Annotated in this window: 53 protein-coding genes and 1 tRNA gene (1 of these 54 cut by a window edge); 27 read left to right on the plus strand and 27 right to left on the minus strand. The window is 60.8% G+C overall.

Going from position 1 to position 56,742, the window contains the following annotated elements:
• Positions 1-126 precede the first annotated feature (126 nt).
• From Q0931_RS11350 to Q0931_RS11380, 7 genes are all read left to right on the plus strand, one after another.
• Positions 127-804: an HAD family phosphatase gene (locus tag Q0931_RS11350; RefSeq protein WP_299260354.1), complete on the plus strand. Its 678-nt coding sequence runs from the start codon at positions 127-129 to the stop codon at positions 802-804.
• A 7-nt stretch (positions 805-811) separates the two neighbouring features.
• Entirely contained in the window at positions 812-1,693 is an 882-nt protein-coding gene (locus Q0931_RS11355; RefSeq protein ID WP_299260356.1) for a LysR family transcriptional regulator, read from the plus strand.
• A gap of 254 nt (positions 1,694-1,947) precedes the next feature.
• A complete protein-coding gene (locus Q0931_RS11360) occupies positions 1,948-2,691 on the plus strand; it encodes a formate dehydrogenase accessory sulfurtransferase FdhD (RefSeq protein ID WP_299260358.1) in 744 nt (247 codons plus the stop codon).
• A 76-nt stretch (positions 2,692-2,767) separates the two neighbouring features.
• Positions 2,768-5,056 carry an FdhF/YdeP family oxidoreductase gene (locus Q0931_RS11365; RefSeq protein ID WP_299260360.1) on the plus strand — a complete coding sequence of 763 codons (2,289 nt, stop codon included), beginning with the start codon at positions 2,768-2,770 and terminating at the stop codon, positions 5,054-5,056.
• Positions 5,056-5,358 carry a hypothetical protein gene (locus Q0931_RS11370; protein ID WP_299260362.1) on the plus strand — a complete coding sequence of 101 codons (303 nt, stop codon included), beginning with the start codon at positions 5,056-5,058 and terminating at the stop codon, positions 5,356-5,358. Before Q0931_RS11365 ends, Q0931_RS11370 begins: the two co-directional genes overlap by 1 nt.
• Positions 5,359-5,489: 131 nt before the next feature.
• Positions 5,490-7,190: an amidase gene (locus Q0931_RS11375; protein ID WP_299260364.1), complete on the plus strand. Its 1,701-nt coding sequence runs from the start codon at positions 5,490-5,492 to the stop codon at positions 7,188-7,190.
• The gene (locus Q0931_RS11380; RefSeq protein ID WP_299260366.1) at positions 7,187-7,540 is read left to right on the plus strand and encodes an I78 family peptidase inhibitor; all 354 of its coding nucleotides are present in this window, start codon (positions 7,187-7,189) and stop codon (positions 7,538-7,540) included. The genes Q0931_RS11375 and Q0931_RS11380 overlap by 4 nt, the downstream gene beginning before the upstream one ends.
• Before the next feature lie 7 nt (positions 7,541-7,547).
• Here Q0931_RS11380 and Q0931_RS11385 read toward each other — a convergent pair whose 3' ends face one another.
• From Q0931_RS11385 to Q0931_RS11415, 7 genes are all read right to left on the minus strand, one after another.
• Complete coding sequence (locus Q0931_RS11385) at positions 7,548-8,564, minus strand: acyltransferase (protein WP_299260368.1); 1,017 nt, start codon at positions 8,562-8,564, stop codon at positions 7,548-7,550.
• A gap of 121 nt (positions 8,565-8,685) precedes the next feature.
• Positions 8,686-9,918: an EAL and HDOD domain-containing protein gene (locus Q0931_RS11390; protein ID WP_299260370.1), complete on the minus strand. Its 1,233-nt coding sequence runs from the start codon at positions 9,916-9,918 to the stop codon at positions 8,686-8,688.
• A 162-nt stretch (positions 9,919-10,080) separates the two neighbouring features.
• A complete protein-coding gene (locus Q0931_RS11395; protein WP_299260372.1) occupies positions 10,081-10,716 on the minus strand; it encodes a glutathione S-transferase family protein in 636 nt (211 codons plus the stop codon).
• 170 nt (positions 10,717-10,886) lie between these two features.
• Entirely contained in the window at positions 10,887-13,253 is a 2,367-nt protein-coding gene (locus Q0931_RS11400; RefSeq protein WP_299260374.1) for an FdhF/YdeP family oxidoreductase, read from the minus strand.
• Between the two features lie 211 nt (positions 13,254-13,464).
• The gene (locus Q0931_RS11405) at positions 13,465-15,021 is read right to left on the minus strand and encodes a DHA2 family efflux MFS transporter permease subunit (RefSeq protein ID WP_299260376.1); all 1,557 of its coding nucleotides are present in this window, start codon (positions 15,019-15,021) and stop codon (positions 13,465-13,467) included.
• A complete protein-coding gene (locus Q0931_RS11410; protein ID WP_299260378.1) occupies positions 15,018-16,268 on the minus strand; it encodes an HlyD family efflux transporter periplasmic adaptor subunit in 1,251 nt (416 codons plus the stop codon). Before Q0931_RS11410 ends, Q0931_RS11405 begins: the two co-directional genes overlap by 4 nt.
• A complete protein-coding gene (locus tag Q0931_RS11415) occupies positions 16,258-17,784 on the minus strand; it encodes an efflux transporter outer membrane subunit (protein ID WP_299260380.1) in 1,527 nt (508 codons plus the stop codon). The genes Q0931_RS11410 and Q0931_RS11415 overlap by 11 nt, the downstream gene beginning before the upstream one ends.
• 164 nt (positions 17,785-17,948) lie before the next feature.
• Here Q0931_RS11415 and Q0931_RS11420 point away from each other — a divergent pair, with 164 nt between their 5' ends.
• Complete coding sequence (locus Q0931_RS11420) at positions 17,949-18,503, plus strand: cytochrome b/b6 domain-containing protein (RefSeq protein WP_299260382.1); 555 nt, start codon at positions 17,949-17,951, stop codon at positions 18,501-18,503.
• Between the two features lie 101 nt (positions 18,504-18,604).
• On the opposite strand, the gene Q0931_RS11425 is transcribed toward Q0931_RS11420, so the two are convergent.
• The 3 genes from Q0931_RS11425 to Q0931_RS11435 form a co-directional block, all read right to left on the minus strand.
• Complete coding sequence (locus Q0931_RS11425; protein WP_299260384.1) at positions 18,605-19,705, minus strand: ion transporter; 1,101 nt, start codon at positions 19,703-19,705, stop codon at positions 18,605-18,607.
• Between the two features lie 106 nt (positions 19,706-19,811).
• On the minus strand, positions 19,812-20,624 hold the full coding sequence (gene nadE, locus Q0931_RS11430) for an ammonia-dependent NAD(+) synthetase (protein WP_299260386.1): 813 nt from the start codon (positions 20,622-20,624) through the stop codon (positions 19,812-19,814).
• A gap of 78 nt (positions 20,625-20,702) precedes the next feature.
• Complete coding sequence (locus tag Q0931_RS11435) at positions 20,703-21,224, minus strand: CinA family protein (RefSeq protein ID WP_299260388.1); 522 nt, start codon at positions 21,222-21,224, stop codon at positions 20,703-20,705.
• A gap of 278 nt (positions 21,225-21,502) precedes the next feature.
• On the opposite strand from Q0931_RS11435, the gene Q0931_RS11440 reads away from it, so the two are divergent.
• Positions 21,503-21,784 carry a DUF2171 domain-containing protein gene (locus tag Q0931_RS11440; RefSeq protein ID WP_299260390.1) on the plus strand — a complete coding sequence of 94 codons (282 nt, stop codon included), beginning with the start codon at positions 21,503-21,505 and terminating at the stop codon, positions 21,782-21,784.
• Between the two features lie 130 nt (positions 21,785-21,914).
• On the opposite strand, the gene Q0931_RS11445 is transcribed toward Q0931_RS11440, so the two are convergent.
• From Q0931_RS11445 to Q0931_RS11455, 3 genes are all read right to left on the minus strand, one after another.
• Complete coding sequence (locus tag Q0931_RS11445) at positions 21,915-24,467, minus strand: diguanylate cyclase (RefSeq protein ID WP_299260392.1); 2,553 nt, start codon at positions 24,465-24,467, stop codon at positions 21,915-21,917.
• Positions 24,468-24,490: 23 nt separating this feature from the next.
• Entirely contained in the window at positions 24,491-24,823 is a 333-nt protein-coding gene (locus Q0931_RS11450; protein WP_299260394.1) for an MASE3 domain-containing protein, read from the minus strand.
• An 89-nt stretch (positions 24,824-24,912) separates the two neighbouring features.
• A complete protein-coding gene (locus tag Q0931_RS11455) occupies positions 24,913-26,268 on the minus strand; it encodes an MATE family efflux transporter (protein ID WP_299260396.1) in 1,356 nt (451 codons plus the stop codon).
• A 289-nt stretch (positions 26,269-26,557) separates the two neighbouring features.
• On the opposite strand from Q0931_RS11455, the gene Q0931_RS11460 reads away from it, so the two are divergent.
• Entirely contained in the window at positions 26,558-27,970 is a 1,413-nt protein-coding gene (locus Q0931_RS11460) for a hypothetical protein (RefSeq protein ID WP_299260398.1), read from the plus strand.
• A 100-nt stretch (positions 27,971-28,070) separates the two neighbouring features.
• On the opposite strand, the gene Q0931_RS11465 is transcribed toward Q0931_RS11460, so the two are convergent.
• The 4 genes from Q0931_RS11465 to Q0931_RS11480 form a co-directional block, all read right to left on the minus strand.
• The gene (locus Q0931_RS11465) at positions 28,071-28,325 is read right to left on the minus strand and encodes a YfhL family 4Fe-4S dicluster ferredoxin (protein ID WP_299260400.1); all 255 of its coding nucleotides are present in this window, start codon (positions 28,323-28,325) and stop codon (positions 28,071-28,073) included.
• 76 nt (positions 28,326-28,401) lie between these two features.
• Positions 28,402-28,884, minus strand: a complete 483-nt coding sequence (coaD, locus tag Q0931_RS11470) for a pantetheine-phosphate adenylyltransferase (RefSeq protein WP_299260402.1) — start codon at positions 28,882-28,884, stop codon at positions 28,402-28,404.
• Positions 28,885-29,054: 170 nt separating this feature from the next.
• Positions 29,055-30,923 (minus strand): beta-ketoacyl synthase, encoded by a 1,869-nt coding sequence (locus Q0931_RS11475; RefSeq protein WP_299260511.1) that lies wholly within the window; start codon positions 30,921-30,923, stop codon positions 29,055-29,057.
• A 266-nt stretch (positions 30,924-31,189) separates the two neighbouring features.
• Complete coding sequence (locus tag Q0931_RS11480) at positions 31,190-31,789, minus strand: DedA family protein (RefSeq protein WP_299260404.1); 600 nt, start codon at positions 31,787-31,789, stop codon at positions 31,190-31,192.
• 78 nt (positions 31,790-31,867) lie between these two features.
• Between Q0931_RS11480 and Q0931_RS11485 the strand changes: the two genes are divergently transcribed.
• From Q0931_RS11485 to dacB, 3 genes are all read left to right on the plus strand, one after another.
• Positions 31,868-32,587: a methyltransferase domain-containing protein gene (locus Q0931_RS11485; RefSeq protein WP_299260406.1), complete on the plus strand. Its 720-nt coding sequence runs from the start codon at positions 31,868-31,870 to the stop codon at positions 32,585-32,587.
• Between the two features lie 12 nt (positions 32,588-32,599).
• Positions 32,600-32,929 (plus strand): multidrug efflux SMR transporter, encoded by a 330-nt coding sequence (locus Q0931_RS11490; protein ID WP_299260408.1) that lies wholly within the window; start codon positions 32,600-32,602, stop codon positions 32,927-32,929.
• Between the two features lie 103 nt (positions 32,930-33,032).
• Positions 33,033-34,520, plus strand: coding sequence for a D-alanyl-D-alanine carboxypeptidase/D-alanyl-D-alanine-endopeptidase (gene dacB / locus Q0931_RS11495; protein WP_299260410.1), 1,488 nt, complete (start codon positions 33,033-33,035; stop codon positions 34,518-34,520).
• 14 nt (positions 34,521-34,534) lie between these two features.
• Here the strand turns inward: dacB and Q0931_RS11500 are convergent, their stop codons facing one another.
• Positions 34,535-35,356 (minus strand): MBL fold metallo-hydrolase, encoded by an 822-nt coding sequence (locus Q0931_RS11500; RefSeq protein WP_299260412.1) that lies wholly within the window; start codon positions 35,354-35,356, stop codon positions 34,535-34,537.
• A 213-nt stretch (positions 35,357-35,569) separates the two neighbouring features.
• Between Q0931_RS11500 and Q0931_RS11505 the strand changes: the two genes are divergently transcribed.
• The 5 genes from Q0931_RS11505 to Q0931_RS11525 all read left to right on the plus strand — a co-directional run bounded on the left by Q0931_RS11505 (position 35,570) and on the right by Q0931_RS11525 (position 40,919).
• Positions 35,570-35,938 (plus strand): diacylglycerol kinase, encoded by a 369-nt coding sequence (locus Q0931_RS11505; RefSeq protein WP_299260414.1) that lies wholly within the window; start codon positions 35,570-35,572, stop codon positions 35,936-35,938.
• Positions 35,939-36,231: 293 nt separating this feature from the next.
• Positions 36,232-36,720, plus strand: coding sequence for a BCCT family transporter (locus tag Q0931_RS11510; RefSeq protein WP_299260416.1), 489 nt, complete (start codon positions 36,232-36,234; stop codon positions 36,718-36,720).
• Entirely contained in the window at positions 36,708-37,889 is a 1,182-nt protein-coding gene (locus Q0931_RS11515) for a BCCT family transporter (protein WP_299260418.1), read from the plus strand. The genes Q0931_RS11510 and Q0931_RS11515 overlap by 13 nt, the downstream gene beginning before the upstream one ends.
• A complete protein-coding gene (locus tag Q0931_RS11520; RefSeq protein ID WP_299260420.1) occupies positions 37,889-39,913 on the plus strand; it encodes a CocE/NonD family hydrolase in 2,025 nt (674 codons plus the stop codon). The genes Q0931_RS11515 and Q0931_RS11520 overlap by 1 nt, the downstream gene beginning before the upstream one ends.
• 67 nt (positions 39,914-39,980) lie before the next feature.
• Positions 39,981-40,919, plus strand: coding sequence for a LysR substrate-binding domain-containing protein (locus Q0931_RS11525; protein ID WP_299260422.1), 939 nt, complete (start codon positions 39,981-39,983; stop codon positions 40,917-40,919).
• A 40-nt stretch (positions 40,920-40,959) separates the two neighbouring features.
• Here Q0931_RS11525 and cynS read toward each other — a convergent pair whose 3' ends face one another.
• The 5 genes from cynS to Q0931_RS11550 all read right to left on the minus strand — a co-directional run bounded on the left by cynS (position 40,960) and on the right by Q0931_RS11550 (position 44,366).
• Entirely contained in the window at positions 40,960-41,403 is a 444-nt protein-coding gene (gene cynS / locus Q0931_RS11530; protein WP_299260424.1) for a cyanase, read from the minus strand.
• A gap of 77 nt (positions 41,404-41,480) precedes the next feature.
• Entirely contained in the window at positions 41,481-41,945 is a 465-nt protein-coding gene (locus tag Q0931_RS11535) for a hypothetical protein (RefSeq protein WP_299260426.1), read from the minus strand.
• 1 nt (position 41,946) lies between these two features.
• Entirely contained in the window at positions 41,947-42,348 is a 402-nt protein-coding gene (locus Q0931_RS11540; protein WP_299260428.1) for an NUDIX domain-containing protein, read from the minus strand.
• 63 nt (positions 42,349-42,411) lie between these two features.
• The gene (locus tag Q0931_RS11545) at positions 42,412-43,491 is read right to left on the minus strand and encodes an AbrB family transcriptional regulator (protein ID WP_299260431.1); all 1,080 of its coding nucleotides are present in this window, start codon (positions 43,489-43,491) and stop codon (positions 42,412-42,414) included.
• A 56-nt stretch (positions 43,492-43,547) separates the two neighbouring features.
• Complete coding sequence (locus Q0931_RS11550; RefSeq protein WP_299260433.1) at positions 43,548-44,366, minus strand: amidohydrolase family protein; 819 nt, start codon at positions 44,364-44,366, stop codon at positions 43,548-43,550.
• A gap of 137 nt (positions 44,367-44,503) precedes the next feature.
• On the opposite strand from Q0931_RS11550, the gene glnE reads away from it, so the two are divergent.
• Positions 44,504-47,449 (plus strand): bifunctional [glutamate--ammonia ligase]-adenylyl-L-tyrosine phosphorylase/[glutamate--ammonia-ligase] adenylyltransferase, encoded by a 2,946-nt coding sequence (gene glnE / locus Q0931_RS11555; RefSeq protein ID WP_299260435.1) that lies wholly within the window; start codon positions 44,504-44,506, stop codon positions 47,447-47,449.
• Between the two features lie 43 nt (positions 47,450-47,492).
• On the opposite strand, the gene Q0931_RS11560 is transcribed toward glnE, so the two are convergent.
• Positions 47,493-48,452 (minus strand): rhodanese-related sulfurtransferase, encoded by a 960-nt coding sequence (locus tag Q0931_RS11560; protein WP_299260437.1) that lies wholly within the window; start codon positions 48,450-48,452, stop codon positions 47,493-47,495.
• Positions 48,453-48,723: 271 nt separating this feature from the next.
• Here Q0931_RS11560 and Q0931_RS11565 point away from each other — a divergent pair, with 271 nt between their 5' ends.
• Together Q0931_RS11565 and Q0931_RS11570 are read left to right on the plus strand one after the other, a co-directional pair.
• Positions 48,724-49,599: a D-amino-acid transaminase gene (locus tag Q0931_RS11565; protein WP_299260439.1), complete on the plus strand. Its 876-nt coding sequence runs from the start codon at positions 48,724-48,726 to the stop codon at positions 49,597-49,599.
• 131 nt (positions 49,600-49,730) lie between these two features.
• A complete protein-coding gene (locus Q0931_RS11570) occupies positions 49,731-50,270 on the plus strand; it encodes a GAF domain-containing protein (RefSeq protein ID WP_299260441.1) in 540 nt (179 codons plus the stop codon).
• A 36-nt stretch (positions 50,271-50,306) separates the two neighbouring features.
• Here the strand turns inward: Q0931_RS11570 and Q0931_RS11575 are convergent, their stop codons facing one another.
• The 3 genes from Q0931_RS11575 to Q0931_RS11585 all read right to left on the minus strand — a co-directional run bounded on the left by Q0931_RS11575 (position 50,307) and on the right by Q0931_RS11585 (position 52,412).
• The gene (locus Q0931_RS11575; RefSeq protein WP_299260443.1) at positions 50,307-51,185 is read right to left on the minus strand and encodes an MBL fold metallo-hydrolase; all 879 of its coding nucleotides are present in this window, start codon (positions 51,183-51,185) and stop codon (positions 50,307-50,309) included.
• A gap of 148 nt (positions 51,186-51,333) precedes the next feature.
• Positions 51,334-51,410 (minus strand) — tRNA-Pro (locus tag Q0931_RS11580).
• 63 nt (positions 51,411-51,473) lie between these two features.
• The gene (locus Q0931_RS11585; RefSeq protein WP_299260445.1) at positions 51,474-52,412 is read right to left on the minus strand and encodes a polyprenyl synthetase family protein; all 939 of its coding nucleotides are present in this window, start codon (positions 52,410-52,412) and stop codon (positions 51,474-51,476) included.
• A gap of 375 nt (positions 52,413-52,787) precedes the next feature.
• On the opposite strand from Q0931_RS11585, the gene rplU reads away from it, so the two are divergent.
• From rplU to murJ, 6 genes are all read left to right on the plus strand, one after another.
• Positions 52,788-53,096 (plus strand): 50S ribosomal protein L21, encoded by a 309-nt coding sequence (gene rplU, locus Q0931_RS11590; RefSeq protein WP_299260447.1) that lies wholly within the window; start codon positions 52,788-52,790, stop codon positions 53,094-53,096.
• Between the two features lie 31 nt (positions 53,097-53,127).
• Positions 53,128-53,385, plus strand: a complete 258-nt coding sequence (rpmA, locus tag Q0931_RS11595) for a 50S ribosomal protein L27 (protein ID WP_299260449.1) — start codon at positions 53,128-53,130, stop codon at positions 53,383-53,385.
• A 195-nt stretch (positions 53,386-53,580) separates the two neighbouring features.
• Positions 53,581-54,789: an Obg family GTPase CgtA gene (gene cgtA, locus Q0931_RS11600; protein ID WP_299260451.1), complete on the plus strand. Its 1,209-nt coding sequence runs from the start codon at positions 53,581-53,583 to the stop codon at positions 54,787-54,789.
• A 36-nt stretch (positions 54,790-54,825) separates the two neighbouring features.
• Positions 54,826-55,977 (plus strand): glutamate 5-kinase, encoded by a 1,152-nt coding sequence (proB, locus tag Q0931_RS11605; RefSeq protein ID WP_299260453.1) that lies wholly within the window; start codon positions 54,826-54,828, stop codon positions 55,975-55,977.
• A 117-nt stretch (positions 55,978-56,094) separates the two neighbouring features.
• Positions 56,095-56,361 carry a 30S ribosomal protein S20 gene (rpsT, locus tag Q0931_RS11610; RefSeq protein WP_299260455.1) on the plus strand — a complete coding sequence of 89 codons (267 nt, stop codon included), beginning with the start codon at positions 56,095-56,097 and terminating at the stop codon, positions 56,359-56,361.
• Between the two features lie 139 nt (positions 56,362-56,500).
• A protein-coding gene (gene murJ, locus Q0931_RS11615; RefSeq protein WP_299260457.1) for a murein biosynthesis integral membrane protein MurJ crosses the window boundary here: on the plus strand, positions 56,501-56,742 show its 5' end (the start). It continues 1,324 nt past the right edge of the window; only the first 242 of its 1,566 coding nucleotides appear in the window; its start codon is at positions 56,501-56,503; the stop codon falls past the right edge of the window.

The following is a 56,742-nucleotide window of genomic DNA, read 5'->3' on the forward strand; positions in this document are numbered from 1 at the left end:
ATGATTCTAGCAACGAACCCGGGCATCTGCAGTTGCCCGGGCGATCATGTTGCTGGACCATGCTCTGATATCAACACGCCATCACCCGAAAGAACGCGGCATCACACGAAAGAGAGGAGTGCCTGTATGCAGTCATCCGGTAAGTATCGCGCCGTTTTGTTTGATTTTGACGGCACGCTGGCCGATTCCGAAAGCGCCCATCACCGGGTGTGGAACGAGGTGCTGTCTGAACTGGGCACGCATATTGATGACGAGGAGTACAAGCGAGAAAGCTCGGGGGTGCCGGTGACCCAGGAGGCCAGGCGCCTGGTCGAATCCCGCGGATTGAAGATTGACCCCGACACGCTGGTCGAGCGCAAGGTCGAGCGCACCGTGGCAAGCTTTACACAGAATCCGATTGCGCTGATGGATCATGCCCTCGAGATGCTCGAATGGTGTCGTGAACGCGGTCTGCCCATGGCACTGATCACCGGCAGCGGACGCGAGGAGATTGCCCCGACCATCGAGCATTACGATCTCGGGCGCTTTTTTGACCACATCGTGACCCGCAACGACGTGACGCACTCCAAACCGCATCCCGAGTGCTATCTGAAGGGGCTGTCTCTGTGTGGCATCGAGGCCGCACAGGCGGTGGCGATCGAGGACACCTGTCATGGCGTGAATGCGGCCTGCGCCGCCGGCATCGACGTGATTGCCATTCCCAATGCCTATTCGCGCGGGCAGGACGTCAGCCGCGCCACGGTCGAGCTGGAAAACCTGGCCCGGGCGCGTGACTGGATCGACGCGCGTTGCGCGCCGCGCTAGCCCCGGCATGGACCATCGACAGCTCGGTTTTCTGGTCGCCCTGGCCCGCGAGCGCCATTTCGGGCGTGCCGCTACCGCCTGCAACGTGACCCAGCCCACGCTCTCGGCACGGCTCAAGCAGCTGGAAGAGGAGCTCGGGTGTGCGCTGATCATTCGTGGCCACCGCTTCGAGGGGCTGACCCCGGAAGGCGAGCATGTGCTCAGCCATGCCCGACGCATTCTCGCCTCGCTCGATGAGCTCAATGCCGAGCTGGACCCCGAAAGCCCGCCCAGCGGTCTGCTGCGGCTGGGACTGATCCCGTCGGCGCTCGATGCTGTCAGCCGCTGGATCGTGCCGTTGCGCGAGTGTTATCCGGCCCTGTCGCTGCGTTTAATGGAGCGGGCCACGCTGCCCCTGATGCAGTCGCTCATGGAAGGGGACATCGATGTGGCGGTGGGCTATCTCGACGTGCCCGCCGCCGAACCCTTCGTGGCGCGAAGGCTTTATACCGAGCGCTACGCGCTGCTGGCGCGCGAGGACTGTTTCACCCTGCCGAAAAAACCTGCATGGGCGGATCTTGGCGCCTTTCCGCTGTGTCTTTTGACCCCGGACATGCAGCACCGCCATCGCATCGATATTCATGCCCGACGCGAGGGCGTGACGCTCTCGTCGGTACTGGAAGCGGAATCCATGGCCGTCCTTGAGCGGCTGGTGGCGCAGGGGGCTGGCGTCGGCGTGGTGGAGCAGTACGGGGTCGACGGCCGTGGCCACGCCGGCCTGGCCCATCGCCTGCTGCCGGCCACCGAGGAGGACCCGCCGGTGGGGCTGCTGTGGCGTGCGGGCGCGCCGCCATCACGACGCTTGCGGGCGCTGCTGGAGTGGCTGCGCGAGCCTCTGGACGACTTCTGAGAACAGCGGCGCCCTGAACCCTGATAGCATGACAGGAGGGGCAGCCCTTCAGACGTTGATCGGTCTTGAAACCTTGACCGTTTCGAAACATTGATAGACGTGCTCGATCAATTCATGGCGTTGCTCCATTGGAGCCCGTCACGCGCGCGGCGTTATACTTTCGTCACTTGTCATCGGGGCACCCGCCTGTCGATGCCCTGTCCGGGCCTGCCGTGTTGCCTGCCATGCTCGCCCGTCAGAGGAGCCGTACTGCCATGTCGCTTTCCGATTACGAAGACGCTACCCGAACCCCCAGCGAGCAGCTCCAGGGACCTTCGGAGCTGCCGGTGACGCTCTCCTTTAACGACACCGCCTACGCCTCCGTGCTGGCCACGCCCGAGGCGCTCGAGCACTGGGCGGTAGGGTTTGCCTTCAGTGAAGGGATGATTACGCGGGCCTCGCAGGCCGGCGAGATCACCATCGATCGACTGCGCCACGGCGTGCGGGTGCGCATGAGCGTGCCGACCCACATCGAGCGTCTGGCCGGCGAGCGTCGTCGCATTACCTCGGCCTCCTCGAGCTGCGGTCGGTGCGGCAGCGCCGAGGAAGCGCAGATGATGGAAGGGCTGCAGCGTCTGCCGGCCAGCACCCCGCCACCACCGGCGCAGCTTGAAAAAGCACTTGCGCAGCTCTCCGATGAAGGCCAGCCAGGGCTTCACATGGCGCTGGGCCTTGATAATGAGGGGCAGTGGCTGGGCAGCGGCATCGATATCGGTCGACACAACGCGCTCGACAAGCTGATCGGTGCTTCGCTGATTGAAGGCCTGCCGATCGCCATGGTGCTGCTCTCGAGTCGTTGCAGTCTGGAGCTGGTGCAAAAGGCCGTGCGTGCCGGCATCCCGACGCTGGCCACGCTCTCCCATCCTTCGCCGCTGGCGGTCGATATCGCCCGCCTGTGTGCGCTGAATCTGATCTGCTGTCATCGAGGCCGGCGCCTGACCCTGCTCAGCAGCGGCTGACCCTCGGCCCGCCCGGGCCTGCAAACTGACCCTTTTCCATGACCCGCCTGTCATCACCTGACATAAAGAGTTTTCCGTGAGCCAACCCAGGGAACGCATTTTCGAATACACCCACCCGGCTGCCGGCTGGGGGGCGCTGATCTCCGTTGGTCGGCATCTTCGCCACAGTCGCGCACCACTTTCCAACGTGCGTGCGCTGTTAAAGCTCAACCAGCCTGATGGCTTTGACTGTCCGGGCTGTGCCTGGGGCGACCCCGAACACGCCTCGTCGTTCGAGTTCTGTGAAAACGGCGTCAAGGCCGTTACCTGGGAGACCACCGCAAAGCGCGTCACACCACGCTTTTTCAGGCGCTGGTCGGTCAGCGAGATGAAGACGTGGGATGACTACCGCCTGGAGGATCAGGGCCGGCTGACCTCGCCAATGCGCTACAACCCGGAGACCGATCACTACGAGCCGATTGACTGGGAGGCGGCCTATCGTCTGATCGCCGATCGTCTCAAGGTGCTGGATCACCCCGACCAGGCGCTCTTTTATACCTCCGGCAAGGCGTGCAACGAGTCCGCCTGGGTCTTTCAGCTGCTGGCGCGCCTTTATGGCACCAATAACCTGCCGGACTGCTCCAACATGTGCCACGAGGCCAGCGGCACCGGACTGGTCGAAGCGCTCGGCATTGGCAAGGGCAGCGTGCTGCTGGAGGATTTTGAAAAGGCCGAGGCGATCTTTACCTTCGGACAGAATCCGGGCACCAACCATCCGCGCATGCTGGGCACCCTGCGTGAGGCGGCCGACAACGGCTGTCAGATCGTGGCCTTCAACACGCTCAAGGAGCGGGGGCTGGAGCGCTTTGCCGACCCGCAGCGCAAGCTGGAGATGGCGACCGGTGGCAGTGGTCGTATCAGTTCCCTCTATCTGTGTCCGGCGCTGGGCGGTGACATGGCGGCCATTCGCGGGATGGCCAAAATCGTGTTCGAGCGCGATGATCGTGACGGCAACGTCATCGATCGTGACTTTATCGCGCGGTATACCGACGGGTTTGACGCCTGGCGCGCCGTGGTCGAGGCTACGCCCTGGTCGGCCATCGAGGCGCAGTCGGGCCTGAGTCGCGAAGAGATTACCCGGGCCGCCGAGATCTATATCCGGTCGAATGCGACCATCTGTGCCTGGGCGATGGGGATCACCCAGCATGAGCACTCCGTCGCCACGGTGCGCGAGATCGTCAACTTTCTGCTGCTCAAGGGCAATATCGGCAAGCCCGGTGCCGGCACCTGTCCGGTTCGCGGGCACTCCAACGTGCAGGGCGATCGCACCATGGGCATCTATGAAAAGCCCGCCCAGGAATTTCTGGACGCGCTGGAGAACTTTTATGGTGTGCCGATGCCGCGCCGGCACGGCCACGACACGGTGTCGGCCATTCGCGCCATGCGTGACGGCCGGTGTCGCGTGTTCATTGGCCTTGGGGGCAATTTTGCCCGTGCCACTTCCGACTCCCATGTCTGCGAGGCAGCGCTGGAACGCTGCGATCTGACGGTCCACATGAGCACCAAGCTCAACCGCAGTCATCTGGTCACCGGCCGCGACGCGCTGATTCTGCCGGTGATCGGCCGTGTGGAGGTGGATCGCCGCGCCGACGGCAAATCGCAGCTGATTACCGTGGAAGATTCGATGAGCATGGTGCACGGTTCGGCCGGCATCCATAAGCCGGCCTCCCGCGAGCTGCGCTCGGAGATCGCCATTATCACCGGTATCGGCCGCGAACTGCTGGGCAGTGACGTGGTGGACTGGGAAGCATTGGCCGGTGACTACGACCGTATTCGTGACCACGTGGCGGCCGTGCTGCCGGGCTTTGAAGACTTCAACGCCCGCGTGCGTCAGGAGCGCGGCTTCTGGCTGGGCAATCCGGGGGCCCGGCGGGAGTTCCCGACCGAGACCGGGCTTGCCAGGTTCTCCAGCGAGCCGCTGCCCGAGGCGGTGCTGCATCAGAAGCTGGCCCGGCGGGAGGGCTGGATCACCCTGCAGACGATGCGCAGTCACGATCAGTACAACACCACGATCTACGGCTACAACGACCGCTACCGCGGCGTGGAAGGCACGCGCCGGGTGATTTTCATGAGCGCGTTGGACATGGCCCGCCTGGGCGTCGCCAACGGTGACTGGGTCAACCTGATCGGCGAGTCCGAGGATGGCATCGAGCGGCGCGCCGACGGCTTTCGCGTGGTGGAATATGACACCCCCGAGGGCTGCGCTGCGGCCTACTATCCCGAAACCAATCCACTGATCCCGCTCGACAGCGTCGGCATCAAGAGCAATACGCCCAACTCCAAGTCGGTGGCCATTCGGCTCGAAAAGAGTCAGCGGCTGGTCTGATGGATATCGAGTCACTCACCTGCGAGCAGGTCGAGCGCCTGACGCGCTGGCTGCAGCGTCATCCGGACCTTGATGGGCTGGAGGCGCTGCTGCTGGCGCGTCTGGAAAGCGCCGGGGATACCGGGCCTGTGCGGCTGGACAGCGGCCGACTCTCCCGGGAGTTCGATGTGGCCCATGCCCTGGTGCGACGTAGCGCTTCCTCGCTGGAAACCCGTGGATTGATCGAGATCACCTCGCGCCGTGGTGCCGGCCCCGGGCTCTGGCTTTCGCTCATTGATGAGTGTGCCGTGGGCGGGCCCTGAGTCTTTGCCGATGTGCGCAGCTTGCAGTCCAGGCGGCATCGCCCTGCGATGGCGCCTTGATTCTGTCGGCACCAGGCAGGCACGATGCGAGCTTCCTGAACAAAACGTGCCCGGCACGTGGGGAGCATGCGATGTTTCGGCTCGGGTTCGGCCGACGTCTCTGGTGGTGTCTGGTCACCGGCATGCTGATGGGGCTTTTGATGGCGTCATCGGCCAGCGCGGACGGGGAAGTTGAACCCCCGGGCGGTGATCGATCCCTGCATCTTGAACAGAAAACCCTGCCTGAACTGCGCGGCATGCTCGATCGTGGCGAGGTGAGCTCGGAGCAGTTGACCCGGTTTTATCTGGCCCGTATCGGGGCGCTGGATGACCGGGGGCCCACCATCAACGCCATGCTGGACCTGGCGCCCGGAGCCATCGCCCGGGCCCGCAGGCTTGATCGCCACCGTCAGGAAGGTGGCCATGGGCCGCTTTACGGTATTCCCTTTGTGGTCAAGGACAATGTCGATGTGAAGGGGCTGCCCACGTCAGGCGGCTCCATGGTGCTGGCCCATGCCTATCCGCCGGACAGTGCCCACGTGGTCCAGCGTCTGGAGCGCGCCGGGGCCATTTTACTGGGCAAGACCAACATGACCGAGTTTGCCGCCAGTTATGGCGAGCCTGGCTACAGCTCCCGGGGCGGCATCACCCGCAATCCCTGGCGTCTGGATCGCAGCGTGCTGGGGTCCAGCAGCGGTTCGGCCGCTGCCGTGGCGGCCGGTTTTGCCCCCTTTGCCATTGGCACCGATACGGAGGGTTCCGTGCGCGGGCCGGCGCATGCCACAGGGCTTGTGGCGATGCGCCCGACGCTGGGTCGCGTCAGCCGGGACGGCATTATTCCGCTGGCGATGTCCTTTGATACCCCGGCGCCCATGACGCGTACCGTTCAGGGCAATGCCTGGGTGCTGGCGGCCATGGCCGGCCGTGATGACGCCGATGATGCCACCTGGTTCAATGATCACTCGCCGCTAAAAGGCCTTGACCCTGTCCCGGTACCTGCACCGCCCACACCACTTCAGGGGCTGCGCGTGGGCGTGATCGAGCATCGTGAGGCGGGCAATGCCGAGATCGAAGCGCATTTTGCTCAGGCGCTCCAACGTCTCAGGGCGCTGGGGGCCACGCAGGTCAAGGTCACGCTCGAAAAGCACTATCTCGATCTCTGGCCTGCGGCGGTGGGTCCGGTGCATCAGGCGGAGTTTCAGCCCCAGCTCGAGCGCTATCTGCGTCAGTTTGATCAGGGGCAGCCCCATACGCTCAAGGAAATCATGACGCAGTGTGAGACGCTTAATCAGCGTGCCGGGGATAACCCCCCGGTCACCCCACAGCGCATTCGTGGCATGCAGACGCGCCTGGACAAGCGGCTGGAAGGCTCTCCCGGTTATCTGGAAGTGGTCTCGCGACGCCTCCCCGAGCTTCGTGAGCATCTGACGCAGTTCATGGCCGACAACCACCTTGATGCCCTGATCTTTCCCACCGAAGCCTGCCCGGCGCCACCGCTCAGAGACGGCAAACGCGATGATTATGAATGCACGGCCAAGGAGCCGTTTGCGCTGGGTTATATCGCCTCTGCCACCGGTTTTCCCGAGCTGACGATACCGATGGGCATGACCCATGCCGGGGTGCCGATCAATCTCTCCCTGCTGGGCGGCGAGCGTCAGGAGGCGATGCTCTATCGGATGGGGCTGGCATTCATGCAGGATGTTGCCGATGATAAAAGGCTTTCTCTGCCTGCCATGGCCCCTCTGACAGCCCCCGGACAGGCATCAGCCAACCTTGATCGGAGATCACCATGAAACACGCTCTGCTTGCCGCGATTGTCACCACCACGTTTCTGGGGCTTAACGGCTGCGCCTGGTTTGGTGGTGGCAGCGATGAAGCGCCTTCCACCCAGACCGGCAGTAATGCCGGGACGGCGTCCCAGCCCTCCGATGAGGCCCTGAAGGCGTGTGGGGCTGATCGTCTCAAGGCACTGACCGGCGCCCGGCTTGATCAGAACGTGCGCCAGCACATCGTTGATCAGAGTCAGGCACAGCAGTTTCGCGTGCTGGCACCGGACACCATGAAGACCATGGATTACCGCCAGGATCGCCTGAACATTCATGTCAATGAGCAGGGCGTCATCCAGTCCTTTAGCTGTGGTTAATCCGGACTCAGGCGGTTTGAGGCATATGGCGCGGCGGTTTGAGTCGACGCGAGAGCCGCTTTTCCAGCAGTTCGAAACTGGCCCATGAAAGCGTTGCAATGATCGCCACGCTGATGGCCAGCGTCAGCCAGGCAGGGAGTCCCCAGTGCTCATGCAACAGGGCATTGGCCAGCCACAGCACGATGACGTGGACCAGGTAGACGGAATAGGACTGATCGCCCATCCGGCGCAGACCATGACAGCGCATGAAGATCGGTTCAAGGCGGATCATGGCGATCACAAGCAGCGCTGCCGGTACGCCCCAGGTGGCCAGTCGCCAGCCGGACTGATCGGTAAAGCAGAGCATGAGCGCGGCACAACCCAGAGCCAGTACGACCCAGGGGCTGCGCATCCTGACCGGCGAGAGTTTGCCATGGCGGTAGAGCATGCCCACGCCAACACCCAGCAGAAACTCATAAATAATGGGATCGGCGTAGAAGCTGCTGATCATGTCCAGCCGTGACAGCAGCAGATTGAGTAGCGCAATCATGGTCAGTACGGCCCACATTCTGACCCGTGCTGGCAGTAAAAAGGAGAGGGCAAAGATCAGATAGAACATCATCTCGAAATTGAGTGTCCAGCCCACCGGCAGGATGGGGTAGTCGCCAAAGCCGGCCGGATTCTCATTGGGAATGAACAAAAGCCCCATGATCAGTGAGGGGAGGTCAAGCCCGTAATCCGGCATCAGATCACTGGCGAAAAAGAGGATGGTGGCGGTAATGGCCGTATAGAACCAGTACACCGGCACGATGCGCGCCGCGCGCTGCCAGAGAAAGCGCAGGGTTTTTATCGAACGGTCGGCGGTGGTGATGTAGATGACGAAACCGCTGATGACAAAAAAGATATCCACGCCCATTTGCCCGCGGGTCGATAGCAGATGGCCGGCGAGATTATCGGCTTCGAAATTGAAAAAGACCTGCATGAAGTGATGAAAGACCACAAGCCAGGCGGCAAATGCACGAAGCGCCTGTACGGAGACGAGCATACAACGTTCCCTGTTGTGCAATGAGCAGTTTTTGCCTGCCTGAATCAGGATGACGAGTATGGGACATTGCGCAGGTCCTGGAATTCACTGTCTGAACAATTTATTAAGTAATGCCCGACCCTCATGGCCTCCGAGGAACAGTGATTAACGCCTGTTGATAGGCACTGGCAATCTGTTCGGCCGACAGCCCCAGTCGCGCCAGATGAGGCCAGTTGATCTGCTCCCAGTGCGCCTTTTGATAGTCGATGGCGGTCTGAAGGAGCATCCCCAGTGGACCGTGGCGATACATCAGGGCCGCTTCGATATCGGGGTGAACGGGAATCTGCGCCAGAATCTCTTCCAGCGGCTGATCCATGAAGCTGTCGAGGCAGGAGAAAAGCCCCACGGTAAAGCCCATCTCGCTGGTCTGACCGGGAAGCTGCTGTGCCAGATGGTGACAGAAGTGAGCGCGCATCATGGCCAGCTGCTGCAGGGCGTGCGGCTTGTCATCAAAACGTGACAGCACCAGAAGGCTTGCCAGACTTCGGATGCGTGAAAGCCCCAGCGCCATGACGGCGCCGTGCAGCGATGTGACCGGTCGGCTTTGCTGGGCGAAGGCAGAGTTGGCCATACGCAGCAGGCGCACGCTCAGGAAAGGGTCGCGCTGTACGATCTCGGCCATATCGCGCATCGAGATATCCGACGCGTTAAGCTCGGCCAGAAGCCTCAGGATGTTCAATCGGTTGACCGGCATGACCCGACCATAGACCGGCTCGGGGCGGGCCAGGAAATACCCCTGAAAAAGCGTGCACCCGGCATCCATGGCGATGCGGTAGTCTTCCTTTGTCTCGATCTTCTCGGCCAGCAGCTGAAGGTTCGGGTAGCGTGTCTTCAGGGCCCGGATAACGTCTTCCAGCGCCTCGCGGGTATAGACGGGGTAGTCGAGCTTGACGATATTGACAAAGGGCAGCAGCGGGTGACTGGCATCGTTCAGGCTATAGTCATCAAGCGCCATGACATGGCCCTCTTCACGCAGGCGCGTCAATGCCTCGATGACCTCCGGTGTGTCGGTAACGTCTTCCAGAATCTCGATGATCAGGACACGTGAATCGAAGGGGATATCCCGGATCAGACTGTCGGTTGTGAAGTTGACATAGGCGGGCTGGTGGTCACAGACCTTGTCGATATCGGCCGCCGTAAAGGCATTGATCAATACCTGACTGGTTGCGCGATTGCCATCAAAATCGGCCGCCACGATCGGACCGCCGCCATAGGGGCGAAACAAAAGTTCATAACCGGCCAGGGCCAGCTGACGGTCATAGATGGGCTGGCGGGCAAAAAGTACGCCGGCGTTGTCGTGGGGGATATCGCTCATGATGTTTTGGGTATCTTTAAAATAACGCCTGCGCTGTGGCCATGAATGGCAGTGATCCCGGTGCCATTCATCAGTGTTCTTCAGTGGCCTTTATATCGTTATCGTCCAGCATCGTCATGGCTTGAGGGTAAATGCCCTGAAATGCTGAACGCTTGGGTGGCGCTATGTCATTGACGCAGGCGTATTGTCATCCGGAAGGTCCTGCATCGAGACAAAGCCGGGGATTTCCTCGATGCGCCCGCACCACTCCACGACGTGAGGCCAGTCCAGCAGTAAAAGGCCCGCCTGGTCGGCGATATGGGTGTGGGCAAAAAGGGCAATATCGGCAAGGGTCAATGTATTCCCGGCCAGAAAGGGCTGTGTGCTCAGTGTCTGCTCCATGATATCCAGCGCCTGCCGTGCGTTTTCCTGGCGCGCCAGCAACTCTTCGAGGCGTTCGCTCGGGTCGCCCTGATACCAGTGGATCAGGCGCGCTACGGAGAGCGATGGCTCATGACGGTGCTGCTCGAAAAACATCCACTGCAGCATGCGGGCCCGATCAAATTCATCGTCGGGGACCAGGGCGCTGTTGTGGGCCAGGTAATAAAGAATGGCATTGGATTCCACGAGCGTGCGCCCGTCGTGACGTTCCAGCATGGGAATGCGACGCGCGGGGTTGCGAACGGCAAAGTCATCGCTGCGGGTTTCGCCGGTCAGAAAGTCGACATCGAACCAGCGGTGGGCGATCTCCAGCAGTGCCAGCGTCAGTCGAACCTTGTAGCAGTTACCCGAACGATAGTCGCCGTAGACGGTCATCATGGCATCGTCTCCGTGAGCGGTTGGTGCGTGAGAAGTGACCAACATTGTGGCACAAGCCTTCAGCACCATCCTTAAGCCTTTACCATCCTCAAGCCTTTTGGCATGTCACGACACAGGGCCCTGTCACCGAAGTGGCAGGGCCCTGAGGTGATTACCTGTTGAGGCCGTCATCAGGCGGTGGCGAGCATGCCGGTCTGCTGTTGCACCTGCTCGGTGTCCATCAGATGAATGGTCACGGGCACCGACTTGGCCGCAATGGTGTTGCTGCGCTCGTCCCGGTTGGCAATCGGGATCAGACCATTGGTTTCGGGATAGTAGGCTGCCGCACAGCCTTCGGGCACATCGTAGGGCATGACCCGAAAGCCCGAGGCGTGTCGTGCGATGCCATCTTCTGCCACGGCACGAAACTCGATCAGATTGCCCTCTTCAAGACCGAGCCGCTCGATATCCGCCGGATTCATCATCACCACCATGCGTGTGCCGTAGACATCGCGATAGCGATCATCGAGTGAATACACCGTGGTGTTGAACTGATCATGCCCCCGGGTGGTGATCAGCTGGAAATGGTCCGCCTCCGGCGCCGTCATGCCGGTATCGAGCGTCTCCCCCGGGAACAGGAAGTTGGCGCGGCCGCTGTCGGTCTCCCAGACCCGTTCACGGGCGGCGTTGTAGAGATGGAAGCCGCCGGGGGTGCCCACGCGGGCGTTATAGTCCTTGAACATGTCCGGAAAGACCGCCTCGATCCGATCGCGAATGCGGGCGTAATCCTCGCTGAGCCACTCCCAGTCGACCTTTGTATGCGGCGGAAGCGTGGCGCGGGCGATACCGGCAATGATTGCCACCTCGGATTTTAGATGAGGCGAGGCGGGTTCAATCTGACCGGTCGAGCCGTTGACGTTGCTCATGCCATCTTCCAGTGTCACGGTCTGCAGTACCCCGGCCTGAATATCCTTCTCGGTGCGCGCCAGACACGGCAGGATAAAGGCCTTTTTGCCGTGAATCAGATGGCTGCGGTTGAGCTTGGTCGAGATCTGTACGGTCAGCTTCAGCGTGTTGAGCGTCTTCTCGGCCACGCGTTCAATATCGGGAATGGCGCGAAAGAAGTTGCCGCCCAGTCCGATAAAGGTATCCACGCCACCGGCGAGAATGGATTCACAGCAGGCCGCCACATCATCACCGTGTCGACGCGGCGACTCGATATCAAAGACCTTGTCGAGCTGGCTCAAAAACGCCTCGCCCGGCTTTTGATAGATGCCGACGGTGCGGTCGCCCTGAACGTTGGAGTGACCGCGTACCGGACAGGCGCCCGCACCGCGTCGCCCGATGTTGCCGCGCAGCAGCAGCAGGTTGACGATCTGCTGCACGCCGTCGCCTCCGTTTGTTTGCTGGGTGATGCCCATGCCCCAGCAGCAGATAACGCGCTCGGCCTTCATGTAGACCTCGGCGGCCTGCTCGATCGCATGGCGGGTCAGTCCGGAATGGCGTTCGATCCGCGCCCAGTCAAGCTGACGACAGTGATCGGCGAAGGCGTCGAGACCGTGAGTGTGGGCCTCGATGAACTCATGATCCAGAATCCTCTTGTCGCCGTTGGCGCGGGCCCGGTCGTCGGCTTCGATCACGACCTTGCACATGCCCTGAATGGCGGCAATATCGCCCCCGATGCGCAGCTGATGATACTGCGAGCTGATGGTGGTGCCGGAAGGCTTCAGCATGTCCATCGGACTTTGCGGGTTGGCAAAGCGCACCAGCGCCTTCTCGCGCAGTGGATTGAAGGTCACCACCGCGCCGCCCCGGCCCACCAGCTCATGCAGGTTGCCCATCATGCGCGGGCTGTTGGTGCCGGTGTTCTGACCGAAGATGAATACCGCATCGGTGTGGTCAAAATCATCCAGCGTGGTCGTGGCCTTGCCGACGCCCAGGCTTTCGGGCAGCGAGACCGTGGTGGTCTCGTGGCACATGTTGGAGCAGTCGGGAAAATTGTTGATGCCATACATGCGCCCGAACAGCTGAAACATGAAGGCGGATTCATTGGGGGCGTGCCCGGAGGTGTACAGCTGCACCCGCCAGCGGTCTTCCTGCGACTTGAGTTCTGCACCGATCTCCTGAAAGGCGTCATCCCAGCTGACCGCTTCGTACTTGTCCGTTGTGGCGTTGTAGCGCATCGGGTGGGTCAGACGCCCCTCGCTTTCCAGCTCGTGATCGCTCCATTGGGAAAGCTCGGTGACGGTGTGGCGCTCAAAAAACTCGGGGCGTACCCGCTTGCGGGTCGTCTCCCAGGCCACCGCCTTGGCACCGTTTTCACAGAATTCGGCCATGGCCGGCTTGACCGGGTCGGGCCAGGCACAGCTGGGGCACTTGAACCCGTTGTGCTTGTTCATCGACAGCATCAGGCGGTTACCGGTAAAGGGCACCTGCTGGCGAAACATGTGCTCCTCGACGGCCTTGAGGGCCAGCCAGCCGCCGCCGGGCGAGGTGCCCTTGTCCTGACTGCCATAGACCTGGGCGTTACTTTCATGCGCGGTGTGCTTTTTCACCATGATGGCCTCCGTGCCAATACGGTTGGGAAATGACAGAGGGCGCTGACGCTACCTGGATGGCCGAAAAGAATGAACAGGGTCATCAGGGCCCTGGCTTCTGCAGGGCAGGAGAAACCCGAACCGCGTCAGTGCCGAAAACAGTGGCCTGCCCTTAGCCTGGTATAAAAACTGAATTGCTGCTTAATAATTGATGAGCTGATGTCTGCCAGATTCAGTGCATCGGACCACCGCCGGGGAAGGGCGGTCGTGCCAGCCAGATCAGGCCGATGGCCACCACAAAAATGATGCCGAACACCCAGATGACGTCATTGAACGCCATGGTGGCGGCCTGAGCGTTGACGACGTTGTTCATCATCATCCAGGCGCTCTGATCCTGCAGGCCCAGCGTGCCGAGTTGATCCAGATAGTGCTCGGTGGCCGGGCTGCCGGGCACCACCGACTCGGTCAGGCGGGCATGGTGATAGATGCTGCGATGATCATAGAGGGTGACCGATACCGCCGTGGAGATACTGGTGGCCAGCGTTCGACAAAAGTTGGAAAGCCCGGAGGCATCGGCGATCTGATCGTCTCTGAGACCGGCAAAGATGATCTGATTGATGGGCACGAAAAAGAACGCCACGCCCGCGCCCATCACAAAGCGCGGCATGGCCAGCTCGCCATAGGCAATCTGGCTGTTGAAGCCGGCCGCCCAGAATGAACAGAAGGCAAAGATGGCAAAGCCGAAGGTCACCAGAAAGCGCAGGTCAAAATGGCTTTGAAAGCGCCCCACCAGCGGGGAGGCAAACAGCGCCAGTATACCGATGGGCGCCACGGCAAGCCCCGCCCAGGTGGCGTTATAGCCCATCACCTGCTGTACCCAGTTGGGCGTAATGACGGTATTGCCGAAGAAGGCAAACATGCCCAGCGACAGACACAGCGTGCCGATGGCGAAATTGCGCTGACCGAACAGACGCAGATTGACCACCGGGCGGCGGTGCATCAGCACCCAGGCCACCAGAAAGGTGATGCCCACCAGCGCCACGATGCCGAGCGTCAGAATCATCGGTGAGGCGAACCAGTCATGATCGTTGCCGTTGTCGAGCATGAACTGCAGCGCGCCCACGCCCACGATCAAAAGCCCCAGCCCGATGACATCGACCGGCACTCGCGTGGTTTTTGATTCGCGCCCGCGCAACAGCCACAGACTGAGCACCAGCGACAGAATGCCGACCGGGATATTGATATAGAAAATCCATGGCCAGGAGTAGTTGTCGGTCAGCCAGCCGCCGAGAATCGGGCCACAGATGGGTGCCACCACGACGGTCATTGCCCAGAGGCCGATGGCCATGCTGCGCTTCTCGGCTGGGTAGTTCTTTAACAGCAGCGTCTGGGTCAGCGGGACCAGCGGACCGGAAACTGCCCCCTGCAGCAGACGAAAGATCACCAGCATGATCATGCTATTGGCAAATCCGCAGAGCGCGGAAAAAACGATGAACAGTGAAATGGAGGTGCAAAACAGGCGCACCTCGCCAAAGCGGCGCGCCAGCCAGCCGGTCAGCGGCTGGGCAATGGCGCTGGAGAGCGCGTAGGCACTGATCGCCCAGGTGCCTTCACTGGTACTGACGCCCATGTCACCGGCAATGGTGTGCACCGAGACGTTGACGATGGAGATGTCGAGCACCTCCATGAAGGTGGCAAGACCCATCGCCAATGTCAGCAGCACCAGCCTGATGCCACGCAGGGGCGCCATCGCCTCCTGATCATTGGGTGCGGTGGCCGCCTCACTCATGGATTGGTGCTTTCGGTGGTATCGGTGAGCAGGTCGCCGGCGTTGTCGCGGATAATGGCCATGGCGGCCTCATCAGCCTGACGCTGACGCGCATCAAATACCTCGGTGTGTTGCGGCGCACGAACTCCGGGCGCATCGGCAAGCATGGGGCCATCGGCAGCATCGCTCAGATCAATCCGGGTGTAGGTGGAAAGCCCGACCCGCAGCGGATGAGATGACAGCGTATCGCCATCAAGGGTGATGCGCACCGGTACACGCTGGACCACCTTGATCCAGTTGCCGGTGGCATTCTGGGCCGGCAGCAGGGAAAACGCCGCCCCGGTACCGGCCGACAGTCCGGCCACGTGGCCGTGATAGACCACGTCATCGCCATAGAAATCGGTGGTCACGCTCGCTGGCTGACCAATGCGCACCCGCCCCAGCTGGGTTTCCTTGAAGTTGGCATCTACCCAGAGATCATGAAGCGGCACGACCGTTAAAAGCGGTTGGCCGGCCTGCACACTCTGGCCCAGCTGCACCTGTCGACTGGCCACACGGCCGTCGACCGGCGAGATCACCTGGGTTCTTTGCTGGGCAAGCCAGGCATCACGGTAGACGGCGCGCGCCTGCATGACGCCCGGGGCATGCCAGAGATCGTTACCATCAATCAGGGCATGGGCTGCGCGTGCCTGTGCCTGGGCCTGCTCAAGCTGTGCTCTGGCAGCGTCGTACTGGCGCCGGGCGCTGTCGACTTCTTCTCTTGAGGCAGCGCGCTGCGCCAGCAGAGGCTTGCGGCGCTGATATTCGTCACGGGCCCGTTCGAACTGTGCGCGCGCCGTGACTGTGGCGGCATCAAACTGGATAGCCTGCGCGAGCTGCCGGCGATACTGGCGAACGGCCTGCGCCAGCTGCCCGTGGGCCTGATCAAGTGCATTGCGGGTATTGCTGTCGTCCAGTGTGATCAATACCTGGCCGCGCTTGACCGGCTCGGTGTCCTCGACGTTGATGGCGGTGACCGTGGCGTTGATCTGCGCGGAAATATTGACCTGGTCACCCTGCACATAGGCGTCATCGGTAATGACCCGGGTGCTGAGCACCATCGCATCCAGCAGATACCAGCCGATGCCGGCCAGCACGAATACCAGTGCGATAACGAGCAGGATGATATTGCGTTTTTTGCGCGACACCGGCGCTTCAGCGACCTCCTCTCCGCCAGACGGATGACCGGGATCATCGCGGTCGGTCCTGGCATCGTTGTCATGACTCATCAGTGGCACTTCCCGTCGTCAAATAGCGCGCGTCGCGTTCGGGCACGCGTCCATGATAGCCCCCGCCCAGGGCGTGAATCAGCTGTATGCGGGTATCCAGCAGCTCGCCTTCGAGCGTCAGACGGTTCATCTGCTCACGAATCAGCCCCTGCTGCGCCTCGATCAGCGAGCGTGGGTCCTCGACCCCGCGTGCATCCCGCTCGCGGGCGAGTTCGAGGCGATGCTGAAAGCTTTCAAGTGCCGTTGCCTGAGCGTCGCGCTGGGCCTCGATGCGCGACAGGGTAACGGTCTGGCGCGCCACTTCCTGCGCGGCATCGACCACGCGCTGGTTATAATCGGCAATGGCGCTTTCCAGCTGAGCACGGCTGGCGTTATAGCGGGCATCGAGACGTCCCCCTTCAAAGATGGGCAGCGTCACGGCCGGACCAAAGGAGGCGACCGAGACATCGTCGTTGCGACCGCTGCCCAGCGGGTGAACGCGCAGAAAGCCTGCCAGAGCCGACAGGCTGACGTTGGGATAATAGTCCGCGCGCGCCTGGTCGATGCCACGCATGGCGGCCTCGACCTGCCAGCGGCTGGCCATGATGTCGGGGCGGCGGGCAATCAGCTCGAGCCCGGCTTCCTCCGGCAGGGTCGTGTCCGGTTGAGGCAGCGCCCGCGGTGTCAGGTCATCAAGCTGACCCGGAGAAACGCCCATCAGCGCGGCCAGCTGCACCTGATCGAGGCGGGCGGCACCCTCGATCTGCGCGCGCTGCTGCTCAAGCCGTGAAAGCTGTTCGTGGGCCTGGTCAAGCTGCGCGGGGTTTTCGATGTCGCGCTCGACCCGCAGCCTGGTGATGCGCTCGCGATCGCGAGCGGCGCTCAGCAGGGTATCCAGCGCCGACAGCTGGGCCTGACGCAGCTGCCAGTCCATATAGGCACGAGTGATGCCTGCCTGCAGCGCATTGGCCGCGGCAGCCTGTTCCAGTCGTGCGGCGTGGCGTTGATCCAGGGCGGCTTCGATGGCAGCACGTTTCTTGCCCCACCAGTCGAACTCCCAGCCAAGTGACAGGGTGGCCAGGCCCGTGTTGCTGCGCTGATGGTTACCGGCACGGCCGGCTTCGAAGCCCGGCAGCCCGAGTGCCGGATATTCAAGGTCGGTGTGGCTGACGCTCTGGTTGGCCCGGGCACTACCTTCGAGCTGCGCGCGGGTATCTGCCTGGCGGCCCTCCAGCTGGCGAGAAGCGGTGTCAAAGCGTGCGCGGGCGCTGTCCAGCGACGGCGCTTTGGTCATGGCGCGTTCGATCAACGCATTGAGCTGCGGGTCGTTGAAGTCGTGCCACCATTCCTGGTCCGGCCAGCGCCCGGGTGCGTCCTGATCAGAAGCAAGCCCTGCCAGCGGAGCCTGCTCGCGCAGTGCCAGCTCGACCGGCGCCATGGCCGGCGCGCCACACGCTGTCAGCAGTGCGCAGATCAGCGTCAGGCAGAGCAGGGTAGCGGCAGGACGCCACGGGATGTGGGCTGAAAAATGAGACATCATGTTCCTGATGAAATGGCAGGCAGGCGTTATGGTAATACACCTTAACGGCAAGGGAGGATGAATGCTTTCAAAGGCATTTTTCAGCACCAGACAAGCCCGCTGCACTAATGTAGGCCTGACCGTCGCGCGTGTCGCGTGGCCCAAGCTTCAAGGAGCCTTTTGTGCCTTCCATCGCCTGGCGAGATACTCGTGAATATTATGGGTGGATCAGCCGTCTTTTTCACTGGCTGATGGCGGCTCTTTTGCTGTGGCAATTTGCCGGCATGATCGCGGCCAATCTGGTCGGGCGCGCGCCCTGGGTCGCCTTCATGGTGGGCACCCACAAGAGCATCGGGTTTGTACTGATGCTGCTGGTGGCCCTTCGTTCGACATGGGGGCTTTACAACCTTTCCAACCGCCCACCCCATGACCGGGGCGCCGAAATGCTGGTCGCCTTTGGTCAGCTGCTCCTGTATCTACTGATGATTCTTGTTCCGCTTCTGGGGCTGACCATGAACTGGGCTTCCGGCAAGCCATTGCAGGTATTCGAGATACAGCTTATGAGTGGCGGGCGCGAGATGGAAGGGCTGGCCAGGCTGACCGCTCAATGGCATGTCTGGATGGCCTGGACGCTGGGCGTACTGATTACCGGGCATGTGTTTTTGGCCGTGGTATGGCATGGTCTTGTTCGACGCGACGATACCCTGAAAAAAATGGCGACTCGCCCTGATCCCTGAAACGCCTTTCGAAGGCGTCCGGCACACGTTTCAGCGCATGCCGGCGCAGGATGAGAGTGGCGTTGCGTATGTCAGGCGTAATGTCGTGGTTCTTCTTCGCGCTAGTAGTAGCGCTCCTTCCACCGTTGTACCTTTACTTCACTTTTCAGCACGTCCAGCACCTCGACCAATACCTGCTCAAGCGCCTTATAGTCACTGGCGCTGGCGGGCACGCTGCGATCAATGGTGCGGTTGGCAAGTTCCTCGATCAACGACCGGAAGTCCGGTGAACGAATGCCAATGACGGCTTCCCTGATCAGCCGGCTGGTGACATCAGCCATCGCTTCGTCCATGGCCTCGACCACCTGTGCCCCCATCGGCAGACGCTGCAGACTGCGAATGGTGGGATTTTCCGTTACGGCGCGATGAATCAGGCCGCTGACCCAGGTGTTGATGTCCTCGCGATGATGGGCATAGCTTTCTCCCAGCACGCGCTGAACGCGATGCGACACGTCATCAATGAGCTGCTGCTTGCGGGGCAGCAGAACCTCATCGGTTACGCGGCGGGAAAGATTGCCCCTGGAGAGAAAGCCTTCCTGCACATCGGTCAGCATCCGAACGATGATGCGATCCGAGAGCTCCTCAAGCGTGATCTCGTAATACTTGTAGAAAAACCGATAGATGCCCCAGGTACGAATATCGATCAGTCGCGTACGCTGCAGCCGGATCAGGAGGCCAATGACACGCAGGACACGCAGCAGGCGAAGGCCACCGACCGGGATGCAGCCGAGCACGTCGTACCAGTGCACGAACGGATAGAAAAACCAGCGGTGATAGCGCTTGTCCCAGATGGCAAAGGCCCAGCCTACCAGCACATCAAGAACGAAGATGGCGACAAACCAGAGGTCGATGGTTTCGAAATTGGCGTTCAGCCATGCCCCGCCCTGCTCAAGAGACGGCGAGATGGCTGACAGCATGGTGCGAAAGGGACCGGTCAGATAAAGCGTGTCAAAAAGGATCAGCAGCAGGCTGGCCGACACCAGCACCATGATGATCAGGTCCCAGACGAGATAGCACTTCTCACGCCAGCGCGGCACTTCCCGTCGAGGCGAGTGCTTGTCCTTTTCAGGGGCATCGCTGCGCGGCTGGTCGGCCCAGCTGTTGGCCGGCGGATAGCGATCGCGCCGGGCGCGATCGTCTGATGGGGAATCCTCTTGATGCATGCATGCCTCCTTGCGTGTGAGGCTATCTCAGATGGTTGAGCGCTCCGCGTCAAGTCGCGGGCGCTCAAACATCCTGTCCGCATCGGGATTTCAGAATCAAAAGGGCTTACGGCGCGCGCGGCAGTTCCCGCTTGTGCGCCGTTCGATCATAGGTGCTGATGATGCGCTGCGCCGCCTCGGGGTCGATCTCCTTGCCCTCAAGAAAGTCATCAATCTGATCGTAGCTGACGCCCAGGGCATCTTCATCGGTGCGCCCGGGGGAAAGGGATTCCAGATCGGCGGTCGGTATCTTGTTGACCAGCGATTCAGGCCCATCAAGCACGCTGAGCAGCGCGCGTACCCGCCGCTTGTCGAGCCCGGCCAGCGGCGTGAGATCACAGGCGCCGTCACCATGTTTGGTGAAAAAGCCCATGACCGCTTCGGCGCCATGGTCGGTACCGACCACCAGACCGTTGTGACGACCGGCCACGGCATATTGCGCAATCATGCGGGCGCGCGCCTTGATATTACCGTGAACGAAATCGCGCTGATGTTGGTCATTGAATTCAAGGCCGCCTTGCTCGAGGCCTTCGAGCATGCCATCCGCCGAGGGCTTGATGTTCACATCCAGCTGCTCATCTGCCCGGATGTAGTTGATGGCCATCTGGGCATCATCCTCATCGTGCTGCTCACCGTAGGGCAGGCGCATGGCGTAAAAGGTGGCATCGCCACCGCGCTCGCGGACCCGCTCCACGGCAAGCTGACACAGTCGGCCGGCGGTGGTGGAGTCCACGCCGCCGCTGATTCCGAGTACCAGCGCCTTCGTGCCGGTCTCTTCCAGATATTTCGCCATGAAGTCGATGCGTCGTTCCACTTCCTGTTGAGCATCAAAGTGCTGTTCGATCTCGAGCGCGTTAATAATCTGCTGCTGGGTGGTCATGAGCGATCATCATCCTGCGTGCAGTGAATGTAAGAACTACCGACAGCGTAGCCGGAAATCAAACCCGATAATATTCCGTCAGGCGTCAGCATCGTTGTGCAAGCACTGTTCATGATAATGGGTGATGCGTGAAAGCGCATGGCGCGCTGCCGCCAGACGCACGTCATTGCGGCCGCCGTCAAAACGCCGGGTTTCACAGAAGACGTGATCACCCTTGTCGGTGCGAAAGGCCCAGGCAAAGCAGACGGTGCCGATGGGTGTGCCATCGTCGGAGGGCGCCGGGCCTGCGATGCCGGTATTGGCCACGGCAATGGTGGCCTGCGTATTGTTGAGGGCCCCCTTCGCCATCTCGCAGGAGAGCACCTCGCTGGTCAGCGAGTGCTTTTCAAAGATCTCTTCATCAATATCGAGATAGCGCTGCTTGGCCTCGGGAGAGTAGACCACCAGCCCGCTGTCGATGAACTGCCCCGAGCCGGGAACTCCTGCCAGTTCCGAGACGATCAGCCCGGCCGTACAGGACTCCGCTGTGGTCAGAATCTGTTGTTGCTGATCCAGATAATCGATCAGCGCCTCGATCATGCTGTCCTTTTCATCGGCCATGTGTTTCCTCCTGAATCACGGTAAGGGAATTCAGTATCGAGGATAGGCCTTCATGTCTGATGAATATTTAACCGAGGACATAAAGCGTGCATTTCAGGTGTAACGTCAGGAAAACAAGTGTACTGACTGGGTATCCCGGCACGCCGATAGCGTGGTTTGAATACATTTATAGATATAAATCAACCATTTTTCCCCTACGGTAACCCTTTGCAGTGCCAGGCTTGAGGGGTGATCGAGGGCAGTCGCCCTTCAAATGTTAACGTGCAGGAGGCACTTTCATGACGATCGAGCAGGGACGTGAGGTATATGACGCCCAGGGCCAGTTACTGGGCAGGGTCGATGCCGAAGAGGGCGACCATCTCAAGCTGGTCGATGAGCACGGCAAGCACTTCTGGGTGCCCGTTGCGCTTGTCAATGACAGTGATGGGCTGCGCGTGGATCGGAAGGCGGAAATCCTGAATACCGACCCCGCCATCGACAGTGACATCGGTCATGTGGATGAAGCGGTGGAGGAGAGCTTTCCCGCCAGTGACCCGCCGAGCTTTACCCCCGAGCGTTAAGGACAGGGCCCCGCCGTATGGCGGGGCCTTTTAATGTCATACCAGTGAAACCGAGCATGGTATTGAGCGGTCAATCACTGCGAAAGGCAGCGCAGGATCACACCCTGAATATCCTGTCGTAGCATCAACGTTATGACAGCGACATTTCGGTGCCCACCAGATGCACCCGCCCGCGGCCGGCATGCTTGGCACTGTAAAGAGCCTGGTCGGCCAGTTCGATCAATGTACTCATGTCACGGCCCTGACGCGGGGCATCGATCAGCCCTGCCGAGAACGTAAGATGACCGATCCGCTCATCACCGACCTGCATGGACCACTGACCGAACTGCTCAAGCACTTCGTCAAGGCGCATCATGGCGATGCTGGCGGAGGCGCCCGGCAGGACCACAATGAACTCCTCGCCGCCGTAGCGACATGAGATGTCGGTGGCCCGCAGCCGCTGGGTCAGAATTTCGCCCAGCGCGACCAGCACCTGGTCACCGGCATCATGGCCCCAGGTATCGTTGAGCCGCTTGAAATGGTCCAGATCCAGCAGGGCGAGCGACACCGGGGACTCGGCGCTGGCGTTGCCAAGCAGGTCGGGCAGCGTCTCATTGAGATAGCGCCGGTTGTACAGCCCGGTTAGCGCATCACGATAGGCGTGGTCGGTCAGCTGACTGCGCATGCGTAGATTGATGATGGTCAGCGTCAGAATTCGGGCCGTCTCATCGGTCATGCGCTCGAGGCGGTGACGGTCCTCGTCGTCCAGCGGCTCCGCCTGCAGGGTCATGCGCCCGAGGGCACCGGTCGATGTTGTCAGACGCTGGCGGTATTCAAAGATCGGTTGCTCGGTCAGCGTGCTGCCCCAGGTGAGACAGTGTGCCTGGTCCAGCTCTTCAATGCGCAGGGCCAGTTCGCCGCGAGTATCAGGAAAACACTTCGGAAGGTATTCCTCCAGCAGTGGGATGACCCCGGTAATGTCGTTGAGTTCGAAAAGTCGCGTGCTCAGTTGATTGAGATGCTGGCGATACAGGCCATCGCGGGACAGACGCTGATTCAGCAGCGCCATGCCCTGTTCGGCCTCCTTGCGCGCCGTGATGTCATGCACCATCTCGTAAATCAGCGTTTCCCCGCCAATCACGACGGAGGCCACAAACACTTCCACATCGCGTATGGCGCCATTGGCCATGCGACGGCGGGTCTCGAAATGCCCCTCCTGTTGCGCCAGTGTCTGCCGGGCACGCTGTTGACGGGTTTCCAGAGGCGCCAGTGAAACGTCTTTTATGGACATCATCTTGAGAGTTTCCAGCGAATACCCGTAATAGTCGCTGGCGGCCGTATTGGCATCGACGATGGCGCCATTTTCAGGATTAATGAGCAGTTTGATGGCATTGCCGCTTTCAAAGGTACTGCGATAGAGCCCGGCATTTTCAATCAGTAGCTCGGTCGTTTGCTTGCGGGCGCTGATGTCCTCAATCAGCAGAAGATAGAGATTTTCCTCCGGCAGCGGCGCAATGACCCATTCGGTCCACAGGGGCTGTGCGGCTCGACCATGGCCATAAAGGCTCATGCGAAGTTCGCGGTGCCAGGTCGATTCGCGACGTTGTGTGGTGACCTGTTGTTGCCATTTTTGCCAGTGCTCAAGAGCGTCCGTGCGCGCCTCGTCACTCACCCATTGCCAGATATTTTCCTGGCCGGCGACAATCTCGTGCGGCGCCAGCAGCTGCTCCAGCATGGGGTTATGTTGATGGACAACGCCCTGGGCATCGATCACCAGCATGCCGTTAGGCGTGGTATCAAACAGGGTCTGCAGGCGCTGGCGGGTATTGGCCAGGCGCTGCTCCTGCTCGCGACGTGCCTGAATATCAGTGAATGTCCCTACAACCCGGGTAGGGCGCTGGTGTTCATCAGAGGCCATGATCTGACCATTGGCCAGCACCCAGCGCCACTGGTTGCGCGCATCAAGAATGCGATATTCACAGTGCCAGTGTGCGCTATTGCCCGCCACGTGCTCGTCAAAGCTTGTGATGACATGTTCGCGATCTTCCGGATGAAACAGGCGCTCGCGCCAGAGCTCGCCACTGCGTGGTAGCGCGCCATTGCGATAGCCCAGCATCTGATGAAACTGGGCAGAAGCAAAAATTTCATCGGTTTCGAGATTCATGTCCCATACGCCCGTGCCGGAGCCGGTCAGGGCCAGATTCCAGCGCTGCTCCTGCTCGGCCAGACGAGCCCGAGTCTCGTTCAGGGCCTGCCAGGGATAGCGCAAGTGACTTAAAAAGAGAGCGCGAAAGATCAGAACATAGGAAACGGCCTTGTAGACATGTCCCAGAATGTTGAATTCGTCATTGGCCGATCCGTAGAGCGTAAAGCAGATCTCGGCCAGTGCCGTGACCCACGCCGCCAGTGTGAGCATTTCCCGGTCACGTCGCTGACGCAGACGCGAGGAGCGCAGCAGGATGATGCCGGCGAGTACGCTCATGCCGGCCAGTCCCCATTCAAGCGTGATCTTGAGAAGCGTTAGCCCCTGCCCCGGGATATAAAGTGCCGGCAGACGCTGTGGATAGCCAAAAACGGCCATCAGGACCACGAGGCCCGCTGCAAGAAAGGGTATCAATACCAGACGCGGAAATCGGGCAGGCTGATCCGACAGATGGGAAAGCGACAGCAGCAGCAGGGCGCTGATGGCGCACAGGCGTGCCACCAGCCAAAAATAGATCGACTTGTTTAGTGTGTTGGGGGAGAAAACTCGGCCATGCCGGGCATGGAAAGCAGATGCAGGGCGTCCATCGCCGCGGAAAGCGCCAGCAGACTGCCGACACACAGATACTGGGAGGACAGCGTTCGATAGCTGTTGAAAATGGCCAGCGCAGATAAAACGGCTACGACCACACAGGTCAGCTCAACAAGGGAGTGAAATCCCAGATAGCTCTGCAACAGGCCAGACACCTGCTGACCCGGCAGCAGGGCAAGCACCACCATGAGTCCCAGCAGGACCCAGAAGAGGCTACCCAGTGGGCCGGTCAGCAGGTGTTTGAGAGCTGTCTTGAGCGTTGCCATTCTACCGTCCGGCGTTGAGAAGCGCAGGTCTGCATATTAGGGCAATGCGGGCAGAACGTTAACGTTTGAAAATCGCGCTTTCCTGGGGTCTATTCATCATAAGGGAAGCTTTTATCGGCCCACTGTCGCTGTCGTCTTGCCAGATAAAGAATGCCAAGTCCCAGTGAGCGCACCAGCGTAAAGGCGGTAAAGGCCAGCCAGAGTCCGTGATTACCCAGCGGCTGGGTCAGCCACCACACCGGAAGATAAACCAGCAGGGCCACAATGATCGTGTCCCGCATGGCACGGGTATCCGTGGTGCCGATAAACACCCCATCCAGCAGATAGCTCCATACCGCAATCAGGGGCATGACGACCAGCCACGGTAGATAGTCGCCGGCCAGCTGGCGAATGGCGTCTATATCGGTCAGGCGCGCAATCAACCACGGGCCTGCCAGCGCAAAGGTCAGCGCTGCCAGTACCGCCGTCAGCAGTGAGAACACTGCACAGGCGCGCACCGAACGCGCAAACTCGTGCCAGTCGCGTCTGCCGGCTGCCTTGCCGGTCAGCGCTTCGGCGGCGTTGGCAAAACCATCCAGGCCGTAGGAGATCATCATGACCAGCTGCATCAAAATGGCATTGGCGGCCAGCGTCTGATCGCCCAGCTGTGCGCCCTGGGAGGTAAAAAAGGCCATGGCAAAGAGCAGGCACAGGGTACGTACAAACAGGTGACGATTGACGCGAAAGAGCTCGCCATAGGCGGATATACGCTTGAGCGGAGCCATATCAAACCGGCCCCCAAGCGTTGTCAGTTCGCGTCGTATCAGCCAGAGTCCGAAGATCAGTGCCGTATAATCGCCAATCAGCGAAGCGGTGGCCACGCCCTTGACGTTCATGTCGAACCCGACGACCAGCACGATATCCAGCACGATGTTGACGCTGTTGGTGATCAGCATCAAAAACAGGGTCACGCGGGCGTTCTGACGTCCCAGAAACCAGCCGATGATGGCGTAATTCATCAATACCGCAGGCGCCGAGAGAATGCGGACATGGGCGTAATCAGCAGACAGCTGTGCCGTGGCCTCGCTGTCAGGCTGCAAAAGCCACAGACCGAAATTGATCAACGGCGCGGACAGCGCCATCAGGGCAAGCCCGATGACCGCGGCAATCAGCAGGGACTGCCCGAGCAGATTGCGAACGGTCTGATCCTCGCCACGCCCGACGGCCTGAGAGGTCAGGCCGGTCGTGCCCATGCGCAGAAAGCCAAACCCCCAGAACAGAAAACTGAACAGCGTACTGCCAAGGGTCACAGCGGCCAGATAGCGCGCGTGGGGCAGGTGCCCGATCACGGCCGTATCCACCAGTCCCAGCAGCGGTACGCTGGCGTTGGAGATGATAATGGGCCAGGAGAGTCGCCAGACGTCGCGAAGACGCTGTGGAAAATCTGGAGAGTGCGAAAGGGACATAAGGTTACCGGCTGGTTTGTGCTCGAAGAGCTTGCCACACACGGGTCATGGCGTCAGTAAACCGGCAGAATCAGGGAAAATGACGTTGATCCTTTAAAGCATGGAGATATTTGCCTAAGGTAACCCCTGTTTCAGAACAGGGTTTTAAAACCCGGCGACGGTATGACTGGCAGGGAAAGCATGTGCCCCGGCCAGGGGCATACGAGCCTTTCATCATAATAATCTCGACCCGGCAGGACGGCGCAGGATGGCGGCCGAGCCGCCCAGGGATCGACATTCGGGAAATCACATGAATTTTCGACGATATATGCCGCTTCATCGCGATGCGGCCACGCTCGCCATGGTACTGGCGGGTACGGTCATGGGGACTTCCACTGCCCATGCCCAGGCGGTGACCGATCTGGATTACATTGACCCTGGTATTCAACAGCCCACGGCAAGACATGAGCTTTTCAACGATCGTGATAATGGCATTCGTCTCAGCGGCGGGCTGAGCTTTTACGGCTACGGCGCTACGACCCGTAACCTCAATTTCGGGTCTTCCAGAGGGATTGATGGCGCAACGCCGACCGGCAAGCACCCCGCCTGGTGGGAGCTGTCGGCCACTCCGACACTGCGCGGCGAGATCGATACCGGTCAAAGTGTAATCTTCGCCGGCGTTGTGGGGGTCGGCAGCATGACGCGCGGCAACGCCTACGGTGATGCTTCCGGGGCCACACCCGACCACCCGGAGCATACACGCCTCGATCAGGCCTATATCGGCTGGCGAAGCGGGTCGCTGCTAAACGATTCGCTGGGCGAGGACGCCCTGACCTTCTCGTTCGGTCGACAGCAGTTCATGTTCGGTGAAGGGTTTCTGGTCGGTGACGGTTATACCGATACCGGCAAATACGGCGGCTACTGGAATGGCCCGAGTCAGGGCTTCAAAAACGCGGCCATTGCCTCGATCGACAGCCACGGCTGGCACGGCGATTTGTTCCATCTGGAGCAGGATCAGTACGTGCAGGGCGGGCCTGATGAGGAGACTTCGGCCAACGGTATCAACGCTGAATATACCTTTACCGATCGCGCCAAGGTCGGAGGCGCCTGGCTTCGCACCTACGACAGCGATATTGCCGGGCGTGACGGCATGGATGTCTGGAACATGCGACTCAAGGGCAGGCCGCTGGCAGAGGTACCGGGCCTTGCACTGGGCGGACAGTACGTTAGCCAGAAAAATCGGGATGCCGATATCGATGACGATGGCTGGTACGTCCAGGCCACCTATACCTTTCAGGATGCACCCTGGTCGCCTGAAATTGCCTATCGTCATGCCCGGTTCAGCGAAAACTACGACACCCTGTTCTACGAGTTTGCCGGTGGATGGGGCAACTGGTTCATGGGAGAAATCACCGGCGAATACATGCTGTTTAACGCCAACATGAAAATCGACATGTTGCGGGCGTCGGTCTCGCCGCGTGATGATCTGGAAACCGGCATCATCGGCTATCGCTTCCGTCTGGATGATCCGCAGTCCGTTGGCGCCAGTGACGCCGACTTTGCAAAGGAGATCAACCTCTATGCCGACTGGAACATCAGTAAGCAGGTGACCCTGTCCGGCGTCTATGCGGTGGCCTTCCCCGACGAGGGTGCACGCTCTCGCTTCGGCGGGAACGACAATACGTCACAGCTTTTTGAGCTGTTTGCCACCTATACCTTTTGATCGAAAGGCACTGCCTCGACGTTCCAGTCGACAAAAGGGGGCGAAAAAAGGGGCGGCCCATGGGCCGCCCTTTTCCTGGCTTGTTGCCGGCCTGTGTGGCTCAGCTTTCGACCGCCGTGATGCGCTCGTATTTTGCCATCAGCTGTTCACGAGACTCCTCGCGCTCGGGGTCAAGCGGGATACAGTCGACCGGACAGACCTGCTGACATTGCGGTTCATCAAAGTGGCCGACGCACTCGGTACAAAGCCCCGGGTCGATCACGTAGATCTCTTCGCCCGGCGAGATGGCGTTATTGGGGCATTCCGGCTCGCAAACGTCGCAGTTGATGCACTCATCGGTGATCATCAGGGACATGGTAACCTCCTGGTTCGCGCGCGCCGTCATGGACGCTGCGCGGCTGTCATCCGCCGGCTCGGGGCCGTTTGCCGGTTCAGGCGCTGCGAAAGTGTTCTGCAAGCGCCCGGGCGATGCGGGGATGCACCATCGATGAAACGTCGCCGCCAAGGCGGGCAATTTCACGCACGATGGTGGATGAAATATAGGAATTCTCGACTTCAGGCGTCAAAAAAAGACTTTCAACGTGGGGCGCCAGCGCCCGATTCATGTTGGCCAGCTGCAGCTCGTACTCGAAGTCCGAGACGGCACGCAGCCCGCGCAGGATGATGCGTGCCCCGACCCGATCCACCAGCTGGGTCAGGAGACAGCTGAACCCCACGACTTCAACATTGCCAAGATGGCCCAGGATGTCTCTGCCAAGCGCCACCCGTTCATCGAGTGACAGGGTCGGCTGCTTGCGCGGGCTTTGCGCGACGGCCACGATCACTCGATCAAACATCGACGCCGCGCGTTCGATCAAATCGGTGTGGCCGTTGGTAATCGGATCAAAGGTCCCGGGGTACACCACAATGTTCATGTACGGACTCCATTCATCTCCGACCTGCCTGCAACGTCACGCCAGAGGTATCCCTTGATGATACGCTCCCGTACAGTCTGGCCGCTCTTGCATGCCGGGGCCGGGAGACTACTGTAAAGCGTCATGGTCGACAACTGCACCTGCCGGACCGGCACAAGGATCGGTCCGATTCAATGGTCCAGCGTGCCGAAAGGATTGTCGACCTCAAGCGATACCGGCTTGTGGTAGCCGGGAATGTAGATATCCCGGGCGCCGACTTCGAGTTCGGGACCTTCGAGTACGCCCTCACCAAAGCGATAGATCGGTGAGAATTCACCCTTTTGCGACTGCGCCTCGAATTGAGCCTGACGTTCCTGCACTTTCTCGCGGCGTCGGCGCCACTGCGTCATGGCCGCTTCACCGTGGCGCTGAGTCAAAAGCCTTTCGGTGACCTCCGGCGACAGCAGCGGGGCGGTGGCATTGTTGCCGCCAAACCCCTTGGCATTGATGAAGCTGACATCGGCGCGAAACTCACGATGCTCGCGGAAAAGATCCAGCCGCTCACCATGGACGTCATCGGCCACGGCATCGAGGGTGAAGATGCCCGGCAGCAGGCCGGTCTGGAAGCTGCCCAGCGCACTCATCAGCTGATCGCCGGCCGCGCTGCCCTGAGAATGCCCCAGATAGGCCTTGATGGCGGCGACCGGCCAGTGCTCGATGCCGTTGGCACGGGCCACGCTGTCGAGCACATGGGATTCGGTAATGCGATTTTTGGGGGTGCTGGTGCCATGGGAATGAATATAGCTGCGCTCGCGCACGGCCTTCTCGCCCAGAATATTGCTCGCCAGCGCCACGCTCTTGCCAAGCGTGATGTAGTTGCCGATGCCGGGCGCCGAAATGGAGCGCTTGTAGCCGTCGGCATTGATGAAGACTTCTGGTACAGCGCCCAGAATATCGGCGCCCAGCTCGAGTGCCAGACTGTCATCCATGAGCATGACAAACTGGGCAGACTCGGCAATGGTGAAACCACAGTTGCGTGCAAACGGACGACAGACGCGCTGATAATCCTCGTCGGTCAGAAGCTCGAGCGCATCAAGCGCCTTGACACTGGCGTCATCGGCCAGAGCGCTCATGACGCGAAAACCTTCGACAATCTCCGGTGTAATGGGGGCATCTGCCGTGCCCACCATGACCAGCCGGCGCCGACCCATGCGAATGTCATCCACCCCCAGACGCAGATTGTATAAAAAGGTCGCGCAGGCGCCCTGCATGGCGCCCGTGGCACCGACGCTGCCCAGCACATAGGCATTGAGGAAATCGGCCGGCATCTGTCCGTAGCCCAGCGGCATCTGCTTGGAGGTGGCACGCTGACCGGTGACGAAGCTGTTGATCAAACCGCCCCAGCCCTGCGCGTCAAGCTGGCCGATCGAATTACCGGCATACACGGCGATCTGATCGGGATCCAGCCTTTGACTCAGGCTGTCCCACTCGAAACCGCTCTGACCCAGACAGTCGGAGGCCGCGAAGATGGTCATCGACAGGGCGCGCGGATGGTGCACGCTACGATAGAAGCTTGCCGGGTCAAAGCCGGTCGGCAGTTGACCGGCGCTCTTGACCAGCGCATCGCGGCGCTCCGGCAGCAGCACTTCAAACTCACCGGCAGGCACGGTCACGCTGACATGGCGTTCGTCGATCTCTTCGATCTGCCAGTGCGCCGGTGGATTTTCAGGCAGCTGTCGACGGCTGAGGCTGACCGTTAATGGTGCATCAAGGGTCATGCTGGCCTGACGATTGGCCGGAATGCCGGCGTCGGCAAAGCGGTCATCCTCGATACGGCGAATCAGGGTATGACGACGCACATATGATTCATGACGTGCGGCCAGAGCAGCATCATCCAGGGGAGTACCGTGATCCTGCGGTCCGTTTGACAGGCGTTGTCCCATCAGACCGGCGAGTCCCGAGAGCGTGTACTGTCGGGTCTTTTCGGGCAGTGCATCGATCACGGTCCGGTAAAAGGACTGATGACCGGACGTTCTGCCAGCGGGATTAATACCGCCCATGCCGACGATCACCGGTAACTGTGACAAGCCGAAACCCTCGTGTTGATGCCTATAAGGAAGCGATGACGCCATGGCGATCGCGTCGCTGAAAGGATGGCGATATCTCTCTACCACACGGCGTGGTGAGTCCGCCAAAACAGGGCAATCATGATAGCATCGCCCCGGACAGGACGTCATGTCGACTGGTCAACGAGTTGTCATGTCGGGATGGCAGGTTATTGGAGGTGCTGGCCGAAAAACAATGACCTGATCTGCGGGCCGTTGTTCTATCGGCCCGGGCGTCGATAATGGCGCCAGAGACGCACCACATATAACCCGGCGACGGCCAGCAGTACGACCATGACAACCCACATGCTGCCCGACAGGGTCGTATACTGCAAAAGCCAGTGACTGCCGCCAACCAGACAGCATGCCCACAGGGCAGATCTCAGCGTGGTGTAGAGCAGGTAGGACGCCAGCGGCATGCGGTGAAAGCCTGCCGGTATCGACACCAGTGAGCGCATGCCCGGTATCAGGCGACCGAACAGCACCACCAGGGGGCCGTAACGCCCGAACCGTTGGCTCGAACGCTCGATATCCTTCGGAGCAAGCGCCAGCCAGTGCCCGTGGCGGGCCAGAAAGCGCATGCACTGGCGCTCATCGAGCCACCGCCCCAGCAAATAAAGCGGCAGGGTGCCCAGTACCAGCCCCAGGGTGGCGGCCACAATGGCTGGAATCAGCGTCACGTCCTCGGATGACATGATGTTGGCCAGAACGGGAAGCGTCGATTCGGCAGGCAGGGGCGGGAAGGCGTTGATGATCAGTGTCAGCAACGTAATGGCCGTATAGCCGTGCGTGTCCAGAAGCTGCTGAAGCCATGCCTGCATGTTGTTCAGGATCCATCGAGTCAGGGATTGGCGCCATTCAGCGCCAATAAAGTTCCATTATTATTGTTAAACGTTGCCATGTTCGCCAATTCCACGCCGGTACACTCCTCGCAGGCAGACCTGCATCCCGACCTCTCTCATCATGTCCAGCGTGCGCTCGATAATGACTGGCAGCGGCCCATTGCCGAGCATACCCGGACGGCCTTTGAGAAGGCGCAGCGGTTTTATCAGGCGCATGGCGGGCCGCTGATTCTGGATGCAGGCTGCGGCACGGGCCGCTCGACCCGTCAGCTGGCCCGATATTATCCACACGCCTGCGTTCTGGGCATCGATCGCAGCGCCGATCGCCTGTCGCGCGATTACTCTCGGGAACTGGGCGCCTTTCCCGACAACGCCCTGCTGGTGCGCGCCGATCTGGTCGATTTCTGGCGGCTGGCGCATCTGGCCGGCTGGCAGCCGGTCCGGCATTGCATCTTTTATCCCAACCCTTATCCCAAGGCATCACAGCTCAAAAGACGCTGGCATGCCCATCCCGTCTTTCCTGTTGTTCTGGCGCTGGGCGGGGTACTTGAGCTACGCAGTAACTGGCAGATCTATGTCGAAGAGTTTGCCTGCGCCGTAACACTAATCACGGGGCAAAAGCCTGGCGTCGAGAAACTGTCGCTGACGCCGGAGAGCGATTTCATCAGTGCCTTTGAACACAAGTACTTCGACAGCGGACATTCCCTGTGGCGGCTCCAGTGTGCGCTGGGGGTGCCAGCCCTGCCGGCGACCGTTCGTCCTGCCCACCCCATCTGAAAGGAGGATGTCATGCCCTGGCTCTACCTGATTCTGGCCATCTGTGCTGAAGTGATCGCCACCAACGCCCTCAAGGCCTCCGAGACCTTTAGCCGGCTCGGCCCCAGCCTGATCACGGTTGTGGGCTACGGGCTGGCGTTCTATCTGCTGTCGCTGGTCTTTAAAACCATGCCAGTGGGCGTGGCCTACGCCGTCTGGGCGGGGCTCGGCATGGTGCTGACGCTGCTGGTGGCCATGGCCCTCTTTGGTGAACGTCCCGACGTGCCCGCCATGCTGGGCGTGGCGCTGATCATTGCCGGTGTGGTCGTGCTGCAGTGCTTTTCGAAAATGAGCGCCCAGTAAGCCTGTAAAAAATCGTGGATCGCGGCGGCGCGCATTGCCACGGTACAGGCATGCCCATTACTCTGAGGCTTAAACAAGCTGCCCATGGAACAGGGAATCCTTCATGCCTGCAAGGTTTACTGCCGTAGGCGTTTATCGTCCGGCTGTCTTACGTCTTTTGTCCTGCCTGCTGTTTTCTCCCCTGATCCTGATGGCCGGGCTGACCCTGGCCATGCAGGCCCGTGCCGAGGGCTTCCCCGCGACAGGGGCGCTGGCGGAAAAGGGCTTTGTGGTGGGGGCTCAGGCGCGTCTTCTAGACAGCGGTGAGACGCTAGGCAGCATTGCGCCCGATCAGCAGATGACGCCGGCATCGGTATCGAAGCTTTACACGGCGGCGGCGGCGCTAAAGCAGTGGGGGCCGCAAAAGCGCTTTACGACCGAGCTTCGCAGCAGCGGCGCCATCGTGGATGGCGTGCTCAAGGGCGACCTGATGCTCGATGGCGGCGGCGACCCGGGCATGACCAGCGAGGACTACTGGCTGCTGGTACAGGGATTGGCAAGCCGCGGCATCCGTCGCATTGATGGTCGCGTGCTGGCCAGCCAGTGGCGCTTCGGGCCGGTGACCTGCGTGACCACGGATCGCTGTGATGCCCGCACACGGACCCGACATGCCTTCGATGCCCAGCTTACCTCCACGGCAGTCGATTTTGCCACCTGGTGCATGCGCGTCATGCCGGGAGATGCCGAAGGCGTACCGGCGAGAGTCACCAACTGCGCAGGGCCCACGCCCCTGACAAGGGTCGACAATCGTGTCACGACCGTGGCCCAGGGCAATACCGGCATCAGCGCCGAGCGAACGACCGTCAACGGCGAAGACATCATGGTGATCTCCGGGCAGATTCGGCTGGGCAGCGCGCCCAGCAATGTCTATCGCTCCAGTGCCGATCCGACCGAGCAAACACTCAAGACGCTTGAGTCGCTCATGAACGATGCCGGCATTGCGGTGACCGGGGGCTTTGCCGCCACCTCGACCCCCCCTGGCGATAACACGCAGGTGCTGTCCGCTGTCGAGGGCAAGCCGCTGCAGGAGCAGCTGCTGCGCATGCTCAATTACTCCAACAACTTCATGGCCGATGTACTGGCCCTGGATCTGGTGAACGGCACACCCACCCTGCAGAGTGCCGGGTCGACGCTGGATGCGTTTGCCAACGATATCCCCGGACATGGTCCGGTCAAACTGCGCTCCGGCAGCGGCCTGACGCCGGAAAGCCAGACCAGCGCCCGCGGCGTTACCGCGCTGCTTGATTACATGTACCACCAGCCGGCGCTCTTTCCGGTGTTTGTGGCCGGTATGCAGGCGCCCGTCAACGGGCCGATGAACTTCATTCGTCGTGGCAGCGAGCGCTTTCAGCAGAGCGTCATGATCAAGACCGGCACGCTCAATGAGCCGGTGCCGGTGCGCGCCGTGGCAGGTTATTTTCGTACGCAGTCAGGCCGCTGGGGCGCCTTTACGGTCATGGTCAATGGACGTGCTCCCACGCCCTATATCAACTGGACGACCACCCTGGAGGCGGTCGCCAGCGATATCGATGCCATGATTGCCCACCATTGAGGCCGGGTCCGACCTCAATGGTCGGGCATCGCCTGTTCCTCGAAGTTGTCGAGCAGATGGCGCAGTCCGTTTCGCAATGACTCTCCCGACATGACCCGGCCATGGCCGGTCATGGCCACTTCCGGTGTCAGCTCCGCCAGTGCCTGGACCGAGCGACGTGCCGCCTCCCAGTCCGGTGTGAAATAGCGCGGCGGGCCGCTGATCTCACGGTGTTGAGTGAACACCTGATAAAGCGACTCCTGCCTGACGGTGACGAAGGCGTCGCCGGCCAGCAGGGCGCGGTCCCGGTCGCGAAACAGCGAGACGTGTCCCGGCGCGTGACCTGGCGTATGCAGCCAGCGCCAGTCGCCAAGAAAGGGGACGCTGCCATCTTCCGGCAGGGGCCGGAGGCGCTCACCCAGATCAACCGGTTCACGGGGGAAAAAGCCGGCCAGTGAGGGGATGATGCCGCCGCCGGCATGGGTATCGGGCGGAGGGTAGTGCGCCTGCCCGGTGAGATAGGGCAGTTCGAGGGCATGCGCGTAGACCGGGACATCCCAGTGCTCGGCCAGCTCCACCACGGCGCCCACGTGATCAAAGTGGCCATGGGTGAGGATAATGGCGCGCGGGGGAACATCCTGACCAAACCGTTCGGCGGCTTCACGAATGATGTCGTCTTCACAGCGGGGCATGCCGGCATCAACGAGCACCCAGTCGCTTCCGGCTGAAGCCCCCACCAGATAGACATTCACGATCTGGACCGGATAACAGTATATCTCCGGCAGGGCTTCATATCCCTTGCCGCTGCTCACGGAGGTCAGCGGCAAATGTTTGTCGTGCAATGGATTGTCGGTCATGGTGACGTCGCTCCCTGATGGACTTTTCCACAGCCTGGCAGCTCAGGCGGCGGGAGCGCCATAACATTCGACAGGTTTTGAACAGTATCTTTTGATGCGCGGGCGTGTCCTGGTCGTGGCCCCCTGGTCCACTGCTTTGGTAGGATGCCTCCTTCCCCTTAAAGATGGCAGGTTGCCTGCAATGCCTGTGATCCATGGACAGGAAACCACTGCATGAAGCCCGCGCATACCGGTATCAAGCGGCTATTTTACTCCACTCGCTACTCCTGGAAAGGACTGACGGCGGCCTGGTGCAATGAGGCGGCCTTTCGCCAGGAATTGATCGTGACCGTATTGTTGCTGCCGGCTACCTTCTGGCTGGGACAGTCGCTGCTGGAGTGGCTTTTATTGATAGGCAGTGCTGTGCTGGTGATGGCAGTGGAGCTGCTTAATTCTGCCGTGGAGACCGTGGTGGATCGCATTGGCGTTGAGCATCACGAACTCTCCGGACGTGCCAAGGACCTTGGGTCGGCCGCCGTTTTTCTCAGTGTCCTGTTTGCCTTTCTGGTCTGGGGCAGCCTGCTGGTGGTGCGCCTGGTCTGATTGGCGACTTTTTTCTTCTTCCTTTCAGGTTTGTCTCTTCTAAACAAAAGGGCCCGAGGTATCTCGCCTCGGGCCCTTTTTTGTCAATGCTACTGCCCGAAGAGCATCTGTCATGCAGTCAGATCATGCCCCTATGTTTATTTGTTGATTGCAAGCTCGCCCTCAAAGGCTTTGGATAGACCGGGTATTCCGGTGTGGCATGGGTGCCATATCGCCACGACGATGGCACGGCAATATCCCCGGAATACCCGAGTCATGCAGGACACATAACGATAAATTACGGGTAAACCGCTATGACACACTCCATTCGACCATGGGTCTTCTGGCCCGTGTTTCTGGTGTTACTGGCCGCCGTCATCACAAGCTTTATCAACATGGATGGCTTTGTCAGCGTTGCCGGTTCACTCAACGATTTCGTCCTCGGCCATTTTTCATGGCTTTTCAGCCTGGGCAGCTTCTATCTGCTGGTGCTGGGCGCCATCATCTATGTCTCGCCGCTGGGGCGCATTCGCATTGGTGGGGCGCGCGCCACGCCACTGCTCTCAAGGCTTCGCTGGTTTTCGATTACCCTTTGCACCACGCTGGCCGTCGGCATCCTTTTCTGGACCACCTCCGAGCCGCTGTATCATTTTCACGGGCCCGCACCGGGACTCGGCATTGAACCTGCCTCATCCGATGCCGCACGCTTTGCCATCTCCAGCATGTTCCTGCACTGGACGTTTACCCCGTATGCCATTTATGCCGTGCCCGCCCTGATCTTTGCGCTGGTGTGCCCGCCCTGATCTTTGCGCTGGTGTTTTATAACCGCCGCCAGCGTTTTTCGATCGCCAGCTTTTTTGAGCCGCTCTTTGGCCGCGCGCGCGTGCGCCGGGTCGGCGGGCTGATCGATGCCGTGGCACTTTATGCGCTGGTGGCCGGTATGGCGTCATCGCTGGGTACCGGCACGCTGACCATCACCGGTGGGCTCAACGGCTATATCGGGGGGGAGACCAACCCCTGGAAACTGGGCATCGTGACGGCCCTGATTGTGACCACCTTTGTGATTTCGGCCGCGACCGGCCTCCAGCGCGGCATTGCAAGGCTGTCATCGCTCAATGCCTGGCTTTTGCTGGTAGTGGGCGTTTTTACATTGGTTACGGGACCCACGCTCTACATGCTGGGGCTCGGGGTAGAGTCGATCGGAACCTATCTGGATAATTTTGTCTCGAAAAGCCTTTACACCGGTACGGCGGCCGAAGACAGCTGGGCGCAGTCCTGGAGCATCTTCTACTGGGCGGTGTGGTTTGCCTGGGCGCCGGTCACCTCGCTGTTTCTGGGCCGCATTTCGCGCGGCTATACGGTGCGCGAGTTTCTCAATATCAATCTGATCTTTCCGTCGCTGTGTGCCATGGCCTGGATCATTATCTTCTCGACCAGTGCATTGCACCTGGACATGGCGGAGAACTCGAAGCTTTACGCCATTCTCAATGACAGTGGCATCGAGCAGGTGCTTTACAGTTTCTTTGGCGAGCTGCCGCTTTCGGGCATCACCGTGCCACTTTTGCTCTTTATTGCCTTCATCTCCTATGTCACGGCGGCCGACTCCAATACCGATGCCATCGGCAATCTGTGTACCCGCGGACTGACAGCCGATTCCGACATGGGCAGCTCCCTGCCCATGAAGGTGGTCTGGGGCATGGTCATCGGTACCGTCTCCTGGGTCATGACCAGCTTTGTCGGCATCGAGGGCGTGAAAATGCTCTCCAACCTTGGCGGTCTGCCGGCCATGCTGATGATTCTGCTGGCCAGCGTCTCGATCTGGCGCTGGATTGGCGACCCGCCACGAATCAATGAGCCGCCCCTGTTTGAACGGGTGGCCGATCAGTTCTCGGAAAGTCTCGGCGCCGAGAGTACGGCCTCCGCTGCGGCGATAGACAACTCGACGTCCACGACCGACAGGGTAGTGAAATAATGCAGATCAGGGATGACTTTCCCCATCGCGTACGCGACATCGACAACGCCTGGATCACGCTTGCCGATGGCACCCGCCTGGCGGCGCGTCTCTGGCTGCCGGAGGATGCCGAGCAGCATCCGGTGCCGGCGATTCTGGAATATCTGCCGTACCGAAAGCGTGATGGCACGGCAGTGCGAGATGAGCTGACGCATCCGTATCTTGCCGGGCATGGCTACGCCTGTGTCCGGGTCGATATGCGCGGTAACGGCGAATCCGACGGGCTGATGCAGGATGAGTATGCCCCACAGGAGCAGGCCGACGGACTTGAGGTCATCGACTGGATTGCCGCCCAGCCCTGGTGCAATGGCAGGCTTGGCATGATGGGCATTTCATGGGGGGGCTTTAACAGTCTGCAGCTGGCCGCGCTGCGACCGGAGCCGCTCAAGGCGATCATCACACTGTGCTCCACGGATGATCGTTACGCCGATGATATCCACTACAAGGGCGGCAACATGCTGCTTGAAAATCTCGGCTGGGCGGCGACCATGCTGAGTTTTTCGGCGGCCGTGCCGGACCCGCAGCTGGTCGGAGAGCGCTGGCGCGAGATGTGGCTCAATCGGCTTGAAAACATGCCATTGCTGGCGGAAACATGGCTTTCTCACCAGCATCGTGACGCGTACTGGCAGCATGGTTCGGTGTGTGAACGCTACGGTGATATCACGGCGGCGGTCTATGCCATCAGCGGCTGGGGCGATGCCTACATGAACGCGATCCCGCGCATGATGGAACATCTCACCTGTCCCAAAAAGGCACTGGTGGGCCCCTGGATTCACAAGTATCCGCACTTTGCGATTCCTGATCCGGCCATCGGTTTTCTGCAGGAGGCGCTGCGCTGGTGGGATTACTGGTTGAAGGAGATCGACACCGGCATCATGGAGGAACCCGAATGCACCTTTTATCTACAGGACGGTTTGCCGCCGGCACCGAAGTATGACGTGCGCCCGGGGCAGTGGGTGCATACCCATGGCTGGCCGGCCTCGGGAGACGAGGTCGAGACGACCACGCTGATTCTGGGCGACCACGGTCTGGTCGCGTACGGCGAGCTGAGTGAGTCGCGCCGAATTACCTCGCCGCTGACGGCCGGGTCGCTGCAGGGAGAGTACATCGGGCTCTGGTATGGCGCTGACTTCCCGCCTGATCAGCGTCGCGATGACGGGCTGGCGCTGATCTTTGACTCGACGCCATGGCAGGATGGTGTCGAGATTCTGGGTCAGCCAACCATTGAGGTGTCACTGGCCAGTGACACCGACTGCGGTCAGCTCAATGTACGGTTGTGTGACGTTTCGCCCGACGGCGAAAGCGCGCTGATCACCTATGGCACGCTCAATCTCAATCTGCGTCATGATCCCGGCATGATCGAGCCGCCCGTACCGGGTCAACCCATGCCGATCCGTCTGCCGATGGATCTGATCGGTTATCGCCTGCCGCCGGGTCATCGCCTGCGTGTGGCGCTCTCCAGTGCCAGCTTTCCGCTGGTCTGGTCACCGAAAAGACGCTCGGATCTGACCCTGCTGGCCGGGACGCCGCGACTGGCGCTGCCCGTCTCCAGGGCCCCACATGTCGACATGCCGTTCGAACCGCCCGAGGCGGCCACGCCCTGCCGGCTGGAAACCCTGCGCGCGGGTGCGCCCAGACGCACCATCAGCGAGGATGTGGGCAGCGGTGAGGTCAGCGTGATCGTGGAGGATGACATGGGCGACGTGCGCTTTCTCGATCACGGCCTCAGGGTCGATCAGCGCGCGCGAGAGGTCTATACCAGCCATCCGGCGGATGCCACGAAAACCCGCGCCGATATCGCGTGGACCTACAAGGCGAGTCGCGATGAGGGGGACGGGCAGTTCTCGGTGACAGTGGAAAGCCGTTATCAGCTTCGCTGTGATGAAGAGAATTTCTATCTGAGTGCTTCGCAGGTGGCGCGTGAAGGCGAGCAGGTCGTCAGTGATCGCCACTGGTCGCATACGCTGCCGCGAACGGCAATCTGACCCGGCTCCTGCCCACCGGGACGAGCATGCTATGCTGGTCGGCTCCCGGTGTCGCGAGCGTTATTTCATGTCTTCACGTCATGCGTTGCCGCCTCTGAACTGTCTGCGCGCCTTTGAGGCGGCGGCGCGTCTGGCCAGCATTACCCGCGCAAGTCACGAGCTGGCTCTGACCCAGAGCGCCGTCAGCCGTCAGATTCAGCGGCTGGAGAGCGATCTGGGCAAACCTCTTTTTGAGCGGCAGCTGACAGGGCTTGTCCTGACCGATGTCGGCGAGCGCTATTATCGGGTCGTTCAGCGCACCCTGCGCGAGCTGGGCGAGGCCAGCGCCGACATTCGCCGCCGCCCGGCGGAGCATAGTCTGACCATCGCCTCGTCACCCACCATTGCCTCTTTCTGGCTGTCTCGGCAGTTGAGCGACTTTCAGGTGCGCTGCCCGGACATCAGCATTCGCTTGCTGATCATCGAGGATCCCAATCGGCTGGAACCGGGCGAATGTGATCTGGGTATTTATTATCATCTACAGGGTGAGGTCGATCCGGTGGGGATGACGGCAGAGACGATTTTTGATCAGGAGCAGGTTGCCGTGCTGTGCTCACCGACCTATCTGGTCCGTGAAGGCAAACCGGAAAGTGTCATCGAACTGCTTGAGCGTCATGTGCTGATGGTGGTCGAGGATCATTACCATGATTGGCTGACCTGGCAGTGCTGGTGCGAGACACTGGGGGAGGCGTGGCGCACGCCATCACGTACCCTGTCCGCCAACAGCTACCAGCTTTTGATGAATGCCACGCTTGCCGGTCAGGGCGTAACGCTTGGCTGGACGCGCCTTCTGGAATACGAGCTGCAACAGGGGCTTCTGGTGGAGGCACTGGATACCCGCATCGAAAGCCGCGGGCGACTGTCACTGTTAACGCCCGGGCAGTCTCGGAGTACGCGCGCGGCCCTGCTGTTCAGGCAGTGGCTGATGTCACAAAGCGCCGATACGCTTTCGCCCTTTGAACGCTGACCGCGTCGAGCCGATCGACGCGGCCTGAACCAGAGAGCAGCTACCAGCTCCTGTAGGGCAGGAACTTGCCATTCATGGTGATTTTGACGCGATCGCCCTTTGGGTCTTTCTCGCGCTCGACGTCCATCGAAAAGTCGATGGCGCTCATGATGCCGTCGCCGAACTTCTCCTGAATAACGTCCTTGAGTGTCGGTCCATAGACACCGACCACTTCATAAAGACGGTAAATCAGCGGGTCCTGGGGGATAGCACCATCCCAGGTTTTGGTCGGATAGGCCTTCAGGGCGTCGACGAGTGCCTGATCTTCAAGGCCCAGGGCGCTTGCGAGTTTTTGAGCGATATCAGGCGGGGCACTGTTCATGCCGTAGCATACGGAGGCCACCCAGACCGGAGACCGGCCCACGGCCTCGCCCAGATCGTCCCAGCTCATCTTCTGACGTGCTCGGGCGGCCATCAGGGTGTGGTGCATCTCGATCTTGTCCATGTCATGACACTCTTGTTGGTGATTGGAAGGTTACATTACAGCGATAACATCGTGGACCGACACGAGCCAGTGATGGCTCAGCGCCGGTGACTGGCGTCCGGATCGACCAGTGATGCCAGAGCCGGCATGACCTGCAATTCGATGGCCGGGTCAATCATGTTTTCTGGCGGTAGTGACAGCAGCGGTGCCCAGGCACGTTCGAAGTCGATATCCGCATTCAGCCGGGCCTCACCCAGGCGGGCGACGTAGACTTCCAGCATATCAAGCCGGCCGTGGTTATCCGGTGCAGCAAAGCGACCCAGCCAGGCGCTGTCCACTGCCTGTAAGCTGTCGGCCAATTGCAAGGTTTGAAGCGCTGCTACGGCCTGGGACAGGGCATTATTCTCGGCGTCCGCGGTCACGGTCATCATGGGCAGACTATAGCAGGTCTGTTGCGTTTGACGCACCAGCAGCACTTCATCGCGGGCGCTGAGCAGGGCGAGCGCCACACGTCGCTGCGGTGCGCGTCGCTCGGTGGTGTCGAAAGCGTCAGCGTCTGTCATGTTACTCAAACCTTTGACGCAGGGCCGGCAGTACCTCGTCGTGGAGCAGAGGGGCCAGCGTCAGTGTCTCGTCATCGAGCGCCATCCAGCGTATCTCCTCGATTTCACCGCAGGCCTGTGGCGTGCTTTTCATCTCTTCGATGATAAAAATATCAGCGTCGATATGAGTGTCGGGCTCGTTGGCGGCCCGGGTGCGAAAGCGCCCCAGCATGGCCAGTTCATCTGCCTTCGGCGAGGTGCCCAGCTCTTCCTGACACTCTCTGGCCAGCGTGGCCAGAGGCGTCTCGCCATGCTCGGGTTTGCCGCCCGGCAGCATGAAGTGTCGGGTTCCGTGTTTTCTGACAACCAGCAGCCGTTGATCCTGATCGAGCAGGCAGCCGGCAACAACATGAATGATGGACATCGCGGTGACTCCGAATAGATCTGTATGGATAGCAGGACCAGGCTCTGATGTTGTGATCAGGACTTAGTGTGGATGCACAGAGGGTTCCCGGGCAAAGCGGGCGATAAAGCGCGCCATGGAGGGCCCGATGAGCACCACGGTAAACAGTCGCAGCGCCTGCAGGGCAGCGACGATCGCCACATCGGCGTGGGTGTCGAGTGCAATGATGGTCATCGAGTCCAGCCCCCCGGGGCTGGTCGCCAGATACAGCGTCAGAAAGTCGCTGTGCATCATGGGGACCAGCATCAGCGCAGAAAGGGCGCAGAAACCGATCAGCATCATCGAGGCCATCAGCATCCATTTGAAGGCATGCATGACGCTGCGCACGGTCTGGCGATCAAAGCGCAGCCCCACGTAGATACCGATGCAGGCATAGGCGGCTTCCAGCAGCGGCAGAGGCAGCTGGATCTCGATAAATCCGGAGACCTGCACCACGGTGCCCAGCAACATCGGGCCCAGCAGCGCACCGGCCGGCAGCAGGCGGTCACAGATGAAGATGCCCACGGCTATCAGCGCGATCGAGACCGACAGCGACAACAGACCGTGAAGATCCCATGTCATGCCATGAGAGGTCGTGTGGTCGGTCTCCGCAACGCCCAGAAAATGGCTGACCAGGGCACCGGCCATGATCACGCAGATCACGCGTACATACTGCATGGTGGCGACAATGCGCGGATCGGCGTTGGCCTGCTCTGACATGGCGACCATCGCTGCGGCTGCCCCGGGCGTGGTGCCCCAGGCGGCCGTGGTGCCGGGCAGCCCGCCATAGCGCACCAGCAAAATGCCGACCACGGTACTCAGTACCAGCGTGACCACGGTGGCCAGCATCATGGCCGGCCAGCTCTCGGCGATGGTGGACAGTACGGTCAGCGTCATGGCCTGGGCAATCAGCAGCCCGATGACCCCCTGGCCTGACTTGAACAGGACCCGCGGTAGTTTCAGGCCGCCGATCATGACGCCGAAGATGACGGATACCGCCATGGGGCCAATCAGTGCACCGGCCGGCATGTGCACCAGCTGAAGTAAAAGGCTTGCCAAAGCACAGGCGCTCAACAGCAGTATCCAGCGAAGAAGAGAAGAGGTAGGCAGGCGATCGGCAAGCAAGGTGGTCAGGCTCCGGCAGCGGGCAAAAGACGAGATGAAGAGGGGATAATACGGTATCAGGCCACGCTGTCACTGCCGCGCGGCCTGTAAAGGGCTGCGGCGTTGTCATGCAGGGCCAGCATGGCGTTGGTATCACCCAGCGTGTTGTGCAAAAGCTCGATATCGCCCTCCCTGAAGGGGCGAGGCGCACGCGTGCCCGGCAGGTCAGTACCAAACATCAGGGCGTGCGGGTTGATATCGGCAATGGCGGCAAGCGTTGCCGGCACATCCAGCGAGACGCGCCCGAAGCTTGTGGCCTTGACGTGTGCGCCTGCCTCAACCAGCGCCAGAAGGGTCGGCAATCCTTCCCGAGAAAGCCCCAGATGATCGATGACCACGGACGGTAGTGTCCGCAAAAGCGTCAGGTGTGGCGCGAGATCACGGGCATCGGCGTAGATTTCGCAGTGCCAGCCGACCAGATCGAAGACGCGCTGTGCCTGTCGGGCCATGGCGTCAATGTCTGGGGCCATGCCGCGCTTGAGATTGAACCGGATGGCCCGTACACCGGCTTCATCCAGCTCGAGCAATCGGGCATCACTGATCTCGTCGGGCAGCTGTGTTACCCCCACGAAATCCCCGCCCAGCGCTTCAAGAGCCGCCAGCAGATAATCCTGATCCGTGCCCTGAAAGGAGCCCGAGACAACGGCCCCGCCGCGGATATCAAGCCCACGGGTCGCCTTTTGATAATCCTCGATGGTGAAGGGCGCCGGACGATAACCCTGATTGTCGATCAGGAGAAAGCGAGGATCGATGATGTGCAGGTGGGCATCGAAGCAGCCGTGCGGCTCACGATGATCGTGTCGGTAGTATCCGGTGAAGGGAATAACCTCAGCCATGGCAACTCCTTGAGCATCCAGCGATCACGAGACAGCGCATGTCGTGTCTCGAGCAGACACGACAAGCATGCGGGGTGATGGCTCGGACTGCAATCTTCGTTATGCTGACAGGTAACGGATCAAATAGAGGCCCTTCCATGTCCCTGCAAGCCGCCCTGACAGGCCTGCCTGAAGTACTGCAGTCCCAGGCCCGTCGTACTCTTGAGACGTTTGATGAGGCCCTGCTGGCACGTCTGGGCGAAGAGCGCCTGCGCGAACTGGTCACGACCATCACGGCCAGCGATTTTGTGGCCCGGGCCCTCTCACACGATGGCGTCATGCTCGATCGCCTGCTGTCACACGAAGAACTTGTCGCAGCCCCTGGCCGGGAAACCTTGGAAAGCTGGCTCGACAGTGCCCTTGACGGTGCGGCCACCGAGGCAGATCTGCAGCGGATACTGCGACGGTTTCGACGGGAACGCATGGTGGCGATCATCTGGCGTGACCGTAACGATTACGCCGATGCCTGGGGCATCGCAGCGGCCGTGTCGCGTCTGGCCGAGGTCTGCATGGAGGCGGCGCTGCGCTGGCACGAAAGGGCGCTTGCCGCACGCTATGGCGAGCCTTCACCGGACAGCGACGGCCGGCCTCAGCGCATGGTGGTGCTGGGCATGGGCAAGCTGGGCGCCGGCGAGCTCAATCTCTCCTCCGATATCGATCTGATCTTTGCCTATCCCGAAAAGGGCCAGACCCGGGGTGGCGAGCGCACCCTGGAACACCAGGAGTATTTCACCCGGCTGGGCCAGAAGGTCATCGCCTCACTCGATGCCATTACGGCCGACGGCTTTGTCTTTCGCGTTGACATGCGACTGCGGCCGCTGGGCGAGGGCGGACCGCTGACCGGCAGCTTCGCCAGCCTTCTGTCCTACTATCAGAGCCAGGGACGTGAGTGGGAGCGCTACGCCATGCTCAAGGCGCGTCCGGTGGCCGGCGATCTCGAGGCCGGCCAGCGTCTTTTGAGCGAACTCAGACCCTTTGTCTATCGCAAATACATTGATTTCGGGGCAATCGAATCGCTGCGCGAGATGAAGGCGCTGATCAATCGCGAGGTGAGACGGCGCGGGCGCGAGGACGATATCAAGCTGGGGGCCGGCGGTATTCGCGAGGTGGAGTTTGTCGTTCAGGCCTTTCAGCTGATTCGCGGTGGGCGCGTGACCGAGCTGCAGACGCCCTCGCTCAAGCGGGCGCTGACCGAGCTTGAGCGCCTTGAAATCATGTCACGCCATGATGTGCGCGCCCTGCAGGCCGACTATGTCTTTCTGCGCGATCTTGAACACGCCCTGCAGGGGCTGGAGGATCGCCAGACCCAGTCGCTGCCCGATGAGGATCTTCCTCGCGCCCGGATCGCCTTTGCCATGGGCCATGCGCACTGGGAAGGGCTGGTCGCGGACCTTGATGAGGTGCGCCGTCGGGTGCGCGAGCGATTCGATGAGGTGATCGCCCCGCCCGAAGAGGAGGATCACGAGCTGATCGAGGCCGGCGCGCTGGAAGAGTGGCGGGCGCTCTGGCAGGAGGCCTTTGATGATGAGGCCGCGATTGCCCTTCTATCCGAGTCCGGCTTTCGCGACCCTCCCCGGGCCCGGGAACGGCTTCTCAAGCTGCGCCATGGACGCGCCGTGACCAGCATGCAGCGTATTGGTTTTGAGCGCCTTGAGGCCTTGATGCCGGTGCTGCTGTCCAGCGTTGCCGGCACCGAAACGCCGGATATCACGCTGGAGCGGGTACTGGCGCTGGTGGAGTCGGTACTGCGCCGCACGGCCTATCTGTCGCTTTTGAAGGAAAATCCCGACGCGCTGGCGCAGTTTGTTCGCCTGTGTAGTGCCAGTGCCTGGATCGGGGAACAGCTGGCACGCTATCCGGTACTGCTCGATGAGCTGCTGGATCCGCGCAATCTCTATACGCCCCCCGAGCGCAGCGAGCTCGAGGACGAGCTGCGCCAGACCCTGTCACGACTACCGCCCAATGACGAAGAGAGCCAGCTCGAGGCACTGCGTCTGTTTCGTCATGCCCGCGTGCTCAATGTGGCGGCGGCCGATGTGGCCGGTGCGCGCCCGCTGATGGTAGTCAGCGATCATCTGACCATGATTGCCGAGGTGGTGCTGGAGGCTATCGTGCATCTGGCCTGGCAGGGGCTGACAGCGCGCTATGGCTATCCTCGCCGGCGCGACGGCAGTTATGCCGGTGCCGACGACGTCGATTTTCTGGTGGTGGGCTATGGCAAGCTCGGGGGTATCGAGCTGGGTTATGGCTCCGATCTGGATCTGGTCTTTTTGCATGACGCCGACCCGCGCGGCAGTACCAATGGTTCGCGCAGTCTCGACAATCCGGTCTTCTACGCCCGAATGGGTCAGCGCATCATCCACATGCTGACCACCACAACGCCGGCCGGCGTGCTCTATGATGTGGACATGCGCCTGCGCCCGTCGGGCAATTCGGGGCTTCTGGTGTCATCGCTGGAAGCCTTTGCCGACTATCAGCGCCGTGAGGCCTGGGTCTGGGAGCATCAGGCGCTGGTACGCGCCCGTGGCGTTGCCGGCAGCCCGGTGCTGGCTCGCCGTTTTGAGGAGATTCGCCGCGAGACGCTTTCCAGCGAGCCCGATATGGACACGCTCAAGCGGGAAGTGGTCGCCATGCGGGAGAAGATGCGTCAGCACCTGGGCAGCAGCCAGCAGTCCCGCAGTGCCGGCTGGTTTCATCTCAAGCAGGACCCGGGCGGCATGGTCGACATCGAGTTCATGAACCAGTTTGCGGTGCTGGCCATGGCGCATAAAGAGAAGGCCCTGCTGACCTATACCGACAACATGCGCATTCTGGAGACACTGGAGTCGTCCGGCCATCTGCCGTTTGAAGGCGCCGAAGAGCTGCGCAAGGCCTGGCTTGCCTACCGTGATGCCAGCCACCGTGGGGCATTGACGCGTGCCGGAGCGCTGGTGCCGGAGGCTGGGTTCGTCGAGCACCGCCAGGCCGTACAGGCCCTTTGGCAGCGCTATCTCGAATCCGATGGGGAAACCTTCAATAGTGCTCAGGCGTCCATTGACCCATAAGACCGCCCTGTTGGGCGGCCCGGTGCGATGGCCTGATTCTGGCTCAGTGGTTCTGGCCGGTACGTGGGTCGCGACCGATGGGGTGGGCTTCTCCGCGTGCCTTTGCCAGTTCGATCTGGCGCTGACGCTCGCGGGCGCCTGCACGCGTCTTCTCGGGAAGGCTGTCCCAGCAGTGTGGGCAGCTGATGCCCGGTTCGTAATACTCTGACTGCTGGTCTTTTGCTGAGATAGGCCGCCGGCAGGCATGACACTGGTCAAACTCGCCTTCTTTGAGGTCATGGCGCACGGTCACCCGGTTATCAAAGACGAAGCAGTCGCCACGCCAGCGCGATTCCTGCTCGGGGACCGTCTCCAGATACTTCAGAATGCCGCCCTTGAGGTGATAGACCTCCTCGAACCCCTGCGCCAGCATGTAGCTGGACGCCTTTTCACAGCGAATCCCGCCGGTGCAGAACATGGCGACCTTCTTGTGTTTGGCGGGGTCGTAATGGGACTTCACGTAGTCGGGGAACTCGCGAAACGAGCGGGTTTTCGGATCCACGGCACCTTCAAACGTGCCAATTTCGACCTCGTAGTCGTTACGCGTATCGATCAGCAGCACTTCCGGGTCGCTGATCAGTTCATTCCACTGCTCGGGCTCGACATAGGTGCCCACGCGCCGATTGGGGTCAACGCCGTCCACGCCCAGCGTCACGATCTCGCGCTTGAGCTTGACCTTGGTGCGGTAAAACGGCTGCTCCTGCGCCCGGGATTCCTTGTGCTCGAGATCCGTCAGCCTCGGGTCGCTTTTGAGCCAGACCAGCAACGCATCGATGTTGTCTCGTGTGCCGGACACGGTGCCATTGATGCCTTCCTCGGCCAGCAGCAGCGTCCCCTTGACGTCATTGGTGCGCATGGCTTCGAGCAGCGGCTCGCGAAGCGCCTCATAATCGGGCAGGGAGACGAACTTGTAGAGGGCAGCCACCACAATGGGGCCCTCGTCGGGTAGATCAGAGGGTGTCATGCAATTCTCCAGGCAGTCGCCCTCGCAAGGGGCGGACCAGGGGGCGTTACAGTCCCGAATGGACTGCGGCGCGTATTTTACGCATCCGACCGGCCGGTTGCACCTCCCGCCCCTGGTGGCAGGTATCATTGGTGGGAAAGTCGCGCCCCGGTCACATCGCGCAGCACTCCGGCAGCACTGATATCATCAGGACACCGGGTCATGCAATGACCTGACAACAACGCAACACCTGTGCGCTTATGGCGCAGGTCAACGTACAGTGGAAGGACTCATGTCTCGAACAGTCTACGTCAATGGCCGGTACGTACCGGAAAGCGAAGCCAGCGTTTCCGTCTTTGATCGCGGCTTTCTGTTTGCCGACGGCATTTATGAGGTGACGGCCGTGCTCAAGGGCAGGCTGGTGGATTTCGAGGGGCACGCCGCGCGTCTGCACCGCTCGCTCAATGAGCTGAACATGCATCTTTCGCTCAACGACAACGCCCTGCGTGACATTCATCGTCAACTCATCGATAAAAACGATCTGCAGGAAGGGCTGGTCTATCTGCAGGTCACCCGTGGCGTTGCCGATCGGGACTTTGCCTACCCCGACGCACAGACGCCGGCCACGCTGGTGGCCTTTACCCAGCAAAAGCCGATCATCGACAGCCCGTTGGCCGAACGGGGGCTCAAGGTCATCTCCCTGCCCGACATGCGCTGGGGTCGTCGCGATATCAAGACGGTTCAGTTGCTGTATCCGTCCATGGCCAAGATGGAGGCCAAAAAGCGCGGGGCCGATGATGCCTGGCTGGTGGAGTCGGGGCTGGTGACCGAGGGTTCTTCCAGCAATGCCTGGATCGTTGATCATGACAACACGCTGATCACTCGAGAGCTGTCTCGCTCGCTTTTGCATGGCATCACCCGTCGTACCGTCATGCAGCTGGCCAGGGAGCATGACATGAAGGTCGAGGAGCGCGGGTTTACCATTAAGGAGGCGCAAAACGCCCGTGAGGCCTTCATGACCTCGGCCACATCGCTGGTGTATCCGGTCGTGTCGATCGATCAGCGCCCGGTGAGCGAGGGGCAGCCGGGAAATATCGCCAGAGCCCTGCGTCGTCTTTATATCGAGGCAAGCCTTCAGTCACTGGATGCCGGGCAGGAGCAGGCATAGCCTGAAATGTTTGCGCCGCGATTCAGTTACGCGCTGCCCGGTCGATACAGGACGCCATGAAGTATCGGGTAATGGAATTGAGCGCGCCGGGAAGTCAAAAGTCGCAGGCGCTGCTCTTGAGAAGCATCGACGTGCCGAATCGATACACGCATTGGAAGCAGGAACAGGAAAGGCGGCGGCTGGCGGCGTTGAAAGGGCTCGGAGTACCTGGAACGCCACGTGAGGAGCGTTTTGACGTCATTACCCGGCTTCTGGCACGTGATTTTGACGTACCGATCTCAATGATCTCGCTGGTGGATGACAAACGGGTCTGGTTCAAGTCGGCAGTCGGTCTGGAAGGCATTGAGGAGATTTCCCGAGAGATTACCTTCTGCAGTCACGCGATCGAGGCAGGCCATATTCTGGTGGTCGAGGATGCCCTGATTGATCAACGCTTTTGTGATAACCCGCTGGTCACCGGTGAAATGGCGCTGCGGTTTTATGCCGGCGCGGTGATTCGGTCATCATGGCGAGAGCCGCTGGGCGCGGTATGTATTATCGATCACAGGCCGCGCCCGATGAGCTATCGTGACCGACGGTTGCTGATCGATTTTGCCGCATACGTGGCACGTGAAATGGAAGGATCCGGCGATGAGACGATGGCATCCTCTCTGGCAGGCATCTCCCAATGACAATGCCCCGACCATGGTCGGGGCATTTTACTGATATCAGAGTGTGGGCGACCAGACATGGGGCAAAAAGCGATAGCCCTGCGTGTCTTCCACAATGTGGCCAATACCGGGGAAATCCAGATGGTGGCCGGCCACCATGAGTTTTTCCCTCGCCACGCGCGCAAGGATGTCCTTGCGTGTCGCTACGGCCCGTTCCCCGTCGACATCGAATAAAACGCCGGCATTGGGTTCTGGGAGCTGAATCTGCGGCAGGTGTACGATATCGCCCCACAGCAGCAGCCTTTCTTCGCCGGATTCGATCAGGTAGCCGCTATGTCCCGGCGTATGGCCCGGCAGGGCAATGCGGGTGACGCCGTCCATGACCTGATCACTGTCGATACGCTCGATCCGGTCACGATTGATCTCGAGTACGCGGTGGGCCGCGTCAAACTGCTGGGCAAACATGTCGGAGGCATCAGCTGGCGCTGGTTGCTGCCAGAAATCCAGCTCCTCGCCCGGTACCAGAATGCGCGCGTTGGCAAAGGCCGGCTGATCGCCCGAGGTGATCAGGCCACCGATATGGTCCGGGTGCAGATGCGTGATCAAAACGGCATCGATGGCGTCAGGCAGCACGCCAATGTCGGCCAGCCCCTGTGTCATGCGGGCCCCCTCGTCACCGGCCAGTGCGCCGAATCCGGTATCCACCAGTACGCGCTGATCACCGATGTGCAGCAGATAGGCGTTGAGCGTGATGCGTGGCGGAGTGGGGCGCAGGCTTTGTGCCTGAAGCGTTTCGGCGCGCGAGGCATCAACGTGCTGGATCAGCTCCAGTGATCCCTGCATATAGGCATCCATCAGCGTGGTGACGACAATCTCGCCGACGCGCAGATGGTGGACATTGGCAGGCTGCTGATTGGGAAACAGGCTATCGTTCACGGGACCTCCAGTCATGAATATCGATGGGGCCAGCATAGCGTGTCGCAGTGAGATCGCCAGCCCCGGGCGTGTCAACGTCCGGTCAGGCCGGACGGAAATTCGCCCATAAAAAAAGCGCCTGTCGGTGAAGACAGGCGCCTTGAATATCTGGTCGGAATAGCAGGATTCGAACCTACGACCTCTGCCTCCCGAAGGCAGCGCTCTACCAAGCTGAGCTATATTCCGAGTGTCATGAGCTCGTCATGACGGTGCGCATTATACTGCGTGTTTCAGGTAATGCAAGCCCTCTCAGGCGTGACGGTCCACGGCCTGGCGGACCAGCAGTTCAAGGCTCTCGCGATACGGCGATGGCGGCAGCAGCGTGAGCTGCTCGAGTGCGCGATCCACCATCTCATGGGCGCGCTGACGAGTGTACTCCAGTGCGCCGGTGTCCCGCACGATGGCCAGCACTTCATCGAGATAGGAAAGCCCGCCTTCACTGATGGCGCGACGGACCACGTTGGCCTGTGCCGGGCTGCCCACGACCATGGCGCGAATCAGGGGCAGGGTCGGTTTGCCCTCGGCGAGATCGTCGCCCACGTTTTTGCCCATTTCGCTGGCATTGCCCTGATAGTCCAGCAGATCGTCAATGAGCTGAAAGGCCAGTCCCAGATAGCGACCATAGAGCTTGAGGGCCTCGATCTGGGCTTCGGTGCCACCGGCCACCATGGCGCCGGTATGGGAGGCCGCCTCGAACAGCATCGCGGTCTTGCCCTGAATGGTGTCGAAGTAGGCGGCTTCGTCAATGTCGGCATTGCCGATATTGGTCAGCTGCAGCACTTCGCCTTCAGCGATGATGGAGGTGGCGTTGGAGAGAACGGCCATGATCGGCATCGAGCCGACCTCGACCATCATTTCGAACGAGCGCGAATAGAGAAAATCGCCGACCAGCACCGAAGGTGCATTGCCCCAGGTATCGTTGGCCGTGGCGCGACCGCGGCGCAGATGGGACTCATCCACGACGTCATCATGCAAAAGCGTCGAGGTATGCATGAATTCGATCAGAGCCGCCAGCGTGATGTGCTGTTGACCTTCATATCCCAGTGCTCTGGCCGATAGAAGGGCCAGCAATGGGCGAACGCGTTTACCACCGCTTTCGATAATATAGTTGCCGATCGTTTCGATAAGGGGGACATGGGAGGCAAGCTGCGCGCGAATGGTGCGGTCAACAGCTGCAAAGTCTTCCATGACGGGTTCATGGGTCCTGGAGACGCTGGGTGAAACGACTTGGCTGTTCACAGTGAACCTCGGGCTTCTATTCCCTGCAGGCATGGGCCCGGGCCGGCAGGACAACAGGGGGCTTGGGTTTGCCGGGCAGTCTTCTCGAAGGCCCTTTGGGCGTCGAAGCGGCATGGATGCCCGGTATGCTAGGTAACCCCTTCATGGGCGTCAAGATGCATCATGCCGGGCCTTGAGTTGCCCCGCGCGGGCGGTTATAATTCGCGCCCTTAACTCATCGTGCTCCCTGTAAGATGGCTCGTACTCCTTGATTGAACGCGAGTTTTGAGCCACTTGCCACAGGTCGATGAAGCAGCCAACCGGATGAGTCAATTGGAGAATTCCATGTACGCAGTAATCAAGAGCGGCGGCAAGCAGTATCGCGTCAAGGAAGGCCAGCGCCTCAAGCTGGAAAAACTGGATGTGGCCACCGGTGACAGCATCGATTTCGATCAGGTGCTGATGGTGGGCGGTGACGACGTCAAGATCGGTGCACCGCTGGTGTCGGGCGCTGTTGTCAAGGCAGAGGTCGTCTCTCACGGCCGCGGCGAGAAGGTTCACATCCTCAAGTTCCGCCGCCGCAAGCACAGCATGAAGCGTCAGGGCCACCGTCAGTGGTATACTGAAGTCAAAATCACCGGAATTACTGCGTAAGCGTTTTCCGCATTTTCAGGAGGTCATACTCATGGCTCACAAGAAGGCCGCAGGCAGTACCCGTAACGGTCGCGATTCCGAGTCCAAACGTCTCGGCGTGAAGCTCTTCGGTGGTCAGGAAGCCTCTGCCGGCAGCATCATCGTTCGTCAGCGTGGCACCCGTTTCCACGCTGGTACAGGCGTCGGCGTCGGTCGTGACTTTACCCTGTTCGCGCTTCGCGACGGTCAGGTGAAGTTCGAGACCAAGGGTCCGAAAAAGCGCAAGCACGTCAGCATCGTCTCCGCCTGAGACTGCTGACTGCTCAAAAGCCCCGCTCAGGCGGGGCTTTTTTTTATCATGTGGGTTCGTCGAAAGAACAAGCCCATGGGCTCTCGGGCCATGCCGGGCGTAATATAATCGCCACGGCATGGATTTAGACGACAGTCCTTTATTTTTCGATCATGATTTTTGTATACAGGGCGACGAGTCGCCGGGAGTAGTGGCATGCAGTTCGTCGATGAAGCCTCGATCACGGTGGAAGCCGGTAACGGTGGCAGTGGTTGCGTCAGCTTTCGCCGCGAAAAGTACGTGCCGCGTGGCGGGCCGGACGGTGGCGATGGTGGTCACGGCGGCAGTGTCATCCTGGTCGGTGATGAGTCGCTCAATACGCTGATCGACTTTAAGTTTCAGCGCTTTCACAAGGCACCCAACGGGCAGCCTGGACGCGGCAGTCAGATGAACGGCCGCAAGGGCGAGGATCTGATCGTGCAGGTGCCGGTCGGGACGACCATCATCGATGTTGAAACCCTCGAGGTCATTGGTGACATCACGGCTGTGGGCCAGCAGCTCAAGGTGGCCCAGGGTGGGCGCCGGGGGCTGGGTAACGTGCACTTCAAGTCCTCGACCAACCGTACCCCGCGTCAGAGCGTGCCGTCAGGCGAAGGCGAGCGCCGGGAACTGCGCCTCGAGCTCAAGCTGATGGCCGATGTTGGGCTACTGGGCATGCCCAATGCCGGCAAGTCGACCCTGATCCGCTCCGTGTCCGCGGCGCGCCCCAAGGTGGCGGACTATCCGTTCACGACGCTGGTACCCAATCTGGGCGTGGTCAAGTTAGGGCTCCACGAGCACTTTGTCATGGCCGATGTGCCGGGGTTGATTGAGGGCGCCGCCGACGGTGCGGGCCTGGGGCTTCGCTTTCTCAAGCATCTGACCCGCACGCGCCTTCTGCTGCATGTCATCGATGTGGCGCCCTTTGATGAAAGTGATCCGGTCGAGTCGGCTGAAAAGATCATTCATGAGCTTGAGCAATACTCTCCGACGCTGGCCGAAAGCCCGCGCTGGCTGGTGCTCAACAAGTGTGATCTGGTCGATGATGATACCCGCGAAGCAATGCTTGAGCGGATTGTCGAGCGTTTGAACTGGGACGGCCCGATCTTTCGTATTTCTGCCATTGCCGGGCAGGGCACCGATGCTCTGGTACAGGCCGTGCATCGCTGGCTTGTTGAGCAGCGCCAGCTCGAGCAGGAGGATGAAGGTTATGCCGGACGCATGCGCGCCATTCGTGAGCGAATGGAAGCCGAGGCCGTGGCGCGTACCGAGGCTCGCATGGCCTTCATGGCCGGCCGCCAGAGGCGTGATATCGACAGTGGCGATAGTGATGACGATGACTTCGACGATGATGATTTCGACGTCGAAGTGGAATATCAGCCCTGATGCCTGCCGGGCATGACACCGGAGCTGGAGAGCGCGATGACGAAACAGGCAGTAGCGGCAGGCAGTCGTCGTCAGATGACGGGGCTGCGTCGGGTAGTGGTCAAGATCGGCAGTGCGCTGTTGACCAACGATGGGCGCGGGCTGGATGAAGCGGCCATCGGTGGCTGGGTGGATCAGCTCGCCGAGTTGCATCGACGCGGCGTTGAAGTGGTGCTGGTCTCTTCCGGTGCCGTGGCCGAAGGTATGGTCAGGCTGGGCTGGCAGGTCCGCCCGAGTGCGCTTCACGATCTGCAGGCCGCCGCTGCCGTGGGACAAACCGGACTGGTGCGCAGCTACGAGGACAACTTTGCCCGCTTTGATATTCGCACCGCGCAGATCCTGTTGACCCATGATGATCTATCCAACCGCAAGCGCTATCTCAATGCGCGCTCGGCCCTGCGTACCCTGATTGATCTGGGCGTGGTGGCCATCGTCAACGAAAACGACACGGTCGTGACCGATGAGATTCGCTTTGGCGACAATGACACGCTGGGCGCGCTGGTGGTCAATCTGCTGGAAGCCGATGCCCTGATCATTCTGACTGATCAGGAAGGCCTCTATAACGCCGACCCTCGCAAGGACGCCGAGGCGCAGCTGATCAGCGAGGGCAAGGCGGATGATCCGCGCTGGGTGGCCGTGGCCGGTGATGGCGGCAAGCTGGGTCGGGGCGGCATGGCGACCAAGATTCGTGCCGCCAGACTGGCCGCGCGCTCCGGAGCACTGACACTGATTGCCAGCGGTCGCCAGCCTCGGGTGCTGTCACGTCTTCTTGAAGGCGAGGACATCGGTACGCTGCTGGTGCCGGAACATGCACCAATGACCGCCCGCAAGCGCTGGCTGGCCGGGCAGCTGCAGGTGCGTGGTACGCTGACACTGGACCAGGGGGCCGTGGCCCGCGTTCGTCAGCGGGGCTCAAGCCTTTTGCCGGTAGGGGTGACGGCCGTGGAAGGTAACTTCCGTCGCGGCGACATGGTGCTGTGTGTAGATGGCGACGGCGAGCCGATTGCCAAGGGGCTGGCCAATTACGATGCTCAGGATACCGGGCGGATACTGGGCGTGCCGACCCATGACATCGTGGCGCATCTGGGCTACATCGAGGCCCCCGAGCTCATTCATCGTGACAACATGGTGATCCTTCGCGACCCCTGACAGGGGGCTGGTATTGCTTCGGGGGCGCTGCTAGAATGCCGCCTCTCTTGTGAAGGTGCCCGCCCAAGAGGCACTTTTATCAAAATTCATCAACGTCAACACTCCAGGGAGTAGACGATGGCCAATACCCGTCAGGCTCGCAAGCGCGCCGTTCAGGCCGAGCGCCGCCGCCAGAAAAATGCCAGCCAGCGTTCCATGGTTCGCACGCACATCAAGCGTGTTATCAAGGCAATCAACAGTGGCGATCACAGTGCCGCCATGGCCGAGTTCCGCGTTGCACAGCGTGTGATCGACCGCATTGCCGACAAGCATGCCTATGACAAGAATCGCGCCGCTCGTACCAAGAGCCGTCTGAACGCGCGTATCAAGGCGCTGGCTGCCTGATAACAGGGAAACGCCCTGTTATAGACAGCAGTACCTGCAAAAAAACCGGCTTCGGCCGGTTTTTTGCGTATCCGGGCAATGCCGCGATGAAAGACAGGGATCATCATGTGGTCCTTTTCAGGTGGGGAGATCATATCTCGTGAGTGCTGAAGTGAGCGGGAAAAAGGGCGCTGGTCTGTTGCGCTCGGGCATGGTGGTAGGCGCCATGACCATGCTGTCACGGGTGCTGGGTCTGGCTCGTGATGTGGTCGTGGCCACGTTGTTTGGCGCCGGCAGTGGTGCTGACGCCTTCTTTATCGCCTTCAGGATTCCCAACTTCCTGCGTCGCCTTTTTGCAGAGGGCGCCTTCAACCAGGCCTTCGTGCCGGTATTGTCGGAGTA

Origin of the sequence: uncultured Kushneria sp. (genome assembly GCF_947497025.1) — a bacterium.
In the GTDB taxonomy this organism is placed as follows: domain Bacteria; phylum Pseudomonadota; class Gammaproteobacteria; order Pseudomonadales; family Halomonadaceae; genus Kushneria.

Excerpts from the sequence above, each read along its gene's own strand:
- rpmA (WP_299260449.1), top strand. The coding sequence starts at position 53,128 with ATGGCTCACAAGAAGGCCGCAGGCAGTACCCGTAACGGTCGCGATTCC.
- Q0931_RS11355 (WP_299260356.1), top strand. The coding sequence starts at position 812 with ATGGACCATCGACAGCTCGGTTTTCTGGTCGCCCTGGCCCGCGAGCGC.
- Q0931_RS11460 (WP_299260398.1), top strand. The coding sequence starts at position 26,558 with ATGAATTTTCGACGATATATGCCGCTTCATCGCGATGCGGCCACGCTC.
- Q0931_RS11485 (WP_299260406.1), top strand. The coding sequence starts at position 31,868 with ATGTTCGCCAATTCCACGCCGGTACACTCCTCGCAGGCAGACCTGCAT.
- Q0931_RS11425 (WP_299260384.1), bottom strand. The coding sequence starts at position 19,705 with ATGCATCAAGAGGATTCCCCATCAGACGATCGCGCCCGGCGCGATCGC.
- Q0931_RS11380 (WP_299260366.1), top strand. The coding sequence starts at position 7,187 with ATGAAACACGCTCTGCTTGCCGCGATTGTCACCACCACGTTTCTGGGG.
- Q0931_RS11510 (WP_299260416.1), top strand. The coding sequence starts at position 36,232 with ATGACACACTCCATTCGACCATGGGTCTTCTGGCCCGTGTTTCTGGTG.
- Q0931_RS11585 (WP_299260445.1), bottom strand. The coding sequence starts at position 52,412 with ATGGAAGACTTTGCAGCTGTTGACCGCACCATTCGCGCGCAGCTTGCC.
- coaD (WP_299260402.1), bottom strand. The coding sequence starts at position 28,884 with ATGAACATTGTGGTGTACCCCGGGACCTTTGATCCGATTACCAACGGC.
- Q0931_RS11440 (WP_299260390.1), top strand. The coding sequence starts at position 21,503 with ATGACGATCGAGCAGGGACGTGAGGTATATGACGCCCAGGGCCAGTTA.
- Q0931_RS11350 (WP_299260354.1), top strand. The coding sequence starts at position 127 with ATGCAGTCATCCGGTAAGTATCGCGCCGTTTTGTTTGATTTTGACGGC.
- Q0931_RS11410 (WP_299260378.1), bottom strand. The coding sequence starts at position 16,268 with ATGAGTCATGACAACGATGCCAGGACCGACCGCGATGATCCCGGTCAT.
- Q0931_RS11500 (WP_299260412.1), bottom strand. The coding sequence starts at position 35,356 with ATGACCGACAATCCATTGCACGACAAACATTTGCCGCTGACCTCCGTG.
- Q0931_RS11395 (WP_299260372.1), bottom strand. The coding sequence starts at position 10,716 with ATGATGACCGTCTACGGCGACTATCGTTCGGGTAACTGCTACAAGGTT.
- Q0931_RS11435 (WP_299260388.1), bottom strand. The coding sequence starts at position 21,224 with ATGGCCGATGAAAAGGACAGCATGATCGAGGCGCTGATCGATTATCTG.
- proB (WP_299260453.1), top strand. The coding sequence starts at position 54,826 with ATGACGAAACAGGCAGTAGCGGCAGGCAGTCGTCGTCAGATGACGGGG.
- Q0931_RS11370 (WP_299260362.1), top strand. The coding sequence starts at position 5,056 with ATGGATATCGAGTCACTCACCTGCGAGCAGGTCGAGCGCCTGACGCGC.
- Q0931_RS11375 (WP_299260364.1), top strand. The coding sequence starts at position 5,490 with ATGTTTCGGCTCGGGTTCGGCCGACGTCTCTGGTGGTGTCTGGTCACC.
- Q0931_RS11565 (WP_299260439.1), top strand. The coding sequence starts at position 48,724 with ATGTCTCGAACAGTCTACGTCAATGGCCGGTACGTACCGGAAAGCGAA.
- Q0931_RS11360 (WP_299260358.1), top strand. The coding sequence starts at position 1,948 with ATGTCGCTTTCCGATTACGAAGACGCTACCCGAACCCCCAGCGAGCAG.
- Q0931_RS11385 (WP_299260368.1), bottom strand. The coding sequence starts at position 8,564 with ATGCTCGTCTCCGTACAGGCGCTTCGTGCATTTGCCGCCTGGCTTGTG.
- Q0931_RS11475 (WP_299260511.1), bottom strand. The coding sequence starts at position 30,923 with ATGGGCGGTATTAATCCCGCTGGCAGAACGTCCGGTCATCAGTCCTTT.
- nadE (WP_299260386.1), bottom strand. The coding sequence starts at position 20,624 with ATGACCACCCAGCAGCAGATTATTAACGCGCTCGAGATCGAACAGCAC.
- Q0931_RS11520 (WP_299260420.1), top strand. The coding sequence starts at position 37,889 with ATGCAGATCAGGGATGACTTTCCCCATCGCGTACGCGACATCGACAAC.
- dacB (WP_299260410.1), top strand. The coding sequence starts at position 33,033 with ATGCCTGCAAGGTTTACTGCCGTAGGCGTTTATCGTCCGGCTGTCTTA.
- Q0931_RS11525 (WP_299260422.1), top strand. The coding sequence starts at position 39,981 with ATGTCTTCACGTCATGCGTTGCCGCCTCTGAACTGTCTGCGCGCCTTT.
- Q0931_RS11450 (WP_299260394.1), bottom strand. The coding sequence starts at position 24,823 with ATGGCAACGCTCAAGACAGCTCTCAAACACCTGCTGACCGGCCCACTG.
- rpsT (WP_299260455.1), top strand. The coding sequence starts at position 56,095 with ATGGCCAATACCCGTCAGGCTCGCAAGCGCGCCGTTCAGGCCGAGCGC.
- Q0931_RS11560 (WP_299260437.1), bottom strand. The coding sequence starts at position 48,452 with ATGACACCCTCTGATCTACCCGACGAGGGCCCCATTGTGGTGGCTGCC.
- Q0931_RS11550 (WP_299260433.1), bottom strand. The coding sequence starts at position 44,366 with ATGGCTGAGGTTATTCCCTTCACCGGATACTACCGACACGATCATCGT.
- Q0931_RS11390 (WP_299260370.1), bottom strand. The coding sequence starts at position 9,918 with ATGAGCGATATCCCCCACGACAACGCCGGCGTACTTTTTGCCCGCCAG.
- Q0931_RS11505 (WP_299260414.1), top strand. The coding sequence starts at position 35,570 with ATGAAGCCCGCGCATACCGGTATCAAGCGGCTATTTTACTCCACTCGC.
- Q0931_RS11535 (WP_299260426.1), bottom strand. The coding sequence starts at position 41,945 with ATGACAGACGCTGACGCTTTCGACACCACCGAGCGACGCGCACCGCAG.
- Q0931_RS11465 (WP_299260400.1), bottom strand. The coding sequence starts at position 28,325 with ATGTCCCTGATGATCACCGATGAGTGCATCAACTGCGACGTTTGCGAG.
- rplU (WP_299260447.1), top strand. The coding sequence starts at position 52,788 with ATGTACGCAGTAATCAAGAGCGGCGGCAAGCAGTATCGCGTCAAGGAA.
- Q0931_RS11455 (WP_299260396.1), bottom strand. The coding sequence starts at position 26,268 with ATGTCCCTTTCGCACTCTCCAGATTTTCCACAGCGTCTTCGCGACGTC.
- Q0931_RS11490 (WP_299260408.1), top strand. The coding sequence starts at position 32,600 with ATGCCCTGGCTCTACCTGATTCTGGCCATCTGTGCTGAAGTGATCGCC.
- glnE (WP_299260435.1), top strand. The coding sequence starts at position 44,504 with ATGTCCCTGCAAGCCGCCCTGACAGGCCTGCCTGAAGTACTGCAGTCC.
- cgtA (WP_299260451.1), top strand. The coding sequence starts at position 53,581 with ATGCAGTTCGTCGATGAAGCCTCGATCACGGTGGAAGCCGGTAACGGT.
- Q0931_RS11400 (WP_299260374.1), bottom strand. The coding sequence starts at position 13,253 with ATGGTGAAAAAGCACACCGCGCATGAAAGTAACGCCCAGGTCTATGGC.
- cynS (WP_299260424.1), bottom strand. The coding sequence starts at position 41,403 with ATGGACAAGATCGAGATGCACCACACCCTGATGGCCGCCCGAGCACGT.
- Q0931_RS11405 (WP_299260376.1), bottom strand. The coding sequence starts at position 15,021 with ATGAGTGAGGCGGCCACCGCACCCAATGATCAGGAGGCGATGGCGCCC.
- Q0931_RS11480 (WP_299260404.1), bottom strand. The coding sequence starts at position 31,789 with ATGCAGGCATGGCTTCAGCAGCTTCTGGACACGCACGGCTATACGGCC.
- Q0931_RS11415 (WP_299260380.1), bottom strand. The coding sequence starts at position 17,784 with ATGTCTCATTTTTCAGCCCACATCCCGTGGCGTCCTGCCGCTACCCTG.
- Q0931_RS11540 (WP_299260428.1), bottom strand. The coding sequence starts at position 42,348 with ATGTCCATCATTCATGTTGTTGCCGGCTGCCTGCTCGATCAGGATCAA.